The following is a 55,730-nucleotide window of genomic DNA, read 5'->3' on the forward strand; positions in this document are numbered from 1 at the left end:
AGGCTGGTGGCCGAATGTGGATGGGGAATGATGTCGTAGTCGCAGTTGGCCTGGTCCAGGCGCTGCTGCAAGGTCTTGGCCATACGCATGATGCACCTCCGGTTTCGCCCCCCAATCTTCAAGTTTAGGCCGTACCCCGGCAGCCACAGCTAAACTTCTAGAACAGAGACCCACGAGGTGACGACAGGTGCTCACTCGCTGTTGCCGCTGGTTGATGCTGTTGCTGGTACTTGGCTTCGTTCCGAGTAGCCAGGCAGCGCCCGGCGCGGTCTGGGTGCTGAGCATCGATGACGCCATCGGTCCCGCCAGTGCCGACTATCTGGTGCGCAGCCTGCAGCAGGCCGATGAGCAGGGCGCGCAGTTGGTGGTGATCCGCATGGATACTCCCGGCGGGCTCGACAGTGCCATGCGCCAGATGATCAAGGCGATCCTCGCCAGCCCGGTGCCGGTTGCGACCTTCGTTGCGCCCAGCGGCGCCCGCGCCGCCAGCGCCGGCACCTACATCCTCTATGCCAGCCACGTAGCAGCCATGGCCCCAGGCACCAACCTGGGCGCGGCGACGCCGGTGCAGATCGGTGGCGCACCAGGCATGCCCAAGGACGACAAGGCCAAGCCGGGCAGCGATGAAGAAACCCTCGCGCGCAAGCAGGTCAACGATGCCGCAGCCTACATCCGTGGCCTGGCCCAACTGCGCGGGCGCAATGCCGATTGGGCCGAGCAGGCGGTGCGCGATGCCGTGAGCCTGCCCGCCAGCGAAGCGCTGCGCCTGAAAGTGATCGATCAGCTGGCCAACGACCTGCCCGACCTCATGCGCCAGCTCGACGGCAAGACCGTGACCGCCGCCGACCAGCCGCGACGGCTCAGTACCCGAGATGCCAACCTGGTGGAGCACCTGCCGGACTGGCGCACACGCCTGCTGGCGGTCATCACCAACCCCAGCGTGGCGCTGATCCTGATCATGATCGGGGTCTACGGCCTGTTGTTCGAGTTCATGAACCCCGGATCCACGGTCGGTGGCGTGGTCGGTGGCATCTGCCTGCTGCTGGCGCTGTATGCCCTGCAATTGTTGCCAGTGAGCTTCGCCGGGGTGGCGCTGATTCTGCTCGGCATCGCCTTCATGATCGCCGAGGCATTGCTCCCCAGTTTTGGGGTGGTCGGTTTCGGCGGCATCGTGGCCTTCGTCATCGGCGCACTGATTCTGGTCGACACCGATGCCCCGGATTTCGGCATCCCGCTGTCGCTGATCGCCCCCCTGGCCGTGCTCTCGGCGTTGCTGATCGGCAGCGTGCTGGGCATGGCCATGAAAGCACGCAGGCGAGCGTTGGTCAGCGGTGATGCGGGCCTGGTCGGCAGCCTGGTCACTGTAACCCAGGTGACTGCGGACAACCCCTTCCGCGGCTCTGTCCAGGCCCAGGGGGAACAGTGGCAAGTGCACTGCGCGACACCCCTGCAAACCGGCCAGCACGTGCGAGTCACGGCACGCCAAGGGGTCATGCTGGAAGTGAGCGCCGCCGCAGCGGCGCAAGGGGAATGACGATGTTCATGCAAGTGGGTTTTGGCGCCGTGCTGATCGTGCTGGCGATGTTGCTGCTCTCGGCGTTTCGCATCCTGCGCGAGTACGAGCGCGGCGTGGTGTTCCAGCTGGGGCGCTTCTGGCAGGTCAAGGGGCCGGGGTTGATCCTGCTGATCCCGGTGATCCAGCAGATGGTGCGGGTCGATCTTCGCACCGTGGTGCTGGATGTACCGCCGCAGGATGTGATCACCCGCGACAACGTGTCGGTCAAGGTCAACGCCGTGCTGTACTTTCGCGTGCTAGATCCACAGAAGGCGATCATCCAGGTCGAGGACTTCCTGGTCGCCACCAGCCAACTGGCGCAAACCACGTTGCGCGCGGTCCTGGGCAAGCACGAACTGGACGAACTGCTGGCCGAGCGCGAACAGCTCAACCTGGACATCCGCCAGGTGCTGGACGCACAGACCGATGCCTGGGGCATCAAGGTGGCCAATGTCGAGATCAAGCATGTCGACCTCAACGAATCGATGGTTCGCGCCATCGCCCGCCAGGCCGAGGCGGAACGCGAGCGGCGGGCCAAAGTCATTCATGCCGAAGGCGAGCTGCAGGCTTCGGAGAAACTGATGCAAGCGGCGCAGATGCTGAGCAGGGAACCAGGAGCCATGCAATTGCGGTACATGCAGACGCTGGGGTCGATTGCCGGGGACAAAAGTTCGACCATCGTGTTTCCGATGCCGTTGGACTTGCTCAAAGGGATGGTGGACAGGCAGAAATGAAAAAGGGCCTCTACGAGGCCCCTTGGCAAGCGATCAGATTGGCGCCCGGCGCAAAGTCGCCAGGAACGTGGCTGCTCCAATGAACAACCCGGCAAAGGTCCGGTTCAAGCGCTTCTGCTGCTTGGGCGTGCGCAGCAAGCGCAGCACTCGCGAAGCCAGCCCGGTGTATCCCGCCATCACCAGCATGTCGACGCTGACCATGGTGACCGTGATCGCGATGTACTGCGGCAGCAGGGGTGCATGGGGATTAAGGAATTGCGGCAGCACTGCCAGCATGAACACCAGCGCTTTGGGGTTGCTGACATTGACCAGGAAACCACGGAATACCAGGCTCAACGGCTTGCCGATCGGGCGCACGCCCGATTCTTCGGTCATGTCCATCGGCAAGGCGCGCCATTGCTTGTAGGCCAGGTATATCAGGTAGGCAACGCCGAACCACTTGATGATCTGGAAGGCGGTAGCGGAAGCGGCGAGGATGGCGCCAACGCCAGCGGCAATGATGGCGATCTGTACGATCAGGCCCAGCTGCAGGCCCAGAGCGTTCCAGTAACCGCGCCAGAAACCGTACTGTAGGCCGCTGGACATCGAGGCAATCGCCCCGGCACCCGGTGAAAGGCTGATCACCCAACACGCGGCAAAGAAGCCCAACCATACTTCCATCGACATCACACACCTCGCTCAACATATGTTGCAAAACGTTAAGCTAAGGGGCTGGTGAAAAAATGACCAGAGAAATTTTGTGTAGCGTCTCCCGGCCCTATCGCCGGCGAGCCGGCTCCCACAGGTACTGCACAGGTCTTCAATCCTGTGATTTGCCTGTGGGAGCCGGCTTGCCGGCGATAGGGCCAGCACACACGACATCAATTTCTCAGGACAGCGCCTCAAGCTCGGCCTGCATGCTCTCAAGCGTCTCCAGGGCCTCCATCCAGCCCTCTTCAAGCTCGCCTTCACGCTGCTTGAGCTTGGTCTGCCGAGCCAGCAGATCGCGCAGCTCATCCTTGCGCGCCGCATCGTACACGCCGCTGTCACCCAACGCTGACTCGATCTCGGCCAGTTGCGCATGCACCTGGTTGAGTTCGGCTTCCAGCTTGTCAGCCGCCTTCTTGTGCGGGGCCAGTTGCTGGCGCAAGGCAGCAGCGGCCTGGCGTTGGGCCTTCTTGTCGGTCTTGTCCGGGTTGACCGGGGCATTGCTCGCCGGCGCACTTCGCTGGCGGTACTCGACCAGCCAGCGGCTGTAGTCGTCGAGGTCGCCATCGAACGTGTCGACCTTGCCATCGGCCACCAAAAGGAAATCATCGGTGGTGCTCTTGAGCAGGTGACGGTCGTGGGAAACTACCACCACGGCACCGGCAAACTCCTGCAACGCCATGGTCAACGCCAGGCGCATTTCCAAGTCCAGGTGGTTGGTCGGTTCGTCGAGCAGCAGCAGGTTCGGCCGTTCCCAGGCGATCAGCGCCAAGGCCAGGCGGGCCTTTTCGCCACCAGAGAAATTCACCACCGGTTCGTCGACGCGGTCGCCATGGAAGTCGAAACCACCGAGGAAGTCGCGCAGTGTCTGCTCGCGCTCTGTCGGGGCGATGCGCTGCAGGTGCAGCAACGGGCTGGCCTTGTCGTCCAGCGAATCGAGCTGATGCTGGGCAAAGTAGCCAACGGCAAGGTTCTCGCCACGCACCAGGCGCCCCGAGATCGGTTCGAGCTCGCCGGCCAGGTTTTTGATAAGGGTCGATTTACCGGCGCCGTTGGGGCCGAGCAGGCCGATCCGCGCACCTGGCACCAGTTGCAGTTTGACCTTGTCGAGAATCGCCTTGTCCCCATAACCCAGGCGGCCTTCGGACAGGCTAAGCAGCGGGCTGGAGATTTTCTGCGACTCACGGAAGACGAAGTCGAACGGCGAATCGACATGCGCCGCCGACAACTCCTCCATGCGCTCCAGGGCCTTGATCCGGCTCTGCGCCTGGCGGGCCTTGGTGGCCTGGGCCTTGAAGCGGGCGATGTACTTTTCCATGTGCGCGCGCTGGGCCTGCTGCTTCTCGTAGGCTTGCTGCTGCTGCGCCAGGCGCTCGGCACGGGTGCGTTCGAAGGCCGTGTAGCCACCCTTGTACAGGTTGAGCTTGCGCTGCTCGACGTGCAGCACGTGGTCGACCACGGCATCGAGGAAGTCTCGGTCGTGAGAGATCAGCAACAACGTGCCGGGATAACCCTTGAGCCAGTCTTCCAGCCACAGGATGGCATCGAGGTCCAGGTGGTTGGTCGGCTCGTCGAGCAGCAGCAGGTCGGACGGGCACATCAAGGCCTGAGCCAGGTTCAGGCGCATCCGCCAGCCACCGGAGAAGTCACCAACCCGGCGGTCCATCTGCTCATTGGTAAAGCCAAGGCCCGCCAGCAGTTTGCGCGCGCGCGCATCGGCGGTGTAGCCGTCGGCACTTTCCAGCTCACTGTGCAGGCGCGCCAGGGCCGTGCCGTCGTGAGCCTGTTCGGCCACGGCAAGCTCGGCCTGGACCTTGCGCAGGCGAGCATCGCCATCGAGCACATAGTCCACGGCCAGGCGATCGAGGGTGTCGACCTCCTGGCGCATGTGGGCAATGCGCCAGTCGCCGGGCAACTGGCAGTCGCCGGCATCGGGCGAAAGCTCACCGCGCAGCAAGGCGAACAGGCTGGATTTTCCGGCGCCGTTGGCGCCGATCAGGCCGGCCTTGTGACCGGCGTGCAGGGTCATCTCGGCGCCTTCTAGCAAGCGCTGCGGACCACGCTGTAAAGTGAGGTTGGATAGTCTGATCATGATGGTCGCGGAGTCTACCAGCTTCCTCGGCCCGTAGCGTGAGTGGAATCATGTACACCGACCTGTGGAAACACGCCCTGGCCCTGTATGCACGGCCCGGTGTCGAAACGGCTTGCCTGCACCTTCAGGCATCGGGCGCCGATGTCTGCCTACTGTTGTGCGCGACCTGGTTGCAAGCCCGCGGCGTGGCGCCGGACCCTGCGCGCGTGCAGGCTTTGCATGCGCTCGCGAGACCCTGGCAGCAAGAAGTGGTGATGCCCCTGCGCAGCCTGAGGCAGGCGTGGCGAACACCGGCACAGCAAGACCCGCAACTGGCGGCGCTGAGAGAACACGTGAAAGGGCTGGAGCTTCAAGCGGAAAGGACGTTGTTGGAACGCCTGCAGGCATGTGCGCAGCAATGGCCCGCAGACGCGCAAGCGAGCGCTGAAGATTGGCTGGCCTGGCTGGCACCCGACCAGGCCCGTGGCCACGACGCGCTGGAACCGCTGCGCGTCGCGGCCGCTGGGCTTCAGGAGGCCGAAGACGGCGCCTGAGCTGGGGTGCTGGCCGGCGCCGAAGGCGCGGCCGGGGTGGCCGAGTTGGTCACCGCTGCAGGCGTTGCCGGAGTAGCCGGCTTGGCTTCGGCCGGCTTGCTGGCAACTGGTTTGGCGGCGGGTTTTGCGGCAGGTTTGGCTGTTGCTGGCTTGGCAGCGGGTTTGGCTGCTGCGGGCTTGGCTGCTGTTTTGGCCGGGGCTTTTGCCGCAGCGGGCTTGGCAGCAGGCTTGGCCGCCGGTTTAGCCGCTGGCTTGGCGGCCGCGGTCTTGGCAGCTACCGGTTTTGCAGCAGGCTTGGCGGCAGCCGGTTTGGCCGCTGTGCTTTTCGCAGCAGGCTTGGCAGCTGCGGTTCTGGTCGCAGCAGGTTTGGCGGCAGCCGCTTTTGCCGGGGCAGCTTTGGCGGCCGTCGCTTTGGCTGGAGCCTTGGCAGCAGCGGGTTTGGCAGCAGCGGTGCGGGCCGGTGCCTTGGCGGCGGGCTTGGCCGCTGCAACGCGGGCTGGAGCCTTGGCCGCAGGTTTGGCTGCTGCAGCGCGGGCTGGAGCCTTAGCCGCAGGTTTGGCCGCTGCAGCGCGGGCTGGAGCCTTGGCTGCAGGTTTCGCAGCAGCTTTGGCGGCGGGTTTTACAGCAGCTTTGGCCGCCGGTTTGGCTGCTGCTTTCGCAGGCGCCTTGGCCGCTACCGTTTTAGCCGACTTGGCCGCTACCGCTCGCTGGTCGAGTGCCTTGCCGGCAGCCTCGCGCACCTTGCCGACACCCTGAGCAAGCTTCAGGCTTTCCTGGGCATCGCGCTTGAGTTGTTGAATGTAAGTACGGGTTTGCGTCTGGCGCTCTTTGAGCGAGTCAAGCAGGCCCTCAAGTTCACCAATGGCCTTCTGGGCTTTGCCCTGGGCCTTGGCTTTGCCTGCCTTGGCCGCGTCCTGCAACTTCAGACGACCGTTATGCAGTTTTTCCTGAGCCTTGACCCGTTGCTTTTCCAACTTGGCCAGCAGTTTCTCCGCATCAGCCAGCGCTTGCGAGCAGGCATCTTCCAAGTGTTCGAGCAGGCTGCCCGAAAGTTGCTGGAGCAGGTGTAACGGCGTACTTACTGGCTTCTTTTTGGCCGACATGGTTTACCTCCTGGCTGACGAGATTGCGGCTCATACTATGCTTCTGCTGCTACTGCCGCTAGGGCATGTGGACAGTATCGCTAGCGCCGCGTTGCATGCCTGGGCAAAGTTGTTTTCTGCAGCTCCGTGCAAGTGTAGTTGCTTAACAAATCGCTGCTGATATTTACGCATTTGCGCTGGCATACTTCACCGCTCATTGAGCTGGAGTTGAGCATGCCTCGTTATCTTGTATTCGGTCTGTGCCTGCTGGCGCCGTTCGCCCTGGCTGCCCCCGATGCTACCCCTACCAACGATGCCGACCTGGCCTACAGCCTTGGCGCCAGCCTGGGCGAACGGCTGCGCGAGGAAGTGCCGGGGCTGCAACTGGATGCACTGGTGGAAGGCTTGCGCCAGTCTTATCAGAACCAGCCGCTTAAGCTCGACAAGGCGCGCATGCAGGCGATTCTGCAGCAGCATGAAGAGCAGGCGAACAGCACCACCGAGCAGGCCGAAGTAGCAAAACTGCAAGCCATCGAAACGCGCTTCATGGCCAATGAGCGAGCACGCGCCGGCGTGCACGAGTTGCCGGAAGGCGTTCTCTACAGTGAACTGAGCAGCGGGAGCGGCGCGCAGCCGAAGGCCCATGGCAAGGTTCAGGTGCGCTACGTCGGCAGGCTGCCGGACGGTTCGGTGTTCGACCAGAACCAGCAACCACAGTGGTTCAACCTGGACTCGGTGATCGAAGGCTGGCAGGTGGCGTTGCCGCAGATGAAGGCAGGCTCGAAATGGCGCCTGGTTATCCCTTCGGCGCAAGCCTACGGTGCGGAAGGCGCTGGTGATCTGATCGCGCCCTACACACCGCTGGTATTCGAGATCGAACTGCTGGCTGTCGGCGACTGATACAGGCCTCAGGCCTGCACCAGGCCCTCTTCCTTGTGCGCGGTGTGCAGCACTTCGATCAGGCAGTCCTCCAGCTCGAAGCGCTCGTGCAACAAGCTGCCGAGCTTGCCCAGTTTTTCGGCGAAGCGTTCGGTATCCGTGCACTCGCCCTTCTCGCAGTGGTCATTGAAGGCCAAGGCGATCTGGGTGATGTCATTGATCCGCGGGTTGATTTCTTCGGCCAGTTTCAGGGCTTTCTGGTCACCGAACGCCTTGGCCTCGGTGACCAGTTGCTCGCTGACTTCGAAATGCCAGGCCGACACGTAATCGACCAGCACCGCACAGAAATCGCGGTTCTTGTCCTTGTCTGCAAAGGCCGGCTTGGCATCGCGCAAGGCGCGAAAAGCCTGAACCAGCTCCTCTCGCTCCTTGAGCCAGCGGTCGATCAGCTTGTGAACCCCACCCCAGCGTTCCTGGGCGTTCTGACAACTATCGAGCATGGCGATCTCTTCCCTTCTGGGTAGATGCCGCTGCACCTCGCACCACGACCGTGCAGCACAAAGGTGACATCAGCAGGACGGCATCGAGCAGTTGTGTTTTCGGTATGCGTGCTGGGAGATTATTCCCGCACGTGCTGCCCATCAAGGTACGCAGCAGACAAAGTTCATACAAGTGTTTAATACCTCGGCGCAGCACCATTGGTCGCGCTAACGCGGAACGCTTGCGCTGGGTCAACTTTCGCCAAGGGTGCGGAAACGATACGCCAGCAGGCAGGCCGCGGGGAGCATCGCCAGCAACAGGAACGCCAGCAGGCTCCATTCGGGCAGGGTCAGGTCAACAAAGCTCCAGGTCAGCGAGCTGCAGTCCGGGCCACCGAGCAACAACTGCCGGGCCGCTTCGCTCCAGGGCTGGTCGAACACACGCCAGATCGACAGCGGACACACATGGCTGGCGTGGTCTGCGCCCTGCAACCATACATGCCGCGCCGCCAACAGCGCCCCGAGGGCAGAACTGCCCAGCGCGACCCAGGCATAGCGCCGAATGCCGAGCGGGCCTGGCACGTGCACGGATGCGCTCAGGCAGATCGCTGCATACACGCCCAACAACACACGCTGGCTGAAGCACAACGGGCAAGGCATCAGCCCCAGCGTTGCTTCCAGGTAGAAGGACGCAACCAGCACAGCCAACGAGGCCAGGCAGGCAGGAAGAAAAAACGTGCGCAGACGGGCCGGCATGGGTGATGGAGGTCCGGAGATGAATGAAGTGGTTTGAAACGGTAGAGGAAAGGCGCGCTTTGTTTCAAGGCAATACAGGAGAGAGAAGTCACTGAGCTGCGGAGGAAAACTCCAGCTGCATTGTAGGAATTTTCTTAAGAGTGGTGATGGATGAGTAACCTGATGTGCTGGAGAAATGACCAGCCCCCTGGCCCCGCGCCTCAGCGCGGGGCCAGGGTGGTTCAGGCGCGTACGCCTTCAGGCAACGGCAAGGCCAACAGTCGCTCATCGAGCAGGCCCAGGCCTTCCTGGAACAGCTGGTTGCTACGCTCGGTCTCGCCCAGGCCGGCCAACAACCTGGCAAGCTCGGCGCAGGTTTCCGGGTTGCGCTCCATGCGCAGGCTGCTTTCGAGGTAATCGCGAGCCTTGCCCCACAAACGGTTCTGCAAGCTCAGGCGGCCGAGCGTGAGTAGCAGGCTCGGATCCTGCGGGTGATCCTTGAGCCAGGCTTCGGCTGCCTGCAACTGACGCGCCGGGTCATCCCCGCGCACCAGGCCATACAGGCGAGCCAGATGGCTTTCATAGTCACGCTTGAGGGCGGTGCGCAGTACCTGCTCGGCTTCGCCCTGGGCACCCACCTGACGCAGCTGCTCGGCATAGGCCAGCACCAACTGTGGCTCCTGGCGCTGCGCGGCGGTCAGTTGTTGCCAGGCACGTTCCAGGGCCTGGCGGGCGCTCTGCGAGTCGTCGCCACGGGTGGCTGCCAGGCTCAGGTTCTGGCCCCAGGCACGCTGCTCCAGCGCAGCAAGTTCATTGGCCGGAAGCACCTTGTTCTTGCGCAGGTCGGGCAACAGACGGATCAATGCCGACCAGTCGCCGCGCTCCAGGTACAGGCGCTGCAACAAACGCAGCACCTGGTTGTTGTGTGGGTGCCGCTCTTGCATGGCCAGCAGGGTTTCCAGGGCACCATCGCTTTCACCACGGTCCATCTGCAACTGTGCGTGGGCCAGAGCGATGGCCAGCTCGGCCTGGGGCTGTCGCTCCAGGGCGCGCTCGAGCAGGTTGTCGCTGTCTTGCGTGCGCCCTTGTTCGTTGGCCGCGCGCGCCGCACCGAGGTAATACAGCAACGGTTGGCGTTCAGCTTCGGCTGCGCGGTGCAGGTGGCGCTGGGCGCTGGCCCAGCGGCCTTCGGCGAGGTCAAGCTGGCCCTGCTCGATGGCAATGCGCACGCGCCGGCTACGGTTGCGTCGCGACCAAGGGTTGACCACGCCACTGGAGGTCAACACCAGGCCAACCAGGTAACGCAGCAGCCACAACACCGCGACGATGGCGACCAGCGCGGCAAGCGCTGCCCACAGTCCGGACTGATAGCGGAAGCTGCCATAGGAAATCAGCACGTAGCCGCTGTGCTTGGCCACCGCGATGCCCAGCGCCGCAGCGATCACGATCGCCAGCACCGCCAGCAGGTAGACACGCTTCATGGCTTGCCCTCTTCGTTCGGCGCGGGCTGGTGTCGACGCTGGATGTATGCCTGCACCGCTGCCAGGCTTTCGCTCAGGTCGGGGGTAACCACCGAGACCGGTTGCTCGGCCAGCGCGTTGAGGCTCTCGAGCATGGCCTTGCTCTGCGTGTTGTCGGCGTTGAAATTGGCCAGCAGCACACTGCGAGCATCGTCCAGAGCCTGGGTGTAGACCTTGGCCTCACCGTTGAGCGCTGCCCATTGGGCTTGCTCGATGGTCAGGCTCAGGGCCAGGCGCAGTTGGTTGAGCGACTGCCCGGCAAGCAGCGGCCGCACATTGTCGTCGGCGTCGAAATCAATCTGGAAGTACTTGGAAATCTCGGCCCACCACTGGGACAGGCGGCTGGCGCCATCGCCATCGGCGGTCAGCGCGCCGAGCGCATCGGCATTGCTGTCGAACTCCGGCGACTGGGCGCTGAGCTGCTGTACCAGGTCACGCTGGGCGGCCAGCTTGAGGAACAGGCCCGTGCGGTCCGGTTGCTGGGTGCTGTTGAGCGTTGCCAAGCTGCGCGCGAGCTGCTCGCGAGCGGCAAAGGCGCCCGGGTCGCTCTGTTCGCGCAGGATCTCGTCGGCACCTTCGACCAGCGCCTTGGCACTAGTAATGTCTTGCAATGCCGAAAGGCGCAAGGTAGCCAGGCGCAACAGATGCTCGGCCTCGGCCAGGCGCCATTCCTTGCGGCTCTCGCCAAGCACGGTTTCCAGGCGCTGGCTGAGGCGTTGTTGATCGCCTTGCAGCTGCGTCACCAGGCGGCGTCGGTCTTCCAGCTCGCTGGCAGCCGGCAGGCTGGCCAACTGGGCGCTGATCTGCTGTTCGCGCTGCTGCAGCGCCGCTGCGCGCTGGCTCAGCGCTTCCAGGTGCTGGCCATGGTTCACTTCACTGCCTTGCAGCTGCCGCACCTGCCAGACACCCCAACCGCCCACTGCCACACCGGCGGCGCCCACCAACAGCGCTAGCAGGGCAAGGCCGCTGCCAGAGCGTTTGGCGGGCGGGGTGGCAACCGGTTGCGTCGGCTCCTGGGCCGACGGCTGATCATTGTTCGACAAGACAGTTTCGCTCACGTATCCATCCTTTGCATGGGGGCGCACCGCTCTGAGCTTAGCGCCTTAAGAGGCAGGTGCAGCGCTGCGCTGCACGGCTGCCAGCAAGGCCGCGGCACTGGCACCACGGCAATCCACAACCTGTTGGGCCCCTGCGGCCCGGGCCTGCTCGGCCACCCGAGGGCTCGGCACGAACAACGGCAGCTGCGCCAACTGCGGCCAATCGGCGGCGGCCAGTTGCAGCAGATGTTCAAGACCCTGCCCACTGCTGACCACCAGGCCATTGAGGCGTTCCGCTTCGATGCGGCGCAGCAATGTGCCCACCGGGTATACCGGCAGGCTACGGCGATACAGTTCCAGATAATCGACACTAGCACCTTGCTCTGCAAGACGCTCGGCCAGCAGTTCACGACCTCCGACACCACGAACGATCAGCACCCGCGGTGCGGCAACCGCCACCACCTCGCGAAGGGCCGGGAGCGCGAGCAAGGCCTCGCTGTCGTCACCCTGCGCAGGGCAAGACACCTGCAAGGCCGCTTCGTGCAGCACCGCAGCCGTCGCTTCGCCTACGGTGAACCAGCCCTTCGACGGCAGGGGCAGGCTGCCTTGCGCCAGGTGCTCGAGAAGCAACCTGGCAGCCGGCTTGCTGACTACGATCCGCGCCTGATAGTCGGCCAGTACGGCCAGCGTTTGGCGTTGCGCCTCGCTCAGTTCGACCGGCTCGATGGCCAGCAACGGCAGGCTGCTACTGGCCACTCCAGCGGCGGCCAGGCACTGGGCTAATGCCGCACAGTCATCGGCAGGTCGCGTCAGCAACAGCCGCCAATGGCTCACGGATGCCCGGCCTCGCCGTAGACTTCCTTGAGAATCGCTTCAGCGCCCTGCCCCAGCAAGTCTTCGGCAACCTGCACGCCCAAGGCCTCGGCGTTGCCACGCGGAGCGCGGGCATCGGCCACCAGCAGCTTGCCGCCACTGGGCTGGCCGACCAGGCCACGCAGCCACAATTGCTCGCCTTCCAGCACCGCATAGCAGGCGATTGGCACCTGGCAACCGCCATTCAGGCGCTTGTTCAAGGCACGCTCGGCCACTACCCGGTCGGCGGTATCCGCGTGGTGCAGGGGGGCCAGCAGGGCATGAATTTCGCTGTCGGCGCTGCGGCATTCGATACCGACCGCGCCCTGGCCGCCCGCCGGCAGGCTATCGTCGACGCTGATGGTGGCGGTGATGCGCTGCTCGAAGCCAAGGCGGATCAGGCCGGCCGCCGCGAGGATGATTGCGTCGTACTCGCCGGCATCGAGCTTGGCCAGGCGCGTGTTGACGTTGCCACGCAGGAAATGAATCTTCAGGTCGGGGCGTCGCGCCAGCAGCTGGGCCTGGCGGCGCAGGCTGGAGGTGCCGACGATGCTGCCTGCCGGCAGCGCATCGAGGCTGGCGAAATGGTTGGAGACAAAGGCATCGCGCGGGTCTTCGCGCTCACAGATGCAATACAGGCCCAGGCCTTCGGGGAAGTCCATGGGCACGTCCTTCATCGAATGCACGGCAATGTCGGCTTCGTTGTCCAGCAGGGCGGTTTCCAGCTCCTTGACGAACAAGCCCTTGCCGCCGATTTTCGCCAGCGGCGCGTCGAGCAGCTTGTCGCCACGGCTGACCATGGGTACCAGGGTGACCAGCAGGCCTGGGTGTGCCTGCTCGAGGCGGGCTTTTACGTATTCGGCCTGCCACAGGGCCAAGGCACTTTTACGGGTGGCAATGCGGATTTCGCGAGTGGACATGGAACGCCCCAATGCTTAGGAATACCGCCGATCATAACAGCTCCGTCGGCATCGCTAGCAGATGTGGGTCAAGCTCCTGCGCCCCATCGCCGGCAAGCCTGCCCCCTTTCCCGTGGGAGCCGGCTTGCCGGCGATGGAGCCATGAAAGCGGCTAGAGGGTTTGCATCATCTTGCGCACGCCCGCCACATGCCGGCGGCTGACGGTCAGGGCGTCACCGTCCAGGCCCTTGAGGAACAGCTGGAAATGCCCAAGTGGAGTGCGCTGCAAGCGTTCGATGCGCTCGCGGGCTACCAGAGCATTACGGTGGATTCGCACGAACCGCTCGCCGAATTCGTCTTCCAGAGCCTTGAGCGGCTCATCGAGCAGTACTTCGCCAGCTTCGTGGCGCAACGTCACGTACTTGTGGTCGGCAATAAAATAGATGACTTGCGGCAAAGGGATCAGCTCGATGCCCTTGCGCGTACGCGCACTGATATGGCTTCGCGGGCCTCCACCTTCACTGCCTGGCCGGGTCAGCGCGGCCAGTTGGCCTCGGTTGGGTTTTTCTGCCTTGCGCAGCGCTTCGCGCAGGGCCTGGGGCTGAATCGGCTTGGTTACATGGCTGAGGGTACTGTCCTTGAAGGCCTCGGCACCGTATTCGTCGTCACCGGTGCAGAACACCACCGACGGTGGCGCCTCGCGCTCGCAAAGGCGAGCAGCGACCTGCAGGCCATCCAGGCCCGGCATGCCGATGTCCAGCAGGACCACATCGGGCTTGTGGCTTTCGATCAGAGCCAGGGCCTCCTCGCCGTTGGTGGCGCTGGGCTCCAGCACGGTGTACCCCTCCAGTTCCCCGAATAACCGCGTCAGGCGTTCACGGGCTTGGGGTTCATCATCAACGATCAGGACATTCATAATTGCTCTGGATTCCTGAGTGAGTCTCGCACAGGTATAGCGTAGACAGATGCAGGTCGAGCGACACTGCGGTCACGCTCTAGACCGATACGAAGGCCAAAGATTCACTGAGCCGGCAGATTCACTGCCAGTCCTTTGTCCAACTGTAGACGGTCCGTGGAACACTGCCGTTCAATCGTTGAATATCCTGATTGCCCGCCTGTACCCAGGTTTGCTGCATATTTCTCTCGACCGGTGTCCTTCGGCGGCACGCCCAACCCTGCTATTATCGGCGCCACTTTTTCGTTCACGCCTTCAACGAGTGAATCCATGAGCACCGACAAGACCAATCAGTCCTGGGGCGGCCGCTTCAGTGAACCCGTCGACGCCTTCGTCGCCCGCTTCACCGCTTCGGTCGATTTCGACAAGCGCCTGTACCGCCACGACATCATGGGTTCGATCGCCCACGCCACCATGCTGGCGCAGGTCGGCGTGCTCAGCGATGCCGAGCGCGACACCATCATCGACGGCCTGAAGACCATCCAGGGCGAGATCGAGGCCGGCAACTTCGACTGGCGCGTGGACCTCGAAGACGTGCACATGAACATCGAGGCCCGTCTCACCGACCGCATCGGCATCACCGGCAAGAAGCTGCACACCGGCCGCAGCCGCAACGACCAGGTGGCCACCGACATCCGCCTGTGGCTACGTGACGAGATCGACCTGATCCTGGCCGAGATCACCCGCCTGCAAAAGGGTCTGCTGGAGCAGGCCGAGCGTGAAGCCGGCACCATCATGCCGGGTTTCACCCACCTGCAGACCGCCCAGCCGGTCACCTTCGGCCACCACCTGCTGGCCTGGTTCGAAATGCTCAGCCGCGACCACGAGCGTCTGGTCGACTGCCGCAAGCGCACCAACCGCATGCCCCTGGGCAGCGCCGCGCTGGCCGGCACCACCTACCCGATCGACCGCGAGCTGACCTGCAAGCTGCTGGGCTTCGAAGCTGTGGCCGGCAACTCGCTGGACGGCGTTTCGGACCGTGACTTCGCCATCGAATTCTGCGCGGCCGCCAGCGTGGCGATGATGCACCTGTCGCGCTTCTCCGAAGAGTTGGTGCTGTGGACCAGCGCGCAGTTCCAGTTCGTCGACCTGCCCGATCGCTTCTGCACCGGCAGTTCGATCATGCCGCAGAAGAAGAACCCGGACGTGCCGGAACTGGTTCGTGGCAAGAGCGGCCGCGTGTTCGGCGCCCTGACCGGCTTGCTGACCCTGATGAAAGGCCAGCCGCTGGCCTACAACAAGGATAACCAGGAAGACAAGGAACCGCTGTTCGACGCCGCCGACACTCTGCGTGACTCGCTGCGTGCCTTTGCCGACATGATCCCGGCGATCAAGCCACGCCACGCGATCATGCGCGAAGCGGCGCTGCGCGGGTTCTCCACTGCTACCGACCTGGCGGACTACCTGGTGCGCCGTGGCCTGCCGTTCCGCGACTGCCACGAAATCGTTGGCCACGCGGTGAAGTATGGCGTCGACACTGGCAAGGACCTGGCCGAGATGAGCCTGGACGAGCTGCGCCAGTTCAGCGACCAGATCGAGCAGGACGTGTTTGCCGTGCTGACCCTGGAAGGGTCGGTGAACGCCCGTGACCACATTGGCGGGACCGCGCCGGCCCAGGTGCGTGCTGCCGTAGTGCGTGGCAAGGCGTTGCTGGCTTCGCGCTAAGCCTCATTGCGAGGGCTTTGCCCTCGATCGCCGGCAAGCCGGCTCCCACAAGGCCCAGCGCGGTCCATGTGGGAGCCGGCTTGTCGTGGCGACGAACCGCGGCGAAAGGGCTGCAACGCAGCCCCGCTCTTCGATTCAGCGCTTGCCGGTGCGAATCATCTCCTGGAATGCCGGCATCGCCGCGTCCTTGTCCGCCACGATCCGCGCCATGTGCGGGTTCTCGCGCATTTTCTCGAGCAATGCCGCTGCCTGCGGGAAGTCCGCAAGGAAGTCGATGTTCAGCACTTTCTTGCCCACCGCGTATGCCAGATCGACCGAGAAGCAGAACATCAGGTCGGCCACGGTCAGCTCTTCACCCGCCACATAAGGTGCAAAGCGGCCATTGCGCTTGAGCGTGGCGAACCCCGCCAGCAGCTCGGTACGCGCCCGCTCCTTGATCACTGGCTCTACCGCCGTGCCAAAGAATGCCTCGGCATAGCAAGTACGTGCCGGCAGCTCGATATACAGCTCGATCTCCTTGAGCAGCTCGCGCACCTTGGCCTGCTCGAACGGGTCGGCCGGCAGCAGCGCCTTGCCGCCCCGGGTCTGCTCGATATAGTCGAGGATCACGCTGGTCTCGCTGAGGAAGCCGTGTTCGGTCTCCAGCACCGGCACCTTGCCACGCGGGCTGACTTCCAGCGCCTGCGGCGCCTGGCCACCGTAGAAGGTGACCTCCTCGAACGGCAGGCCTTTTTCCAGCAACGCCAGCTTGACCATGTTGTAGTAGTTGCTGACCGAAAATCCGTGAAGCTTGAGCATGGGTAACAGCCTCCAGGCCGTATGGGGATGGCCCGGCTTTTATAGACCTATCGGCCAGGCATGACCAGCGCGAGCGTGGCAAACTGTAGGCCCCACTTAAGGAGTAGCGCCATGAGCGAGCCCACCGACATCGACACTGACGACGACGAAGCCTTCGCCGAGGCAACGCTGACCCAGGCCATCGAGAACCAGATCGAAAGCGGCGAACCCGCGGCCGCCAAGGCCACCTTCAACAAGCTGACCCTGGTCGGCTACGAACGCGAAGACATCCTGAACCTCATGGCCCATGTACTGGCCATCGAGATCGATAGCATGCTGGCCGAAGATCGCCCGTTCAACGCCGAGTGGTACGAAACCGCCCTGCGCGCCCTGCCCGAGCTTCCCCCTGAGGCAGATCAAGGCGAGGACGAATAACCCGACTACACTCCAGGGTCAGGCACCGCTGGCGGTGCCGCCATCCTCGTCTGGAAGTCAGGAGTCGCCATGTCCTTCACCCCCGATTTGATCGCCGAACTGGAAGTGCTCGCCCTGTTCAACCTGGACAGCAGCCAGGAAGGCATCAAGATTCACAATAACGCTTCCCCCGCCCTGGTCGCCGCTGCGCAACGCCTCTACGACAAGCAACTGACCGATCAGCCCGATGGCGGATACCTCACCAGCCTGGGACACGACGCGGTCGAAAGCGTGCAACTGCTGCTGAACGTCCTCAAGTCCCCCCAGCCTGCCTAAGGCTGCAGCGGCCCAATCGCCGGCAAGCCGGCTCCCACAAGCTTTGTACAGAACATGTGGGGGCCGGCTTGCCGGCGATGAGGCCAGAACGGACGCTAGAAAAATGGCGTCAAAAACCACAAGCCGCTTATCCGAGTGCTCCACTCAGGCTAAACTCGCCACAGCTTCCCCGGCCCCTCCCTGAGTGCGCAATGAACCACCCCTACGAAATCCGCCCGGACCTGAACGACGGCATCGACCGCAAGGTGCTGGCGAAACTGCGCGCGCGCTTCCTGCAACTCAACCAGGGCCGGCTCGAGCGTGCCATGGAGGGCCTGTCGACACGCCAACAGCAAGTACTGACTCTCCTGCCGCTATTGTTCCACGTCAACCACCCCCTGCTGCCAGGCTATGTCTCCGGCAGTACCCCAGCGGGCGTATCAGGCTTCGAGCCTTCTGCCGGGCTGGTCGCGGAAGGCCAGCGGCTGGCCCGCTCGTTCACCTACAAGACGCGCCTGGGAAACCCCCACCGTCCGATCCATGGCCTGTTCCTGATGGGCAGCCTCGGTTCCCTGGCCCAGGCCGAACAGAGCGACATGGACCTGTGGGTATGCCACGCACCGGGCCTAGGTGACGGTCCTCGGGAAGAACTGCAGCGCAAGTGCCAGCTTCTCGAAACCTGGGCCGCCAGCCTGGGCGCCGAAGCACATTTCTTTCTCATCAATCCGCAGGGCTTTGCCCAAGGCCAGCGCGAAGGCCAGCTCAGTTCCGACGATTGCGGCACCACCCAGCACTACTTGTTGCTCGACGAGTTCTACCGTACAGCCATCTGGCTGGCGGGGCGCACACCGCTTTGGTGGCTGGTGCCGGTGTATGAAGAGCAGAACTACCAACGCTACAGCGAAACCCTGCTCAGCAAACGCTTCATCCGCAGCACCGACGCCCTCGACCTCGGCCACTTGGCGCACATTCCTCCTGGCGAGTTCGTCGGTGCCGGCCTTTGGCAGCTCTACAAAGGCATCGATTCACCGTACAAATCGCTGCTCAAGCTACTGCTGACCGAGGTCTACGCCAGCGAATATCCCGCCGTGCGCTGCCTGAGCCTGGACTATAAGGAAGCGGTATTCGCCAACCGGCTGAACCTCGACGAGCTGGACCCCTATGTGATGGTCTACCGGCGCATCGAGCGCTACCTGCAGCAACGCGGTGAAACCACACGCCTGGAACTGGTGAGGCGCAGCCTGTACCTGAAGGTCAACAAGAAGCTCAGCGGCCTGGACCGTACTCGCAGCAACGGCTGGCAACGCCAGTTGCTGCAGCGCCTGGCAGACGAATGGGGCTGGGATGAACGCCAATTGGCCCTGCTCGACAGCCGTAGCCAATGGAAGGTGCGCCAGGTCGCGGTGGAGCGTCGCGAACTGGTGGCCGAGCTCAATCACAGCTATCGCTTTCTGGGCCAGTTCGCGCAGAACCAGAACGCCAGCAATCGCGCCGACCAGCGCGACATGAATGTCCTCGGCCGGCGCCTCTACGCGGCGTTCGAACGCCGCGCCGGCAAGATCGAAGTGATCAACCCCGGCATTGCCCCGGACCTCGCCGAAGACACCCTCACCCTGGTCCAGTCGCCTAACCGCAAGGAGCCGGGCAGCCACCACTGGGGGCTGTACAACGGCAACCTGGGCGTGCACGAGTGGGAGCACTTCAGCCCGATCAAGCGCAGCCGCGAGTTGCTCGAACTGCTGACCTGGGCTCACCGTAACGGTGTCATCGACAGCAGCACGCGCCTGGCACTGCATCCTGGCGAAAGCGACCTCAGCGAATTCGAGCTGTTCAACCTGATCGGCAGCCTGCAGCAGAGCATCCCCCTGCCACTGGAAACCGTCAGCGAAGTGCGCCTGCTGCAACCGAGCGTGGCCGACGAGATCCTGTTGCTGGTCAACGTCGGTATCGACCCGTTGCGTCACCACCGCGACCTGAACATCCTGATGACCACCGAGCGCACCGATTCGCTCAGCTACGCCGGCGTGCGCGAAAACCTGGTGCTGACCCTCGACCAGGTCACCCTCAACAGTTGGAACGAAGTGCTGGTGCAGCGCTACGACGGCGAGCACGCCCTGCTACGCTGCCTGCGCGACTTCCTCAACAGCCTCGGCCAGCGCAGCCACCGGCCGCGCGTGCGGGTGCGCTGCTTCTGCCATAACCGCGCGCAAGCCATCGGCCAGCGGGTCGAGGACATTTTCGATACCGTGCAGTTGCTGCTCGACCAGGGCCGCAATCACCGCTACCTGCTGCAAGTGGCGCAGCACACCCATGTGCTGGAGCTGCTGCCCGGCCAGGTCAGCCTGGCAACGCTGATGGGGCATGCCGCCGTGCTCGACTACCTGGCTGAAGAGCGCAGTGTCTACAGCCCGCTGCACCTGGATGCCAATGCCCTGCAGGACCACGACCTGCCACTGGTACTGGAGCAAGGTCGTCCCGACTGCATCCAGGTGTTCTACCGCCTGCTCGATGGCTGGGCCGACCTGTATGTGCTGGATGAGTACAATGCCCTGTGGCAGCAGCGCCTGCCGCTGCACGACGAAAATCATCTGCTACTACCGCTGCAACGCTTTCTGCGGTCGGTGGTGATGCGCCGCGATGCGCGCTTGCCGCTGGACTACGTGCAGCAGGCTTCGTTGCAGATCCACTACGCCCAGTTGCTGCCCTCAGGGCCAGGCAAGGCGCGCAGCAGCGAGGCCCGCCCGGCGCCAGTCGATGGCAACGGCCTGCCGTATTACGAGGTGCAGGCCATATTGCAGGCCGGCGCGGGAGACGAGGTACATGTGACGCTGTATTGCGACCAGCAGGAATTCTCCGAGCTGGAGCATGGGGACGAGCTGTATGCCGTGGTCGCCCGGCAGATCCTCGGCCAGCGCCGCAGTGCAGGGCACTACCGGTGCTACATCACCGACCTGGACCTGTCGGAGCTGCTCGAGGATGAGCAGGGTTCAACCCTGCTGTATCTGCGTTACAAGCGAGAACTCGAGCAGGCACTCAATGATGGGTTGGCGCAATTGCAGGCGACCTTGGAACCCTGAGCTCAAAGGTCAAAATCACCTGCCGCCTCCGGCTGGTACTCGACGGCCAGCAACTTCAGTTTCAGGGTCTTGCCCCCCGGTGCCGGCCAGTCGATCTGGTCGCCGACCGACAAGCCCAGCAAGGCGCAGCCGATCGGCGCCAGGATCGACACGTTGCCCTCTTGGCCGGCATCTTTCGGGTACACCAGGGTCAGGTGGTAGTCCTTGCCGCTGGCCTCTTCGCGGCAATGCACACGCGAGTTCATGGTCACCACGCCGGCGGGCACGTCCTCATGACCGACCACCTGCTCGGCACGGTCCAGCTCGTCCTGCAAGGCGAGCACACCTGGGGTGCTTTCGTCGAGGCTCTCGATCAGGCGCTCCAGACGCTGTACGTCCAAGCGGGTGAGGATGAGGGAAGGCTTGGTGCTCATGATCCAGTCAGGCTCCTTTGAACAGGCGGTTTTCGATGGGCAGATAAAGCAAAACCCCGCCCAAGGGCGGGGTTTGTGAATGCTTGTGCGTCAGCAACGCATGCCTGGACACTACCACAGCCGGGCAAATACTCAAGCCCGTGCGCGCAAGGCCTCGGCTTCACGGCAAATCTGCCGACGCCGTTCATCGTCGGCCGAACGCCATTCGCGAATATGCTCGACATGACGGTAGCAGCCGGTACACACCTTCTGCGCATCCAGTCGACAGACGCTGATGCACGGCGAAGGCACCGCAGGGCTGACGTTGCTGTACAGCGGCTTGGCTGGCCGCGCCTGGGCAGTCATGTCAGATCTCGTCGAAGTCCAGCTTCTCGCCGGCCCGCTCCCAGACGATGCGCTCGAGCATTTCGCCCAGCAGCTCTTCGCTCTTCTCGCATACCCACTTGCCACTCTCTTCGTCGTAATCGAAGTGGAAGCCACCGGAACGGTCGGCCAGCCACAACTGACGCAGTGGCTCCTGCCGGCTGAAGATCAACTGGCTGCCGTTGTCGAACTTGATGGTGAGGACGCCGGCGGAATTCTCCATGTCCAGGTCCAGGCCGCTCTCGTCGAACAGGTCTTCCAGGGCCTGTTGGGTGGCGTCGACCAGATCATGGAAACGCGCTTCGCTCAAACTCATTGCAGGAACCTCGAAATTGGCTGCGTTACAGGCAAGCCGGGCAAGATACGGGCGCTCGGCGCCGAATGCAAAGGTTAGCCGCTGGCCCACAAGCATAGCCCGCCCGACGGACCGGCTCTTGCATAGGCAATCCGCCGGTCGCTCGGTATACTCGGGCGCAATACTGCTTATTTCAAAGGATTTCACCCATGAAGCGCCTGATTTCCTCACTTGCGGCGCTGGTCGCGGTTGCCTGCCTCGTTTCGGCCTGCGGTCAGAAGGGCCCTCTGTACCTGCCTGAAGATGGCAAGGATGGCAAAGGCAGCCACAAGTCGCATCAGCACCAGCACGCCCCGGCGGTACAGCCACAGGACGAGCAGCCCATCGAGCCCGAGCAGACGCCTGCGCAGTAAGGAAATCACATGAACACTTTCAACTACCGCGACGGTGAACTGTTCGCGGAAGGCGTGGCCCTGTCGGCCATCGCCGAACGTTTCGGCACCCCGACCTACGTGTACTCGCGCGCCCACATCGAGGCCCAGTACCGCAGTTACACCGATGCACTGCAGGGCGTCGAGCACCTGGTCTGCTTCGCCGTAAAAGCCAACTCCAACCTTGGCGTGCTGAACGTCCTGGCGCGCATGGGTGCAGGTTTCGACATCGTTTCCGGCGGCGAGCTGGAGCGTGTGCTGGCCGCAGGCGGCCGCGCCGATCGCGTGGTGTTCTCCGGCGTCGGCAAGACCCGTGAAGACATGCGCCGCGCCCTGGAAGTGGGTGTGCACTGCTTCAACGTCGAGTCCACCGACGAGCTCGAGCGCCTGCAGGTCGTGGCCGCCGAGATGGGCAAGGTTGCGCCGATCTCGCTGCGGGTCAACCCGGACGTCGACGCCGGCACCCACCCGTACATCTCCACCGGCCTCAAAGAGAACAAGTTCGGCATCGCCATCGCCGACGCCGAAGCCATCTATGTGCGCGCCGCGCAGCTGCCGAACCTGGAAGTGGTCGGCGTCGACTGCCACATCGGCTCGCAGCTGACCACCGTCGACCCGTTCCTCGACGCCCTCGACCGCCTGCTGGTGCTGGTCGACCGCTTGGCCGAATGCGGCATCCACCTGCGCCACCTGGACCTGGGCGGCGGTGTCGGCGTGCGCTATCGCGACGAGCAGCCGCCGTTGCTGGCCGACTACATCAAGGCCATCCGCGAGCGCGTCGGCGACCGCGACCTGGCGCTGGTGTTCGAACCGGGCCGCTACATCGTGGCCAACGCCGGCGTCCTGCTGACTCGCGTGGAATACCTCAAACACACCGAACACAAGGACTTCGCCATCATCGATGCGGCGATGAACGACCTGATCCGCCCGGCCCTTTACCAGGCCTGGATGGGCGTCAGCGCGGTCACCCCACGAGAAGGCGAAGGCCGTGCCTATGACCTGGTCGGGCCGATCTGCGAGACCGGCGACTTCCTGGCCAAGGACCGTCAGCTGAACCTGGCCGAAGGCGATTTGCTGGCCGTGCAGTCGGCGGGCGCCTATGGTTTCGTCATGAGCTCGAACTACAACACCCGTGGTCGTTGCGCGGAAATCCTGGTCGACGGCGACCAGGCTTTCGAAGTACGCCGTCGCGAGACCATTGCCGAACTGTATGCTGGCGAAAGCCTGCTGCCGGAGTGAACCCATGCTGCTGCGCTTTACCAAGATGCATGGGCTGGGCAACGACTTCATGGTCCTCGACCTGGTCAGCCAACACGCCCACATCCAGCCCAAGCACGCCAAGCAATGGGGTGACCGCCACACCGGCATCGGTTTCGACCAACTGCTGATCGTCGAAGCACCGAACAATCCGGAAGTAGACTTCCGCTACCGGATCTTCAACGCCGACGGCTCCGAAGTCGAGCAGTGCGGCAACGGTGCGCGCTGCTTCGCCCGCTTCGTGCTGGACAAACGCTTGACCGCGAAGAAACGCATCCGTGTGGAAACCAAGAGCGGCATCATCGTGCTGGACGTGCAGAACGATGGCCAGGTGAGCGTCGACATGGGCCCGCCGCGCTTCATGCCGGCCGAGATCCCGTTCGTGGCCGACGAGCAGGCGCTGAACTACCCGCTGGAAGTCGACGGCCAGGTTCATTCCATCGCCGCCGTGTCCATGGGCAACCCGCATGCCGTGCTGCGCGTCGATAACGTACATACCGCGCCGGTGCACTCCCTGGGCCCGAAAATCGAAAACCACCCGCGCTTCCCGCAGCGGGTGAATGCCGGCTTCATTCAGGTCATCGACCGTCATCGCGCCAATCTGCGCGTGTGGGAGCGGGGTGCGGGCGAAACCCAGGCATGCGGCACCGGCGCCTGCGCCGCCGCCGTGGCCGCCATCAGCCAAGGCTGGATGGACTCTCCGGTATCCCTCGACCTGCCTGGTGGCCGCCTGCACATCGAATGGGCCGGCCCTGGCAAGCCCGTACTGATGACGGGCCCGGCCGTGCGCGTCTACGAAGGACAGGTTCGTCTCTAAGCGAGTAACCGCCATGACCGATCAGCCCCACGTTGTACCCCAGCAGCCCAACGAGCTCGATGCCGAAGCGGTGGTCGCCTACCTGCGCGCCCACCCGACCTTCTTCGCCGAGCACGACGAACTGCTGGTCGAACAGCGCATCCCTCACCAGCGTGGCGACAGCGTGTCGCTGGTAGAGCGTCAGCTCAAGCTGCTGCGCGACCGCAACATCGAAATGCGCCATCGTCTGTCGCAACTGATGGACGTGGCCCGGGACAACGACCGGCTGTTCGACAAGACCCGCCGGCTGATCCTCGATCTGCTCGACGCCGGCAGTCTGGAAGAAGTGGTGATGGCGGTTGAAGACAGCCTGCGCCAGGAGTTCCAGGTACCGTTCGTCAGCTTGATCCTGTTCGGCGACAACGCTGCGCCCGTCGGCCGCTGGGTCAGCAACGCCGAGGCCCAGCAGGCCATCGGCGGTCTGCTGGGTGGGGGCAAAACCGTCAGCGGCAACCTGCGCGAGAAAGAGCTGGCCTTCCTGTTCGGTGAAGAGCAGCGCCTCGAAGTAGGCTCCAGTGCCGTCGCAGCACTGGAATACCAAGGGCTGCATGGCGTGCTGGCAATCGGCAGCCGTGACCCGCAGCACTACAAGAGCAGCGTCGGCACCCTGTTCCTCGGTTACATCGCCGAAGTGCTTGGCCGTGTGGTGCCCCGCGTGACCCAGACCCTGCGTCCGGTGCGCTGATGGAACGCCAGCTGGAGGCTTATTGCGCACACCTGCGCAACGAGCGCCAGGTGTCGAACCACACCCTGCTGGCGTACCGGCGCGACCTCGACAAGGTCATCGAATACTGCAACAACCAGGGCATCGCCGGCTGGGGCGCCTTGCAGATCCAGCAACTGCGCCAGCTCATCGCCCGCCAGCACCATCAAGGCCAGTCGTCTCGGAGCCTGGCGCGGCTGTTGTCGGCTGTGCGCGGCCTGTATCGCTACCTTAATCGCGAAGGTCTCTGCCAGCACGACCCGGCCAGCGGCCTGAGTGCGCCCAAGGGCGAACGACGGCTGCCCAAGGTGCTGGACACCGACCGTGCCCTGCAACTGCTCGATGGCGGCGTCGACGACGACTTCATTGCCCGCCGCGACCAGGCCATCCTCGAGCTGTTCTACTCCTCTGGCCTGCGCCTGTCCGAACTGACCCAACTCGACCTTGAACACCTCGACCTCAGCGCCGGGCTGGTCCAGGTGCTCGGCAAGGGCGGCAAGGCACGTGTGCTGCCGGTAGGGCGCAAGGCCCGCGAGGCGCTGCAGGCGTGGTTCAAGCTGCGCGGTATCGGCGGCCCTCGCGACAGCGCCGTGTTCATCACCCGCCAGGGCAACCGGCTCAGCCCGCGAGCCATCCAGATGCGGGTCAAGGCGGCCGGAGAGCGCGAACTGGGCCAGCACCTGCACCCGCACATGCTTCGCCACTCATTCGCCAGCCATGTGCTGGAATCGTCCCAGGACCTGCGCGCGGTTCAGGAAATGCTCGGCCACGCCGACATCAGCACCACGCAGATCTACACCCACTTGGACTTCCAGCATCTGGCCACGGTGTACGACAGCGCCCACCCCCGGGCCAAACGCAGCAAAGGCACAGACTCATGAGCATCAAGCTGATCACATTCGACCTCGACGACACCCTCTGGGACACCGCGCCGGTGATCGCCAGCGCGGAAGTCGTGCTGCGCGACTGGCTGCAGGCCAATGCACCGATACTCGGCGGTGTGCCGGTGGAACACCTTTTCGCCATCCGTGAACGCCTGGTGCAAGCCGAACCGGGCCTGAAGCACCGCATCAGCGCCCTGCGCCGGCGGGTGCTGTTCCACGCTCTGGAAGAGGTCGGCTACAGCGAGAAGCATGCGCAGGATCTGGCCAACGAAGGTTTCGAAGTGTTCCTGCATGCGCGGCATCAGGTCGAAGTGTTCCCCGAGGTGCAACCGGTGCTGGAGATTCTGCGCCACCACTACACCCTAGGCGTGGTCACCAACGGCAATGCGGACGTGCGTCGCCTGGGCCTGGCCGACTATTTCAAGTTTGCCTTGTGTGCAGAAGACCTGGGGATCGGCAAGCCGGACCCGGCGCCGTTCATGGAGGCGCTGAAGCGTGGAGAGGTCGAAGCCGGTGCAGCAGTGCATGTGGGCGATCACCCTGGCGACGATATCGGCGGGGCGCAGCGCGCCGGATTGCGAGCGGTGTGGTTCAACCCACAGGGCAAGGCGTGGGCGGGCGAACAGGCGCCGGATGCGCAGATCCAACGGTTGTCGCAGCTACCCGATGTGATTGCGCGCTGGCGCTGACAGGGGCCGCTCTGCGGCCCAATCGCCGGCAAGCCGGCTCCCACAAAGGGCACCACCGTCCTCCTGTAGGAGCCGGCTTGCCGGCGATGAGGCCAACACAGGCAACACAAACCCACCAGCCACAAAAAAGCCCGCAGCGACGGCGGGCTTTTTTGCACTCAGCCACTCAGATAGGGCGGCTACCGTACTTGTTGTCCGGCTTCTTGGGCGGGTCGGCGACCACGTTGGCCTCGACTTCCTGAACCTTGCCGCCACGCGCCAGGAACTCTTCCATGGCCTTGGCCAGGGCGTCACGTTCCTTCTGCTTGGCTTCCATACTCGGCATCTCGTCTACCGAGACAGCCGCCTTGGACTTGCCCTTGGCAGTCGGTGCCGGGCTGCTGTCGTCATCGCCGGCATCTTCAGCGACATCGTCAGCCGCCGCTTCGAGGCCCTCATCGGCCTCGTCTTCGTCGCCTACTTCGAGGTCATCATTTTCCAGATCGTCGTCGCTCATGTTCTACCTCATGACTTGCGAAAAGCAGGTTAGTTATAGACCAGTGCAGCCGTAGACCGGCAGCCACCAGTGAAAATTCAACTGGCCGTGGGTTGGCCACTGCCCTTGGGTCGGCACTCCTCATGGGAGGCGGCACCCAGCAGGCCCTGCTCCTGGCAGGGCCTGACAAAAATCCTTTAGCCCCTGCTGGCCACACGCTAATGGCAAGCCTAGCAAAGGCTGAGGAAGCGTGTGGACTGCTCGTCAAACACCCTTCGGCGCGCATTCTAGCGCGCCCGTGGAAAAAGCAAAGCTCCATCAATGCCTAGCTTGTTGTAAGTTTTTGCCCTACGTCGCGAACGTGAGTGATAAACCGTTTGCACTGCGGGAAAAGGCAAAAAACAGGCAAAAAAATGCCCGGCAAGCCGGGCAAGTTTTCCAGCGTCGCAGTTACAGGTTGTAGCCGCGTTCGTTGTGTTGAGCCAGGTCGAGGCCGACCGACTCTTCTTCTTCGTTTACCCGCAGGCCCATCACCACATCCAGCACCTTGAGGATCACGTAGGTGACGATGGCGGTGTAGCCAACGGTGAAGATCACACCCTTGGCCTGAATCCAGACCTGGGCACCGATATCGGTGACCGCGCCGAAGCCGCCCAGGGCCGGTGCCGCGAACACGCCGGTGAGCATCGCACCGACGATACCGCCGATACCATGCACACCAAAGGCATCGAGCGAGTCGTCATAGCCCAGCTTGCGTTTGAGGCTGGTGGCGCAGAAGTAGCAGATAACACCAGACGCCAGGCCGATCACCAGGGCGCCCATCGGGCCCACGGTACCTGCCGCCGGAGTAATGGCAACCAGGCCAGCGACCACGCCGGAGGCGATACCCAGGGCGCTCGGTTTGCCGTGGAAGATCCATTCGGCGAACATCCAGCCCAACGCAGCGGCAGCGGTGGCGATCTGGGTCACCAGCATGGCCATGCCGGCCGTGCCGTTGGCCGCTGCGGCAGAGCCGGCGTTGAAGCCGAACCAGCCGATCCACAGCATGGCAGCGCCCATCAGGGTGTAGCCCAGGTTGTGTGGGGCCATTGGCGTGGTCGGGTAGCCTTTGCGCTTGCCCAGCACCAGGCAGCAGACCAGGCCCGCGATACCGGCGTTGATGTGCACAACCGTGCCGCCAGCGAAGTCCAGCACGCCCCAATCCCACATCAGCGCGCCGTCACCGCTCCAGACCATGTGCGCGATCGGTGCGTAGACCAGGGTGAACCAGATGCCCATGAACACCAGCATCGCGGAGAACTTCATGCGCTCGGCGAATGCACCGACGATCAGCGCCGGGGTGATGATGGCGAAAGTCATCTGGAAGGTGATGAAGACGGCCTCAGGGAACAGCGCGGCGGCAGAGGTCAGCCCCGACGGCGTGACGCCGCTGAGGAACGCCTTGGAGAAGCCGCCAACGAAGGAATTGAAATTCAGTACGCCCTTTTCCATACCCGTGGTATCGAAGGCCATGCTGTAGCCGTAGATGACCCAGAGAATGCTGATCAGGCCGGTGATTGCGAAACACTGCATCATCACCGACAGCACGTTCTTGGAACGCACCATACCGCCGTAGAACAGGGCCAGGCCCGGAATGGTCATGAACAGCACCAGCGCCGTGGACGTGAGCATCCAGGCGGTGTCGCCGGAGTTCAGCACTGGGGCAGCATCCTCTGCCAGGGCAAGGCCCGGCATTACGAGGGACAATAGGGCTCCTAGCCCTGCGATCTTACGCAGAGTCATGTTGTTTTCTCCTGGGGCGTTGGGTTTGGTGAGGCTTTTTCGGCGCTTAGATCGCGTCGGTATCGGTTTCGCCGGTACGGATGCGGATCGCCTGCTCCAGATTCACCACGAAGATCTTGCCGTCACCGATCTTGCCGGTGTTGGCCGCCTTGGTGATGGCTTCGATCACGCGATCGAGGTCCTTGTCGTCGATGGCCACGTCGATCTTCACCTTGGGCAGGAAATCGACCACGTACTCCGCACCGCGATACAGCTCGGTGTGGCCCTTCTGCCGGCCGAAGCCTTTGACTTCGGTGACGGTAATGCCCTGCACGCCGATTTCCGACAGCGACTCGCGCACGTCGTCCAACTTGAACGGCTTGATGATGGCTGTGACTAGCTTCATGAAACTCTCTCCCGATTTGGTGGACTTGCCCCAGGAAAACAAACCCGTCTCAAGTCTAAGCGCAGCGGTTGGCTTTGTAACGCGTCGTCGGCATCCGGCTCCGCGTGCGCACTGCCTGGTCACAAGGAACTGCATCAGTGCATGGCTCGCTCAGGTCTTTGCAGAAACCTTGCCAGTTCCGTTAAAACGCGGGAAAACAGGGCCTTGCATGAAGTACCTGGCATTGGCCAGTCGCCAGTATCGAAAAGATGCACAACTTCGGTGCGCGCACAGCTGGCGGGCTGCTCGAAAAACGTGCAACCAAAGGGTGATTTTCCCCGTGCTACACTGCCAGCCATTTCTCGCTTTCAGTGGATTGCCGCACATGCTCGCGCCCAAAGCCCTTCTCGACGCCCTGAGCGACCAGGCCTCGCGCCTTTTCAGCGGTGACACCGCCCAGCCCCGCGCAGAACTGGAAAGCCAGTTCAAAGTGCTGATGCAAGGTGCCTTCAGCAAACTGGATCTTGTCAGCCGCGACGAGTTCGACAGCCAGATGGTGGTTCTGGCGCGCACTCGCGCACGCCTGGAAGCCCTGGAAAAGCAGGTTGCCGAGCTGGAAGCCCGGATGGCGCCAGCCACCCCGGAGTAAAAAACCGTAAAGGAGTGCTCACCATGAAAGTCAGTGCCCGCAATGTGTTTGAAGGTACCGTCAGCGCCGTTCAGCCCGGAGCGGTCAACGCCGAGGTCGAACTGACCTTGGGCGGCGGTGAGAAGCTGGTGGCCGTCGTGACCATGGCCAGCCTGCATAACCTCAACATCAACGTCGGCAAGCAGGCGGTCGCCCTGGTCAAGGCGCCATGGGTCGTACTGATGACCGAGGCCGCTGGATACCGGCTTTCGGCCCGCAATGCCCTGGAAGGCGAAGTGGTGCGAGTCGGCGACGGCGCGGTCAACGCTGAAGTGGTGCTGAAGCTTGCCGGCGGCACTCACGTGTTCTCCATCGTCACCCGCGAGGCGGTGCAGGAGCTGGGCCTAGCACCCGGCAAAAAAGCCACAGCGTTGATCAAGGCGTCACACATCATCCTCGGCGCCAAGCCGTAAAAAGGCCCGCCCTCAAGCAGATGCCTGTTGGCGGTCCTTTCCAGGGCCGCGAACCTTCGGCGGCAGCTCACGCGCATCCAGATCACCGCGGAACAACGCCGCACCGCACACCGTGATCAGGGTTTTCACCACGCTGTGCGAGTTGAGGATCTGCGCGCGGATTTGCTCGATGTGAATATCTTCTGGCTGTAGCGCGACCGCACGGTTGACCCATTCGATGGCGGCAAAGCGGCTCTGCTTGCGAGTACCGTGGCCATGCATCCAGGCCAGACCGAGTTCCGCGCAGGCACGCCCGGCGATTGCCGCATCGGGAAATTCCACCAAGCCCAGCAGGTAGGCAACCCCCTCTGCATGCTCGCGCTCATCGCCGAATGTCCGCTGCAGAATACCCAACTGCAGGCGTGCCCCGGCATCGAGTTGCTCGTTGCCCAGGCAGTCGAGCAACAAGCGCCTGACCACCAGCATCTCACTACGCCCATGCAAGGCTTCACGGTCACGCATACGCCGACAGGCCAAATCGTACTTGGCCAGCTGACTGCCGGACTGTGCGGCGCACTGCAGCCAATGTTCGGCGGACGCGCAATCCCGATAGTACTCCGGGGTGTTGGCAAACCGGCCGCAGTGCAACGCGTAGAGCGCAGCCGCGGCGTCGGGCAACTTGAGTTCGGCGCACTGCAGGAAAAGGAAATAGGCAGCATCGTGCAAGTTGGCGGCCCAAAGCAGGCGTGGTACTTCGAGCACATCGAAACCCAGGCCCTCGCGCCCACATTGGCGATTGACGGCTGCATGCAACCAGACCCTTGCCTGCTCAACGGATTGCTCGAAACCCCACATGCCAAACTGGTGCCCCACAGCCCGCAATGCGCAGGCCGCTGCCTGCCTGCGGCTTTCACACAGACGCTCGATGGCCATACGGAAAGCAGGCGTGGTGCCGGGCTCCCCGTGGAACAACACGAGACAGACAAAGCTGTAGAACGGCTCACCGATTGCCGGCACGAAACCTTGGTCAGGGTAAAGCTCGACACTGTCGATGAAGTCGCGATGCGCGCCACGGCAATGCTGCAGCGATACGTATCGAAAGGCGCCGCGCAAGGCCAGCAAGGTTGCACGCTCCTTTGCCCTGAGCTCCCGTTGCGCCCACGCCTCGAAAGTTAACTGCCAGGCCACGATCTGTTGCGACTGCTCGGCTTTGGGCAACCAGAACGCGTCCTCCACGGCCAGCCAGCGAATCGCATTGCGCAGACGCTCATTCCAGTGAAGACAGAACGAGCTGCTGGCGAGTTCATCGATCGCCTCATAGCTGCCGCCCCATCGCGGTGTCAGGTAGCGCGCATAGGCTTCGATCGCCTCGAAGCAGCCGGGTTGCCAGGCCAGCGCATGACGCAGCCAGTAATCTTTAGCACCCTCCCCTTCTGGCAGGCGTGCATCAAGGCAGCCGGGTAAGGCCTGCGGCAGTTCCACCAGCGGTGCCAGGCCATATTTGACCAGCAATGGCGCCGCTGCCTCCTGCACCTCCACGTCGGCGTGCGCACTGGGTCGAAAGCGCGCAGCCTGACCGTGGAACAGTTCCACCAGCCAGCCAGGCTCGTGGAAGTGCGCGCTGATCTGCAGCATCCCGATGGCCGCCGCTACGGGTTGTGAACTGCGCTCCATAGCCCGCAGAAAGTGCCCCGTGGCCGTCTCGCAGGCTTGTTCCACAGCCAGCCTGCGCGCCTGGGAAATAGCATGGGAACCCACACTACCAAGGATGTGGCACGCTCGATTGAGGCAATGGAAGCCCATCGCCAATTGCGGGTGATAAGCCTTGGGGCAGGCGTCGATCCACGCCTTGAGCAGTTGCGTCAGCGCCTTGCTGCCGTGGGTATCCCAATCGAGCAGCATATGCCCTTGTACCGCCTCCATATAGGCCGGGCAATCGCCGGGCGGTGCTTGCTGCCAATGCACCTGGAGGCTATCGAAATAGCGGCTGAGTTCAGCGAATTCATTGGCCTGCACCCGTTCACGAATCTGTTGGCGGGTGCGATTGAGCGTTTGCACGGGCAGTACCTTAAGTCCATTTTCTGGATCGCGTTGTCGTCCGGTGGCAACGGCAGTAACGCTTGAACACTAAGCGATAGTTCGGCGCCCTGCAAAGATATTGGATCCATTATTTGTCAGATTCTATGAATCCGCAGGGAAAATCCCTGCGCTGAAAAACCCCGACGCATTGTTCCAGCGCTGACCCTTCAGCACCTCACTATGCTTGCCAGAGCCGCAGGAGCGGCCCCTCATCAGCGACAACGGAGCGTCCATGTCTCTTGCCCTCGTCCACAGCCGCGCCCAAGTCGGCGTGCAGGCACCCGCGGTCAGCGTCGAAACCCACCTTGCCAATGGTCTGCCACATCTCACACTGGTCGGTTTGCCGGAAACTACCGTCAAGGAAAGCAAGGATCGGGTGCGTAGCGCCATCGTCAACTCCGGCTTGAACTACCCGCAACGGCGCATTACCCAGAACCTGGCACCTGCCGACCTGCCCAAGGACGGCGGGCGCTACGACCTGGCCATCGCCCTGGGCATCCTTGCCGCCGACGCACAGGTGCCGGTCGCGGCGTTGGTCGACATCGAATGCCTTGGCGAACTGGCGCTATCTGGTAAGTTGCGCCCGGTACAGGGCGTACTGCCCGCTGCGCTGGCCGCACGCGAATCAGGCCGCGCTCTGGTGGTGCCACGTGAGAACGCCGAGGAGGCGAGCCTGGCGGGCGGTCTGGTGGTGTATGCGGTTGGGCATCTGCTGGAACTGGTGGCGCACTTGAATGGCCAGGTGCCGCTGCCGCCCTTTGCCGCCAATGGCTTGATATTGCAAAGCCAGCCCTACCCTGATTTGAGCGAGGTCCAAGGGCAGATCGCCGCCAAGCGCGCCTTGCTACTGGCAGCGGCCGGGGCGCACAACCTGCTGTTTACCGGCCCGCCTGGCACCGGCAAGACCCTGCTCGCCAGCCGCCTGCCCGGCCTGCTGCCGCCACTGGATGAACATGAAGCGCTGGAAGTGGCGGCCATCCAGTCGGTCAGTGGGCATGCGCCACTCAACAGCTGGCCGCAACGGCCCTTTCGCCACCCGCACCACTCGGCCTCGGGCCCCGCGCTGGTGGGCGGCGGCAGCAGGCCGCAGCCCGGAGAAATTACCTTGGCACACCACGGCGTGCTGTTTCTCGACGAGTTACCAGAGTTCGAGCGACGCGTTCTGGAGGTGCTGCGCGAACCGTTGGAGTCCGGCGAAATCGTGATCGCTCGGGCGCGGGACAAAGTGCGTTTCCCGGCACGTTTCCAATTGGTAGCGGCAATGAACCCCTGCCCGTGCGGCTACCTCGGTGACCCCACAGGCCGCTGCCGCTGCAGCACCGAGCAGATCCAGCGCTACCGCAACAAGCTGTCCGGCCCCTTGCTCGACCGCATTGACCTGCACCTGACCGTGGCCCGTGAAACTACCACGCTCAATAACCAGCCCAGCGGGGAAACCAGTGCCGATGTGGCCGCTCGAGTAGCCACGGCGCGTGAGCTGCAGCAACGGCGACAAGGCTGCGCCAACGCCTTCCTCAACCTTGAAGGGCTACGCAGCCATTGCCAGCTGCAGGCTGCGGATCAAGCCTGGCTGGAAATCGCCTGCGAACGATTGAGCCTTTCCCTGCGCGCGGCACATCGCTTGCTGAAAGTGGCGCGAACGCTGGCTGATCTCGAAGGGGCCGGTCCGATTGCACGGGAGCATGTGGCCGAAGCGCTGCAGTACCGACCGGCGACGTCTTGAACAGTCTCTATTGACGAGACAATGTGTCCTCCGACTGACTGATTGTTCGGGCAGGCCACAATCTCCAGAATGGTCCTCCACACTGTTCTAACGCTGCCCCGGCAGCTCATGGAGTACGAGCCAATGCCACACGAAGGCAGCCTTCTGCAAACCGCGGTGATCTTCCTGCTCGCCGCCGTCCTCGCCGTCCCCCTGGCCAAACGCCTGCAACTGGGCGCCGTGATCGGCTACCTGCTGGCTGGCGTGGCCATCGGCCCCCAGGCCCTGGGCCTGATACGCGACACCGAGAGCGTGGCGCACATCTCCGAACTGGGGGTGGTCTTGCTGCTGTTCATCATCGGCCTGGAGTTGTCGCCCAAACGGCTGTGGTTGATGCGCAAATCGGTGTTCGGCGTCGGTACTGCTCAGGTGCTGCTGACCGGCGCGGTGATCGGTGCCATCGCACTATTCGGCTTTGGCCAATCGCTGCCGGCCGCCGTGGTGCTTGGCCTGGGCCTGGCGTTGTCGTCCACCGCCCTTGGCCTGCAGAGCCTGGCCGAGAGCAAGCAACTCAACGCTCCGCATGGCCGCCTGGCCTTCGCCATTCTGCTGTTCCAGGACATAGCCGCGATTCCGCTGATCGCGCTGGTGCCTTTGTTGGTAGCGAGCGGCCCAGACACCAGCCACGGCGACAGCCTGCAACATGGCCTGAAAGTGTTCGCCAGCATTGCCATCGTGATCGTAGGCGGGCGTTACTTGCTGCGCCCGGTATTCCGCACCGTGGCCCGCACCGGCCTGCCGGAAGTGTCCACCGCCACCGCTCTGCTGGTGGTCATCGGTACCGCCTGGCTAATGGAAGAAGCCGGTATCTCCATGGCGCTGGGTGCATTTCTCGCCGGCCTGTTGCTGGCCGACTCGGAATACCGGCATGAGTTGGAATCGCAGATCGAACCGTTCAAGGGCCTGCTGCTGGGGCTGTTCTTCATCAGCGTCGGCATGGGTGCGAACCTGAGCCTGCTGCTTGAGATGCCGCTGGTACTGCTGGGCCTCACCCTGCTGTTGGTGACGGTAAAGCTGGTGCTGCTGATCGGCATTGGGCGCCTGGCCGGCGGCCTGAACAGCGCCAGCGCGCTGCGCCTGGGCATGGTGCTGGCGGCAGGGGGCGAATTTGCCTTCGTGGTGTTCAAGCTGGGCAAGGACCAAGGCCTGTTCGATACCCTGACCTACGACCTGCTGCTGATGACCATCACCCTGTCGATGGCCATCACTCCACTGCTGATGCTCGGCTGCGCCCGTGCCCTCAAGCGTCCGCAACCCGTGCGTGAAGTGCCTGAGCAGTACAAGACTATCGACGCCGGCACCCCGCGCGTGGTGATCGTCGGCATGGGCCGCATGGGACAGATCGTGTCGCGCATCCTGCGGGCACAAAAGATCCCATTCATTGCCCTGGAAACCTCGGTGGATGCCATCGAGATGACCCGCATGTTCGAACAGGCACCGGTGTTCTACGGCGACCCGTTACGTGCAGAGGTACTGCATGCGGCCAAGGTCGGCGAGGCCGAGTATTTCGTGATCACCACCGACGACCCGGAAGTGACGACTCGCACAGCGGAACGGGTCAAGCGCCTGTACCCGCACCTGAAAGTGCTGGCCCGCGCACGCAACCGCCAGCACGTGCACAAGCTGGTGGACGTGGGTGCAGAGCCCATTCGCGAGACATTCTATTCGAGCCTGGAAATGACCCGCCGTGCGCTGGTGGGGTTGGGGCTGAGCAGCGAGCAGGCGGCGGACCGGATCGAGCGGTTTACCCAGCATGATGAAGAAGTACTGGTGGCGCAGGGGCAAGTGCGCAACGACCGAGCCAAGGTGATGCAGACGGCGAAAGAGGCGCGGATGGAGTTGGAGCGGTTGTTTGATTCGGATGCGCAGTGAGTTTCGGGCAATCACCAGCCGCGTAATCTGCGGATGTTCACGGTGGGCGGCCTGCCACAGATCGTAAGCCGCCTGCTCGGCAAGATACTCCCTGGCATCGCCGAGGCCCACCAGTTCGAGGCGATAAGCCAGATCAGCAGATATTGCGGCACGACCATTGAGAACGGTGGATAGCAGCGCTACGCCTTTCTGCCGCGTAATCAAAAGGGCCACTGTCACCAGTGGCCCCGAGAACATGCTTGATATTCGTATTCACACCCTCAAGCCGGGGTGTGGAGGCCCCACCCGACGCTGATGACTCAGCCATCGACGGGGTTCCTACGCCAGCTAGCGCCGCTGAATGGCAGCCTCATCAACCTCCCCCAATGTCACTTGCCTGCAGTCAACGCGTTGTAGCTGGTAATCAGGTTCCGGTAATCCGGAATGTGATTGGAGCACAGCGCCGCCAGGCCTTCGATATCGTTGCGCCAGTCGCGGTGCAGCTCACAGGCCACGCCGAACCAGGTCATCATCTGCGCGCCGGCCTGGGTCATACGGTTATGGGCAGCATCACGGGTCATGGCGTTGAAGGTGCCGGAGGCATCAGCGACCACGAACACTTCGAACTCTTCTTCCAGCGCGGCCAGTGCAGGGAACGCCACGCAGACTTCGGTTACCACACCGGCGATGATCAGTTGCTTCTTGCCGGTTGCCTTCACGGCTTTGACGAAGTCTTCGTTATCCCAGGCGTTGATCTGGCCAGGGCGAGCAATGTACGGGGCATCCGGGAACAGGGCTTTGAGTTCCGGCATCAGCGGGCCGTTGGGGCCTTGTTCGAAACTGGTGGTGAGGATGGTCGGCAGGTTGAAGAATTTGGCCAGGTCGGCCAGCGCCAGCACGTTGTTCTTGAACTTGTCCGGCTCGATGTCGCGCACCAGAGACAGCAAGCCAGCCTGATGGTCGACCAGCAGCACGGCTGCATCGTCTTTGTTCAGGCGGTTGTAGGTGAATTTGCTCATGGTCTGTGCTCCTAAGGGTTTCGATTTTTAAGTAAGTTGGGTGTCTCGCGTTGATGGGTAAAGATTAAAATCATCACCTTTGTTGCGGTAGACTGCGAAAATTGCCCTTAGCGTTCCACCTGGAGAACGATCATTGGAAGATTTGAACTCCCTCTACTACTTCACGCAGGTAGTCGAACATGGCGGTTTCGCCCCCGCAGGGCGGGCGCTGGATATGCCGAAGTCCAAGCTTAGTCGGCGTATCGCCGACCTGGAGGATCGCCTTGGCGTGCGCTTGCTACACCGCACCAGCCGGCACTGTTCGCTGACCGAGATCGGCCAGGCCTACTACAACCGGTGCCTGGCCATGCGCGTGGAAGCCGAGGGCGCGGCGGAGATCATCGAGCGCAACCGCAGCGAACCCCGCGGCCTGGTGCGCATCAGCTGCCCCACCACCCTGCTCAACGCCTGGGTCGGGCCGATGCTGACCCGTTACATGCTCAAGTACCCGCAGGTGGAACTGTTCATCGAGAGCACCAACCGCCGTGTCGACCTGCTGCATGAAGGCTTCGACCTGGCGCTGCGGGTACGCTTCCCGCCGCTGGAGAACACCGACATGGTGATGAAGGTGCTCAGCAACAGCACCCAGTGCCTGGTGGGCCACCCGCGGTATCTGGAGCAACTGCCGGCAGGCTTCGACCCGCAACTGCTCGGCACATTGCCCAGCGTGCATTGGGGCGGCGCCCAGCGCGAGTACCAGTGGGAGCTGTTCCAGGGCGAGGACACCGGCCGCAGCATCGTGATTTCGCATACGCCGCGCATGGTCACCGATGATTTGTTCGCACTGAGGCATTTCGTGGTGGCGGGAGTGGGCATTGCGCACTTGCCGCGCGTGGCGGTGCGCGAAGATCTGGCGGAAGGCAGGCTGGTGGAATTGTTGCCGCAATGGCATCCGCGCTGCGGCATCGTGCATGCGATTTTCCCGTCGCGGCGCGGGTTGTTGCCGTCGGTGCGGTCGCTGATCGATCATCTGGCCGAGGAGTTTGCTGTCAGCGATATGGCGTGAATCCGTATTGGCCCTATCGCCGGCAAGCCGGCGCCCACAGGTAAAGCACTGGCCTCAAGAGCGGTGCTGTACCAGTGGGCGCCTGCAGGGTCAACTCACCTCAAAACGCAAAGCATGAACACCCAAGCGCACCCCAGAACCCCTGATAATCATTCACCGGCACGCTCGAATGCCGCGCCTTGTCATGACTGTGCGCATGCACCCCGCAAGGCCCGCTGCACTGATGCACTGCCGCCAGCGACGGCGTACCCACCCGCCAGTGACCCGGCACCTTGACCACCGGCGACCATTCCGGCAGTACCGGCATCTGAGCCGGCCCAAGCTTGTCGAACTCGGCGGCGCCATACACCACCTTGCCATCGACGATGGTCAGCACCGACTCGATGCCCTTGATCGCCTCCTCCTCGACACTGAAGAAGTCCAGCGACAGCGCCGCCAAGTCTGCCAGCTGCCCCACCTTGATCTGGCCCTTCTTGCCCTGCTCGCTGGAGAACCAGGCGCTGCCCTGGGTGAACAGCTGCAACGCGGTATCGCGACTCAGGCCTTCTGGATACAGCTCCATGCCACCGACGGTCTTGCCGCTGACCATCCAGTACAGCGAGGTCCACGGGTTGTAGCTGGAAACACGTGTTGCATCGGTACCGGCCCCAACCGGCACGCCCATCTCGAGCATGCGCTTGATCGGCGGGGTGTGCTCGGCGGCCTTGGCGCCGTAGCGGTCGACGAAGTATTCACCCTGGAACGCCATGCGGTCCTGGATGGCAATACCGCCGCCCAGCGCCCGGACACGCTCGATATTCTGCGGTGTGATGGTCTCGGCATGGTCGAAGAACCACGGCAGGCCATTGAACGGAATGTCGCGATCGACCTTCTCGAACACGTCGAGCATGCGCGAGATCGATTCGTTGTAGGTGGCATGCAGGCGGAACGGCCAGCGCTGCTCGACCAGATGGCGGACTACCGGTTCCAGCTCTTCTTCCATGGTTTGCGGCAGGTCCGGGCGCGGTTCGAGGAAGTCCTCGAAGTCGGCGGCCGAGAACACCAGCATCTCCCCGGCACCGTTGTGCCGCAGGAAGTCAGTGCCACTGTGCAGTTTCACGCTGGCGGTCCACCGCTTGAAGTCGTCCAGCTCTTCCTTGGGCTTCTGGGTGAACAGGTTGTAGGCGATGCGCACGGTCAGCTGGTCATTGTCGGCCAGCTCCTGGATCACTTGGTAATCATCCGGGAAGTTCTGATAACCGCCGCCAGCATCAATGGCGCTGGTCAGGCCCAGACGGTTGAGCTCACGCATGAATTGGCGGGTCGAGTTGACCTGATACTCCAGCGGCAGCTTCGGCCCCTTGGCCAGCGTCGCATAGAGGATCGCCGCATTGGGCCGAGCGATAAGCATGCCGGTGGGGTTGCCGAATTTGTCACGCTGGATTTCCCCGCCAGGCGGATTGGGCGTGGACTTGTCGTAGCCCACCGCCTTGAGGGCCGCACGATTGAGCAGCGCGCGGTCGTACAGGTGCAGCAGGAAGACCGGGGTGTCAGGCGCGGCCTGGTTGATTTCCTCCAGGGTCGGCATGCGTTTTTCAGCGAACTGGAACTCGTTCCAGCCGCCGACCACACGTACCCACTGCGGGGTTGGCGTGCGCGCCGCCTGGTCCTTGAGCATGCGCAGGGCATCTGCCACCGACGGCACGCCTTCCCAGCGCAGTTCCAGGTTGTAGTTCAGGCCGCCGCGGATCAGGTGCAGGTGCGAGTCGTTCAGGCCTGGAATCACCGTGCGCTGCTTGAGATCGATGATCTGGGTACTGTCGCCCTTATGGGCCATGGCTACGGCGTCGTTGCCCACTGCAATGAAGCGGCCATCCTTGATGGCGACGGCAGTGGCGGTGGGCTGTTCACGGTCAACCGTGTGCAGTTTGCCGTTGAACAGGATCAGGTCGGCGATCATGGAACCTCCTTGGAGCGATGCAGGGTCGTTGGGGTTGATGAAGCCTAGCAACAGCCGGCGTTCATGCTGGTCAGCTCAGCCACGCAGCCACTTGGCGCAGCGGCGGGTTACCCACGGCATGATGTAGAACACCACGGGCAGGATGATGAACAGGTTGACGATCAGGTTGCCCAGGATCCCCCAGCCAAGTTGTGGGAAGCGCGCGAACAGCGGCTCCAGCAGCTGCGGCACGAGCAGGGTCATCGGGCAGATCACCAGGTAGGTCAGCAGCGCTTGCTTCCAGCGAGGCGGCTGCCGGGCACCGCTGCTCGGCGGGGTGAACCAGAACTCCGGATCCTCATGCACCTGGGGGTTGTCGCCGCCCTCGAGCAGCGGCAGCACTTCGTTGACCAGTGCCTGGCGCTCGGCGGAGTTGACCCAGGCCTGCAGCAGGCTGGCATCAGCGAAGCGCACCACGGTGGTGAAGTGCAGGCCACCGTCATCTGGGCGAATTACGTTGACGTCCAGGTGGCCTGGCTGACGGCGCGCGGTACTGACGGTGCGCTTGAGCCAGGCTTCATAGCTTGCCAGCGCCTGGGCGCGGACTTTGTGCTGGATGACCAGGGTCACCACGTTGCGGTTGTCTTGGCCGGAGGTGTTCATCGACGTTCCTTGGGATGAGCGAAGCATTGACGGGTTCTGCCGCACTGGCCGGGCACCGCTGTGGGTGCCCGGCAGGCCCGCTCACTTGGCAGCGTTGAACGCGTTGTAGCTGGTGATCAGGTTGCGGTAATCCGGGATGTGGTTGGAGCACAGCGCCGCCAGGCCTTCGATATCGTTGCGCCAGTCGCGGTGCAGCTCACAGGCCACGCCGAACCAGGTCATCATCTGCGCGCCGGCCTGGGTCATACGGTTATGGGCAGCATCACGGGTCATGGCGTTGAAGGTGCCGGAGGCATCAGCGACCACGAACACTTCGAACTCTTCTTCCAGCGCGGCCAGTGCAGGGAACGCCACGCAGACTTCGGTTACCACGCCGGCGATGATCAGTTGCTTCTTGCCGGTTGCCTTCACGGCTTTGACGAAGTCTTCGTTATCCCAGGCGTTGATCTGGCCAGGGCGAGCAATGTACGGGGCATCCGGGAACAGGGCTTTGAGTTCCGGCATCAGCGGGCCGTTGGGGCCTTGTTCGAAGCTGGTGGTGAGGATGGTCGGCAGGTTGAAGAGTTTGGCCAGGTCGGCCAGCGCCAGCACGTTGTTCTTGAAGGCGTCCGGCTCGATGTCGCGCACCAGAGACAGCAGGCCAGCCTGGTGGTCGACCAGCAGCACGGCGGCGTCGTCTTTGTTCAGGCGGTTGTATTTGAACGAGGTCATGGCGGTGCTCCTTGAGTGGGTGATTCAGTGTGTGTTGGGTGTTTCGCGTTGATGGACACACTTTAAAATCACCACCTTTGGAGCGGTAGACTGCGGAAATTGCCCTTAGCGTTCTATTTTGTGAACGATAGACTTACAGTCAATGTGCAATGGCTTGCCGTCGGTGATTGAGCGCTCGCACACCGGCGCCCCTTTCTGAACTGGAGAATTCTCACTTCGCTCCGTAGGACGTTTCCCAAAGCACTCTCAATGCCCCCCATCATTATTCCAGGGTGCTAGTTTCCAAGGGCTGAAAAACAAGCTGCCAATGTCGCTGAAAAGTTCAACGTATGCCTACTTGTACGGTGGCGCCGGAGGCGACTTTCTGGCGGGCGAGCAGTACTTGCATTTACAGGGCTGCTGCCCGGCGCGACGCTCATGAAATCTATAACTGAGAATTCACCCATGACAGAAACCTCCGACCTGCAAGCCTTAATTCAGAGGTACAAAGTAGAAACTTCACAGACACACATCGTTTCAATACCCAAATTCTTGATAATGATCAACCTGTCTGTGGGCGCTTATCTATTCTACTGGTATTATCGTCAATGGCTGCTTTCTCGTGGCCAGCGCGGCTTTAAACTAATACCCTTATTGTGCTGCCTTGCCGGGCCTCTGCTGATTTACCCGCTGCTGAAAAAAATAATGCGCCAATGCGAAGTGCGTACGCAGGGACTGAAATGCAGCCCTTGGAAAGTGACATTGATGTTCTGGTTACCCTATGCATTCACCATCGCCTGGCACTTCTCCGTGCCAGAAACACCGTCATCCCATCTCCCGCTGTCCATCACGATGCTTGTCCAGACGATACTTCTCGCCGTCTGCTGGAGCTTGCCGACGGTGGCGTTGATACACGTTCAGCAGGTTGCAAATGCCGGGGCGGGGGACACGCTCGGGCAACATAATGCGCAAATCACTTGGGCAAACGGATTATGGATCATAGCGAGTTGGATGCCGATCGCGGCCCTCATGGGTTACGTGGCCCGGTTCCTTTAGTAAACCCGTCCGAATTATTTGCAGATCGCAAAAATATTTCAGCACTGTAATAATTCAATGCCAATATCTTATTAACTTCAACCCCCAAATACAAGGGCACTTTGTCGACTTGCATCGCCCATCATGGGCCTTATAATGGCCCGCAATTTTCACACGCGCGATGTGTTTCATGAATTACTATTTTCGATTAAAAAATAGCGCCCTTGTGGAGTTTGATCCTGATCAATACACGCTATCGATAAAACCTTTACACACTCCACCAGAAGAAATAACCCTGGCCCGCGCAGACGCTCGAATACTCGAACTGCTGCTGCTCGAACCCGGGGAGATCTGCTCGCGTGAGGCCATCATGGCCTTCGCCTGGGATGATCGCGTGGTCTCGGCTGGCAGCCTCAACCAGTCTATCTTTACGCTCAGAAACATCCTTGGCGACAGCAAGGACCACGATCTGCTGGTCACCGTGCCGCGTCGCGGCTATCGCTTCAACAGCGATCACCTGGCATCTCCCGACGCCGATGCGGCGCCCACAGCCGAGCCTGTGCACGTCGAACATGCCTCGAGCAGGCCCGCGCGTCTGAATCTGCCGGTGGAAAAGCAGCAACTGAGTAGATGGGTCCGCCTGGGCTATCTGGCCGTCACGCTATTTACGCTATTTACCCTGTGGCAACTGTACGTTGCCTACAAGCCCCAGCGCGACCTTCACGTTGCATCGATAATAACGGAGGGTGAACTATCAATTACCGCCGTCGGCAAAAGCAGACAGGACGTCGATGCACTCAAGGCCGATATTCTAAGTTCGGGCATCACGACACGCCCACTGCTCGGCGAACTCTTTATCAGCCGTACCGGTTCACGCACAAATCTTTCTTGCGTCCGAAAGTCCGGGGACGCCTACAACTTGGAGTTTTCCTATCGTGAGGAGCGCCTCATCAGCATGATCGACAAGTGTCTGGGGGTTGAGGGTGAGTAAACATCACGCGGTACGGCGACATGCATTGATTATCACGTTGATCGTTGCGGCCTGCTTGGCGGCGCTGGCCGTGGCCTGGTCCGCGCCTTATGAAAACAGCCAGTCCTATCGCTCCGAAGGCCATCACTTCATGGGTGACGACACGCTGGACTTCAAGGAAAGGCTGACGATCAGCGAGCCCAGTGCGGTCATCAGCCTGCTTGAGCGCCAGGGTGAAAAAGAGCGGCATATCGCCGTGGGCGCTTCTTTGGTGGAGCGTTCTCGCTGGCGAGTGACGTTCAAGGTCGAGGATATTCAAGCGAGCAACGAGGAACAACTGTTCAACGTCAGTCGTCATTCTGAGCTGCTTTTCTCCCGTCAGTACTTCCGCCTGGGCTCCATCTTGAACCTGGCGGTGATACCCGTTCGTGGGGACGCGCTGTGCTACTACATCCTTGAGCTGGACCGCCTGCGCTGCATGAACAACTGACTGACCTGCAGCAGCTACCGGGCACAAATAACGATTTTTGATTCCTGTTTTCTTCGGCAAAGGCCCAGATTGCGGCGAGGTTTGTCGCCTCGACGTGAGGTCAACAGGAATCAATATGCCGCTCAGAAAACTCTCGGTCTTTGCACTCTCGCTAACGTTGTTCGGCTGCTCGATGGCCCCCAGCATCGACACCGAATTAACGGCCAAGGAAAAAGCCAGCACAGACCTGCAGCTCATCGAACATGATGACAAGACACTGGCCTGGAAGCGCTCCGCTGCGCCGTTCTGCGTCGATCACGAGAAAGTCGTGTTCATCAACTTGCCAAAAACCTTCTCGCTCGACAGCAGCGACCCGCGTCATGCCAAGTTCGATGGTGATGCCAACAAGCTACGCCAGCGCTTTCGCAGTCAGCTGGAAAAGCAACTCACCGACGCCGGCTACCGCCTGGTAGACAAGCCCACGGCCAAAGCACTCTCGCTCAACGTCTCGATTGCCAATATCGAACGCGCACCGCGTGATCCCAATGTCACCGAATACATCCCCATCGGCATGCTCGTCGGCCTTTCCCTGCATGCCACCGGCGTGCGCGATGAAACCCTCTATCTGGTGTTGCAGAGCGAGGTCAGCGACGGCCTGACCGACGAGATGCTGGGCCGCGCCCTGGACCGCGTAAGCGGCAAGAACATCGGCCAGTCCGCGACCCCGGATGTCGAGGACATCTATCCCGCCCTGGATAGCGCCGCCCAGCAGATTCGGGAACGCCTGGACCGGGAGTTCCAGCCGAAGAAACCGGCCTGACCTGGCCATCCTCCTCCCTACTCAAGCCATTGGATGACTGATGAAATTCGCAAAACCGCTTGTTGCTGCCCTGTTCATGTTCAGCACCTTCAACGCCTTCGCCGATGACCGCGGCCTTTATGTGGGCGGTGGTCTGACCCGGGTTGAAATCGACGAACACCAGATCAGCGACGACGACTCGGCCTACAAGGCTTTCGTCGGTTACCGCGTGAACCCATACCTGGCATTCGAAGGCGCCTGGGTCGACCTGGGCCACTTCGATGGCGATCACGGCAACTTCGATGGCCACTCGGTGCAGGCCACTGCCCACCTCGGCATGCCGATCGGCAAACGGGTGCGCCTGTTCGGCAGCCTCGGTGTGCATGCCTGGGATGCCGACCACGATATCGCCGGCGACAGCAATGACCTCGACATGACCTACGGGCTGGGTGTCGAGGTGGACGTACTGCGCAACCTGGGCGTGCGCCTGGAGCAGGAAGTGCTCAAGGTCGGTGACATCGACCTGGACCAGACCAGCGCCAGCGTCTACTTCATGTTCTGATACCACTGCGGCTCCTGTGTTGTGCAGCGAGCCGCACTCCTCGCTCCAATGCCTGCGCGTCGTGCGCCAAGCCAGTAGTAAATGCAGCCAACCTGCTCTTTACTAGCAACAGCCCACCGCGACGAGACCGGCATGTTCGCATTCATCCAGGATTACCCCTTGCTGATCGGCTCCTGCCTGATCCTGCTCGACCTGATCCTCTGGCAACTGATCCCTATCCAGCGCCGGCTTTGGCGTATCGGCACGCGGCTCGCGTGCTTTGTGCTGTTCAGTGCAGTGTTGATTGCCGCTGGCATGAGCCCGCTGCAGCCTGCGCCCTGGCCAGACGATGTATCACGCAACCTGATGGCCACGGTGCTGGCGATCGGCTGGTGGCTGTTTGGCGCACGCACGGTGACGGTGGTATTCGGCCTGCTGCTGGGCGCCCGTGGCAGCCATGGCGGGCGATTGCTGCAGGATGTGCTGGGAGCGTTGATCTTCCTGGCTGCGGTGGTGGCGGCCGCAGGCTATGTGATGCAACTGCCGGTCAAGGGATTGCTGGCCACCTCCGGGGTCATGGCCATCGTCATCGGCCTTGCGCTACAGAGCACCCTGGCCGATGTGTTCAGCGGCATCGTGCTGAACACCACACGGCCGTACCAGATCGGTGACTCGATCTCCATCGACGGCACCGAAGGCAAGGTGCTGGACATCGACTGGCGCGCCACGCGCCTGCTCACCGGCAGCGGCAGCCTGGCGGTGATCCCCAACTCGGTAGCGGCCAAGGCCCGATTGCTCAACCATAGCCGCCCGGCCGATGTGCACGGGGTGTCGATCAGCGTGGTGGTGCCGGCCAAGGTCCGTCCCAAGCGGGTTTTCGATGCGCTGGAAAAAGCCTTGCAAGGCACCAGCGCGATCCTCGCCGCGCCCAAGCCCAAGGTATCGGTCAAGGCGTCGACGCTGGAGTCGGTGGAGTACGAAGCCAGCGGTTTCGTCGGTGACATGGGCGCCAAGGGTGAGGCGCGCAATCAGCTCTTCGACCTGGCCCATCGGCACCTTGAGGCCAGCGGCGTGATGTGGAACGTCGACCTGGCCCTGCCACCGCGCAGCCGCCAGCGTGAAGTGCTGGACGAGGTGCGGGTGTTTCGCTCGCTCAGCGACGAAGAGCGCGACGCGCTGAGCCAACGCATGACGGCCGTGGAGTACCTGGCCGACCAGGTGATCCTGGGTGTCGGCGAGCAGTCCGACCACTTGCTGGTGATTGGCAGTGGCGTGGTCTCGGCGTCGGTGCGCGATGGCGACAAGCTGCTGGAAGCCGGCCGCATGGGGCCCGGCGAAGTGCTGGGGATCGAGGGTATTCTCGACGAGGATGCTTCGTTTGCCGAATTCCGTACGTTGACCGGTTGCGTGCTGTACCGCATCGAGAAGGAGCAGGTACGCAGTTGCCTGGTGCAACGTGGCGAGGTGCAAACGGCACTGAACAAGTTGCAGCGGTTCAGGCGTCAGAGCCGGGAATCACTGCTGTTGCAGAAGCCGGCCGCGATCAAGAAAGGCGGCTTCCTCAGCTGGTTGCACAAGTAGCTTTAGTGTCTGGACCGGCCCTATCGCCGGCAAGCCGGCTCCCACAGGTACAGCTCAGCATTCGATAGCTGTGGTGAACTTGTAGGAGCCGGCTTGCCGGCGATAGGGCCCGCAGTTACAGCACGACTCTCAAGCACTGCCCCGCGTGATACAGCGAGAACCCGGACTCGTAGAACGCCGTGCGCAACGAAGGCGCACTAACCCCTTTCATCGGCGAGAACGGAATCGGCAGGCCGCCTTCCTCCCCCTTGAGCAGAAACTCGGCAAAGGCCCGGCCGATCACGGTACCGGTGGTATTGCCCCGCCCGTTGTACCCCGTCACCGCCACCAGCCCCGGCGCCGGTTCGAACAGGCGCATCAGGTGGTCAGGCGTAAAGTCGATGCATCCGGTCCAGTGCATCTCCCACTCGACCTTGCCCAGATCCGGGTAGTAATGGCTCTGGATGCGGTCGGCCCAGCTGCGCACGAACCACGCCGGCTTGTTGTCGACCCGACCCAGGCTGCCCAGCAGCAGGCGCCCCTGGTCATCGCGACGAATGCTGCTGAGCACCGTGCGGGTATCCCACGAGCCCTGGCCGTGTGGTAGCACCTTGTCGGCAGCTGCGCCATGCAATGGCTTGGACGCCACCTGATAGTAGTAGCCACGGAAGAACTGCTTCTGCAGGTTGCTCCAGTCGCCTTCGGTGTAGGCACCGGTCGAGATCACCACCTTGTCGGCACGCACCGATCCGCGTGCGGTCTTCACCCGCCACGCATCGCCATCACGCTCAAGGCCTTCGACGGAAGATTGCTGGAACAACCTGCCGCCCAGGCGCACCGCGGCAGCTGCCAGCCCTTGGGTGTAGCCCATGGGGTTGATGGTGCCGGCGCGGCGGTCGAGCAGCGCGGCGGAAATCTTGTCAGTGCCGCAGTATTCCTGGCACTGGGCGCCGGTCAGCAGCTCGACGTCGGCTCCGCGGCGGCGCCATTGTTCGTGGCGGGCTTCGAGGTCGGCGATGCCGGTGGCGTTGTGCGCCATGTGCAGCGTGCCTTTGTGCTGGGCCTGGCAGTCGATGCCAAGGCGCTCGATCATGGCGAAGACTTCGCCCGGGGCGTCGCCCAATACTTTGTTCAAGCGGCTGCCCTGCTTCTGGCCCAGGGTCGCCTCGACATCGTCGGGGCGGATCCAGGTGCCAGCGTTGACCAGGCCTACGTTGCGTCCGGAGCCGCCGTGGCCGACTTTCCAGGCCTCCAGCAGAATCACCGACTTGCCCTGTTCAAGCAGGTGGATAGCTGCCGACAGGCCGGTAATGCCGCCGCCGATGACGCAGACATCGGCCTTGTGCTCACCGGCCAAGGCCTGGGCGGCGACGGTCGGTTGACTGATGTGTTCCCACAAGCATTGTTGACGCAGTTCGGACATGGCCCGGCTCCAGCGATATTGTTCTTGTTGGGGCTGCTTTGCAGCCCTATCGCCGGCAAGCCGGCTCCCACAAGGATCGCATCGTCGGCACGATCACTGTGGGAGCCGGCTTGCCGGCGATGCGGGGGCAAAGCCCCCGCCTGCGATCATCAGTCGAACACGATCCCTTGCGCCAGCGGCAGCTCGCGCGAGTAGTTCACGGTGTTGGTCTGGCGACGCATGTAACCTTTCCAGGCATCCGAACCCGACTCACGCCCGCCGCCGGTTTCCTTCTCGCCACCGAACGCGCCACCAATCTCGGCACCGCTGGTACCGATGTTGACGTTGGCGATGCCGCAGTCGCTGCCCGAGGCGCTCTGGAAGCGCTCCGCTTCACGAATGTCGGTGGTGAAGATGCACGAGGACAGGCCTTGCGGCACTTCGTTGTTCAAGCGCAGCGCTTCTTCGAAGTCGTCGTAGGCCAGCACGTAGAGGATCGGCGCAAAGGTTTCGTGGCGCACCACGTCGCTTTGCGCAGGCATCTCGGCAATCGCCGGCGACACGTAATAGGCGTTCGGGTACTGGTCGGCGAGCTGACGCTCACCACCGAATACCTGGCCACCTTCATCACGGGCCTTGGCCAGCGCGCCTTGCATGGCCTCGAACGACTGCCTGTCGATCAACGGGCCGACCAGGTTGTCCTTGCGTGGGTCGCCGATGCGCACCTTGCCGTAGGCCGCCTTGACCCGGGCAACCACTTCATCCTTGATCGAACGGTGCACGATCAGCCGACGCAAGGTGGTGCAACGCTGGCCAGCAGTGCCCACGGCGGAGAACAGGATGCCGCGCACTGCCAGGTCGAGGTCCGCGCTCGGGGCCAGGATCATGGCGTTGTTGCCACCCAGCTCGAGGATGCTGCGACCGAAACGGGCCGCTACGCGCGGGCCTACTTCACGGCCCATGCGGGTGCTGCCGGTGGCGCTGACCAGCGGAACGCGCGGGTCGTCGACCAGCGCTTCGCCGGCTTCACGGCCACCGATTACCAGTTGCGCGAGGCCAGCCGGAGCATCGCCAAAGGCTTTCAGGGCTTTTTCGAACAGCGCCTGGCAAGCCAGGGCGGTCAGCGGGGTCTTCTCCGATGGTTTCCACACCACCGCGTTACCGGCCACCAGGGCCAGGGCAGTGTTCCAGGCCCAGACGGCCACCGGGAAGTTGAAGGCGCTGATCACGCCGACCACGCCCAGCGGGTGCCAGGTTTCACGCATGTGGTGGCCAGGGCGCTCGGAGGCGATGGTCAGGCCGTACAGCTGACGCGACAGGCCGACGGCGAAGTCGCAGATGTCGATCATTTCCTGCACTTCGCCCAAGCCTTCCTGGGTGATCTTGCCGGCTTCGATCGACACCAGCTCGCCAAGGTCGGCCTTGTGTGCACGCAGCACTTCGCCGAACAGGCGTACCAGCTCGCCACGGCGCGGCGCCGGCACGCTGCGCCAGGCTTCGAAGGCGCTCTGGGCCTGATCGATGCGGGCGATGGTCTCGGCCTTGCCGAGCAGTTTCACCGAGGCGATCTGGCTGCCGTCGATCGGCGTGTGAACAGGGTAGTCGCCCTGGGTGTAAGCCGTGGCGGCAACGCCAAGGCGCTCGAGCAATCCAGCAACCATTTGTGCTTCTCCTACATCGGGTGATGGGGTGGAAAAATGATGTGGATCAGTATTAATCCGATCACACCGGTGCAACAAACGACCTTTATTCCGCTTATCATTCCGCCAGGTAATGAATTGAGCCACAGAGACCGCTATGTCCAAACGCCTGGTGCCCTCCATGACCGCCCTGCAGTGCTTCGAAGCTGCAGCCCGCCATCTGAGCTTTACCCGCGCCGCCGAAGAGCTGCACCTGACCCAGAGTGCGGTCAGCAAGCAGGTGGCACAGCTTGAAGACATGCTGCGTCACCACCTGTTCCTGCGCATCCGCCGGCGCCTGCAACTGACCCCAGCCGGCAGCCTGTACCTGGCCGAGGTCAACAAGATCCTCACCCAGGTCGACATGTCCAGCCGTTACGTACTGACCTACGGCGAGCAGACCGAGATATTGAAGGTAGCCACTCAACCGAGTTTTGGCGTGCGCTGGTTGATCCCGCACCTCAAGGGCTTTGGCAAGCGCCACCCGAACATCCACCTGGACATCCGCAACGAAATGGAGCCGTTTGCCCTGCTGCAAGGCTCGGCGGATGTGGTGTTCTTCTATGGGCAAGGCACCTGGCCGGGGGCGACCTGCGTCGAACTGTTCCGCGAACAGGTGGTGCCGGTGTGCGCGCCGGAGTTGCTGGGTGGGCGCGAATTGAAGGATGCCGGAGAACTTGCCGAACTGGTGCTGTTGCAGAGCACCTCGCGGCCCGAGGCCTGGCATGAGTGGTTCCTGGAGCTGGGCTTGCACAGCGTCAGCGCCTACCACGGGCCGCGGTTCGATACGTTCTACATGGCGTTGAGTGCGGCGCAGGCGGGGTGCGGGGTGGCGCTGGTGCCGCGTTATCTGGTGGCCAAGGAGTTGAACGAGGGGAGCCTGGTCATTCCATGGCGTCATGCGATGGACAGTGCCGGGGCGCATTACCTGGCGTATGCCGAGCATGCGGCGGAAGTGCCCAAGGTGCGGGCGCTGGTGGGGTGGATTCGAGAACAGCTTGACGCCTGACCGGCCCTATCGCCGGCAAGCCGGCTCCCACAGGGTGCGACGCGCTCCTTGTGGGAGCCGGCTTGCCGGCGATAGGGCCCTGAAGGTCGATCAAAAAAGGAATGACAGGCCCACTTTTTTTCGCTTGTGGCCATAGTGCATTCCCAGCTTTCATGTAAGCGTCCGAACCCAACCAGGAAGCTAGCGATGCCCGCCCTCGATTTCGTCAGCCCCGACAGCATCCGCGCGCAGTTCTCTGCCGCCATGTCGCTCATGTACAAACAGGAAGTGCCACTGTACGGCACGCTGCTGGAGCTGGTGAGCGAGATCAACCAGCAGGTCATGGCCCAGCAGCCCGCAGTGGCCGAGGCGCTGCGCTGGACCGGCGAAATCGAGCGCCTCGACCAGGAGCGTCATGGCGCCATCCGCGTCGGCACTGCCGAGGAGCTGGCCACCATTGCCCGCCTGTTCGCAGTCATGGGCATGCAGCCGGTCGGCTACTACGACCTCAGCTCCGCTGGCGTGCCGGTGCACTCCACCGCGTTTCGCGCGGTGCACGAACAATCGCTGCATGCCAGCCCGTTCCGCGTGTTCACCTCGCTGCTACGCCTGGAGCTGATCGACAACCCGCAACTGCGCGACTTGGCGCAAGGCATCCTGGCCAAGCGCAAGATCTTCACCCCCCGCGCCCTTGACCTGATTGCCCAGCACAAACGTGACGGTGGCTTGAATGCCACGGATGCCGCGGCTTTCGTACAAGAAGCCTTGCACACCTTCCGCTGGCACCACGACGCCACCGTCACGGCCGAGCAGTACCAGCAGCTGCACGACCAGCACCGCCTGATCGCCGATGTGGTGGCCTTCAAAGGCCCGCACATCAACCACCTGACGCCACGCACCCTGGATATCGACGCGATCCAGTTGGGCATGCCGGCCAAGGGCATCCCACCCAAGGCGGTGGTCGAAGGCCCGCCCACCCGCCGGCACCCGATCCTGTTGCGCCAGACCAGCTTCAAGGCGCTGCAGGAGAAGGTTGCCTTCATCGACCAGAAAAGCAGCGAAGGCAGCCACACCGCCCGCTTCGGCGAGATCGAGCAGCGTGGCGCTGCACTGACGCCGAAAGGCCGCCAGCTGTATGACCGCCTGCTCGATGCTACCCGTGCGGCACTGGGTGGCGTGCCTGCCGAGGCCAATGCCGAGCGCTACATGGCGCTGCTGCAGGAACACTTTGCCGAGTTCCCGGATGACCTGGCGCAAATGCGCGAGCAAGGCCTGGCCTACTTCCGCTACTTCGCCACCGAAAAGGGGCTGGCTGCGCGCGAGCAGAAAAGCCGCCCGACTGACCTGGCGGGGTTGATCGAAGCAGGTCATGTGCATTTCGAGGCATTGGTCTATGAAGACTTCCTGCCGGTGAGCGCGGCGGGCATCTTCCAGTCCAACCTGGGCGACGAGGCCCAGGTCGAATATGGCAGCAACGCCAACCGAGACGCGTTCGAGGCGGCCCTGGGGCTGCAGGTGCAGGATGAGCTGGCGTTGTATGCGCAGAGCGAGCGGCGCTCGTTGCAGGCCTGTGCGCAGGCGTTGGGTCTGAAGTTGGCGTAGGGCTCAGGAGGGTTGGGGCCACTTCGCGCCCCATTCGCTGGCAAGCCAGCTCCCACAGTGGGAGCCGGCACAGGCGACCTCTCTCATCTAGACCCGAAACCGATCCACTTCCTGCCGCAGTTGCGCCGCCAACCCTTCCAGCTCACGAGCCGTAAAGGCCAGCTCATTGGCCACATCCCGCTGCTCGCTGTTGGCCTGCGCAATGCTCTGCAAATTGCGGCTAAGCACCGTCGCCGTGCTGCTTTGCTCCTGGGTCGCGGTACTGATCACGGCAAACTGCTCGCCCGCCGCGCGGCTCTGTTCATCGATGCGCGCCAGCGCCTCGGCCACCTTGTCATTGCGCCCCAGCCCTTCTTGCATCAGCTGGTTTCCTTGCTCCAGGGTGCTGATGGCGTGGCCGGTCTGCTGCTGGATACTGGCGATCATCACGGAAATCTCGTCGGTCGCCTGGCGCGTACGCGCCGCCAGCCCCCGCACCTCGTCAGCCACCACGGCAAACCCTCGCCCCTGCTCGCCCGCTCGCGCAGCCTCGATGGCCGCATTGAGCGCCAGCAGGTTGGTCTGCTCGGCAATCGCGGTAATCACCCCGACGATCCCGCCGATTTCCTGCGAGCGTGCACCCAAGGTGTCCATCACCGTCGCAGTGCCGCCCAGGGCTTCAGCGATCTGGCGCAACGAACTCGACGCCTCATCCATGGCGCTACGACCGATCCGCGTCTGCTGGGCGTTGTCACGTGCCATGCGTTCGGTGCCGGCCATGTTGTCGGCAATGTTCATCGACGTGGCGCTGAACTCTTCCACCGCGCCGGCCATGCTGGTGATCTCGCCGGACTGCTGCTCCATGCCCTCACAGGCGCCAGCCGACAAACCAGCCAGGGAACGGGCGCGGCCACTGACCTGTTCGGAAGCTGTGCGGATGTGCTCGACCATGGTCGCCAGCGCTTCGCCCATCGTGTTGAAGCTGCGCGCCAGTTGGCCAATTTCGTCATGGCTGGCAATTGCCAGGCGCGCATTCAGGTCACCGGCACCCAGTGCCTCGGCCTGACGCACCAGGTCGTCCAGCGGGCGCAATTTGCGGCGCAGCAGCCAGAGCGTGGCGGCCACGGCCAGCAGCATGGCCAGCAAGCTGCCAACGGCCAGGCGCAGGCCGACACTCCAGGTCACCTCACGGATTTCCGCCAACGGCATGCTGGCCACCACCGTCCACGGGCCTTCCGCAAACGGCGCAGTAGCGCTGAACAGAGGCTGATCGGCATTGGCTGGTGCCACCAGCCATTGGCCCTGTTCGTCGCGCAGGGCCAACGAGCCGGTGGCGCCGAGGCGCAGGCGCTTGAGGTTGGCGAACTGGGCATTCTGCGCGTCGGTGTAGTCGAAGCCGACGAACAACACGGCGATCACCCGGCCATTGCCATCGCTGACTGGCACATAGCGGGTCATGTAGTTGCGCTCGAACAGCAGCGCTCGGCCGACGTAGGTCTGCCCGGCCATCAGCTTGGCGTAGGCCGGGTGCTGGCGGTCGAGTTGGGTACCGATGGCGCGGCTGCCGTCCTGCTTCTTCAGGTTGGTGCTGACGCGCACGAAGTCATCGCCACTGCGTACGAACAAGGTCGCAACCCCGGCGGTCATCTGCTGGAATTCGTCGACCATCTGAAAGTCGTTGTTCAGCAGGTGATCGCCCTGGTACAGCGCCGGGGTGGCCTGCCCGGCCACCTGCACGGTCTCGCCGGCATGCAGCGCCAGGCCCGAAGCAAAACGGCGCTCGAACAGCCCGCTCAGGCGCTGGGTATTGTCCTTGAGCGATCCGTGGAAGCTGTCGAGCTGGTCGGCCAACAGCCGTGCTTCGCTGGCCAGATGAGCCTGACGGGTGGCGAGGTTGGCATCGTCCAGCGAACGCAGGGCGAACAAGGTACTGCCGGTGATCACCAACGCCAGCACGATGGCGAGGGCGATACCGAGCTGCGAAGCGATTCGGGCACGCGGTTGAGACATGGGAAGCTCCTGGCAAGAGGCCGGGATCATCCTGATCACGCTGACCGCCCGCTTGATCTTGACGGGAAATCGCGCCCTCTTCCGGGACGCTGGTGCCAGTCAATCGGCGTCGCGGCGGAATACTTGAGTGTCGGACCGGGGTATTCGCAAACGTTTTCTTTGCCTGCACTGGCCCTATCGCCGGCAAGCCGGCTCCCACAGGGATGGACTGCGCCGTACCTGTGGGAGCCGGCTTGCCGGCGATAGGGCCAGTGCAGGTGATCAAAGGGCTGGCAGTATCTGCACATCCGGCAGGTTCATCGCCGCCGCCTCTTCCTGCAGAAACGCACTCAACCGCCGCAACCGCTCGCCCCCTGGCCGAGTGCGCGGCCACACCAGGTAGTAATCCATGCCGCTGGGCACCGCGGTCGGCCACGGCAGGCTCAAGCGCCCTTGCGCCACGTCCTCGGCCACCATCAGCAGGTCGCCCATGGAAATGCCGTAGCCACGGGCTGCGGCAATCATGCCCAGCTCCAGGGTGTCGAACACCTGGCCGCCCTTGAGCGACACCTTGTCGGCCAGGCCCATGCGCTCCAGCCATTCGCGCCAGTCACGTTTGTCTGGCGTCGGGTGCAACAGTTCGATGCCGGCCAGCCGGCGTACATCCAACGGGCCTTCCTCAAGCAGGTCCGGTGCGCCCACCGGGATCAGCAGCTCGGCGAACAACCGGCGCACCTCCCAGTCCGGCGGAAACACCCCGTCGCTGAGCAGCACCGCGCAATCGAAGGGCTCCTGGTTGAAGTCGACATGGTCGACGTCCATCCAGGCACTGGTCAGCTGCACTTCATTGCCCGGCTGCAGGTGTCGGAAATGGCTCAACCGCGCCAGCAGCCAACGCATGGTCAGAGTAGAAGGCGCCTTCATGCGCAACATGTCATCTTCACCGCGCAAGGTATCGCAGGCGCGCTCCAGCGCGGCGAAGCCTTCGCGCACACCCGGCAACAACACCCGGGCAGCCTCGGTCAGTTGCAGACTGCGCCCGCTGCGGATGAACAGACGGCAGGCGAAATGATCTTCAAGGGTGCGGATATGTCGGCTGACCGCGCTTTGGGTAATCGATAGCTCCTCGCCGGCACGGGTGAACGAGCTCAGCCGGGCGGCGGCCTCGAATGCGCGCAGCGCATAGAGAGGAGGTAGCTGACGGGACATGGGGTACCTGGTATTCGGGGTCAAGAGAGGAAAAGTCGGAATCATATATGCATGAGTCCAACTCATGCCAACCATCGCTATTATCCTTTTGTGCAAAGTTGACCAAAGCCTCAGAATCCACCCTCGCTCACCGAGTCAGTCACAAGGACACCCCCATGCACGTCGCGCCCACCACAGAACTCAAGGCTTTGCTGCGCCTGGCCGGGCCGCTGATCGCCTCGCAGTTGGCGCACATGTTGATGGTGCTCACCGACACCCTGATGATGGCGCGCATCAGCCCCCAGGCCCTGGCCGGCGGTGGCCTTGGCGCGGCTGGCTATTCCTTCGTATCGATCTTCTGCCTCGGCGTGATCGCGGCAGTCGGTACGCTGGTGGCGATCCGCAAGGGCGCCAATGACATCGAAGGTGCCACCCGTCTGGCGCAGAATGGCCTGTGGCTGGCTTGGGCTCTGGCCCTGGTGGCTGCACTGGTGCTCTGGAACCTGGAGCCGGTGTTGCTGCTGTTCGGCCAACAGCCGGAAAACGTTGCCTCCGCGGCTGAATTCCTTACCTTGCTGCCGCTGGCCCTGCCTGGCTACCTCACCTTCATGGCCCTGCGCGGC

Annotated in this window: 55 protein-coding genes and 1 pseudogene (2 of these 56 cut by a window edge); 28 read left to right on the forward strand and 28 right to left on the reverse strand. The window is 63.0% G+C overall.

The window, feature by feature from the left end; genetic code table 11:
• A protein-coding gene (locus tag KU43P_RS25895; protein ID WP_317660294.1) for an aminoacyl-tRNA deacylase crosses the window boundary here: on the reverse strand, positions 1-89 show its start. 370 nt of this gene lie to the left of the window's left edge; 89 of the gene's 459 nt are visible here — the first part of the coding sequence; the start codon lies at positions 87-89; the stop codon falls past the left edge of the window.
• 98 nt (positions 90-187) lie between these two features.
• On the opposite strand from KU43P_RS25895, the gene KU43P_RS25900 reads away from it, so the two are divergent.
• Positions 188-1,534 carry a nodulation protein NfeD gene (locus KU43P_RS25900; RefSeq protein WP_317660295.1) on the forward strand — a complete coding sequence of 449 codons (1,347 nt, stop codon included), beginning with the start codon at positions 188-190 and terminating at the stop codon, positions 1,532-1,534.
• A gap of 2 nt (positions 1,535-1,536) precedes the next feature.
• Positions 1,537-2,289 carry a slipin family protein gene (locus KU43P_RS25905; RefSeq protein ID WP_317660296.1) on the forward strand — a complete coding sequence of 251 codons (753 nt, stop codon included), beginning with the start codon at positions 1,537-1,539 and terminating at the stop codon, positions 2,287-2,289.
• A 33-nt stretch (positions 2,290-2,322) separates the two neighbouring features.
• Here KU43P_RS25905 and KU43P_RS25910 read toward each other — a convergent pair whose 3' ends face one another.
• Positions 2,323-2,955: a LysE family transporter gene (locus KU43P_RS25910; protein ID WP_317660297.1), complete on the reverse strand. Its 633-nt coding sequence runs from the start codon at positions 2,953-2,955 to the stop codon at positions 2,323-2,325.
• A gap of 202 nt (positions 2,956-3,157) precedes the next feature.
• Positions 3,158-5,068: a ribosomal protection-like ABC-F family protein gene (abc-f, locus tag KU43P_RS25915; RefSeq protein ID WP_317660299.1), complete on the reverse strand. Its 1,911-nt coding sequence runs from the start codon at positions 5,066-5,068 to the stop codon at positions 3,158-3,160.
• 50 nt (positions 5,069-5,118) lie between these two features.
• Between abc-f and KU43P_RS25920 the strand changes: the two genes are divergently transcribed.
• Positions 5,119-5,601 (forward strand): TIGR02444 family protein, encoded by a 483-nt coding sequence (locus KU43P_RS25920; protein ID WP_317660300.1) that lies wholly within the window; start codon positions 5,119-5,121, stop codon positions 5,599-5,601.
• Here the strand turns inward: KU43P_RS25920 and KU43P_RS25925 are convergent.
• Positions 5,577-6,704: an AlgP family protein gene (locus KU43P_RS25925; protein ID WP_317660301.1), complete on the reverse strand. Its 1,128-nt coding sequence runs from the start codon at positions 6,702-6,704 to the stop codon at positions 5,577-5,579. The genes KU43P_RS25920 and KU43P_RS25925 overlap by 25 nt on opposite strands.
• A 213-nt stretch (positions 6,705-6,917) precedes the next feature.
• Between KU43P_RS25925 and KU43P_RS25930 the strand changes: the two genes are divergently transcribed.
• The gene (locus KU43P_RS25930) at positions 6,918-7,583 is read left to right on the forward strand and encodes an FKBP-type peptidyl-prolyl cis-trans isomerase (protein ID WP_317660302.1); all 666 of its coding nucleotides are present in this window, start codon (positions 6,918-6,920) and stop codon (positions 7,581-7,583) included.
• A gap of 8 nt (positions 7,584-7,591) precedes the next feature.
• Here the strand turns inward: KU43P_RS25930 and rsd are convergent, their stop codons facing one another.
• From rsd to KU43P_RS25965, 7 genes are all read right to left on the reverse strand, one after another.
• Positions 7,592-8,062: a sigma D regulator gene (rsd, locus tag KU43P_RS25935; RefSeq protein WP_317660303.1), complete on the reverse strand. Its 471-nt coding sequence runs from the start codon at positions 8,060-8,062 to the stop codon at positions 7,592-7,594.
• A 231-nt stretch (positions 8,063-8,293) separates the two neighbouring features.
• Positions 8,294-8,797, reverse strand: a complete 504-nt coding sequence (locus KU43P_RS25940; RefSeq protein ID WP_317660305.1) for a disulfide bond formation protein B — start codon at positions 8,795-8,797, stop codon at positions 8,294-8,296.
• A 221-nt stretch (positions 8,798-9,018) separates the two neighbouring features.
• Positions 9,019-10,257, reverse strand: coding sequence for a heme biosynthesis protein HemY (locus KU43P_RS25945; RefSeq protein WP_317660306.1), 1,239 nt, complete (start codon positions 10,255-10,257; stop codon positions 9,019-9,021).
• Positions 10,254-11,354, reverse strand: coding sequence for a uroporphyrinogen-III C-methyltransferase (locus tag KU43P_RS25950; RefSeq protein WP_317660307.1), 1,101 nt, complete (start codon positions 11,352-11,354; stop codon positions 10,254-10,256). Before KU43P_RS25950 ends, KU43P_RS25945 begins: the two co-directional genes overlap by 4 nt.
• 45 nt (positions 11,355-11,399) lie before the next feature.
• The gene (locus tag KU43P_RS25955) at positions 11,400-12,167 is read right to left on the reverse strand and encodes a uroporphyrinogen-III synthase (RefSeq protein ID WP_317660308.1); all 768 of its coding nucleotides are present in this window, start codon (positions 12,165-12,167) and stop codon (positions 11,400-11,402) included.
• Positions 12,164-13,105, reverse strand: a complete 942-nt coding sequence (gene hemC / locus KU43P_RS25960) for a hydroxymethylbilane synthase (protein WP_317660309.1) — start codon at positions 13,103-13,105, stop codon at positions 12,164-12,166. The genes KU43P_RS25955 and hemC overlap by 4 nt, the downstream gene beginning before the upstream one ends.
• 151 nt (positions 13,106-13,256) lie before the next feature.
• Positions 13,257-14,000, reverse strand: coding sequence for a LytR/AlgR family response regulator transcription factor (locus KU43P_RS25965; RefSeq protein WP_317660310.1), 744 nt, complete (start codon positions 13,998-14,000; stop codon positions 13,257-13,259).
• A gap of 309 nt (positions 14,001-14,309) precedes the next feature.
• On the opposite strand from KU43P_RS25965, the gene argH reads away from it, so the two are divergent.
• Positions 14,310-15,704 (forward strand): argininosuccinate lyase, encoded by a 1,395-nt coding sequence (argH, locus tag KU43P_RS25970; RefSeq protein WP_317660311.1) that lies wholly within the window; start codon positions 14,310-14,312, stop codon positions 15,702-15,704.
• 135 nt (positions 15,705-15,839) lie between these two features.
• On the opposite strand, the gene KU43P_RS25975 is transcribed toward argH, so the two are convergent.
• The gene (locus KU43P_RS25975) at positions 15,840-16,502 is read right to left on the reverse strand and encodes a glutathione S-transferase (RefSeq protein ID WP_317660312.1); all 663 of its coding nucleotides are present in this window, start codon (positions 16,500-16,502) and stop codon (positions 15,840-15,842) included.
• 111 nt (positions 16,503-16,613) lie between these two features.
• Here KU43P_RS25975 and KU43P_RS25980 point away from each other — a divergent pair, with 111 nt between their 5' ends.
• The 3 genes from KU43P_RS25980 (at position 16,614) to KU43P_RS25990 (ending at position 20,287) form a co-directional block, all read left to right on the forward strand.
• Positions 16,614-16,916, forward strand: coding sequence for a hypothetical protein (locus tag KU43P_RS25980; protein WP_317660314.1), 303 nt, complete (start codon positions 16,614-16,616; stop codon positions 16,914-16,916).
• A gap of 69 nt (positions 16,917-16,985) precedes the next feature.
• Complete coding sequence (locus KU43P_RS25985) at positions 16,986-17,231, forward strand: TIGR02647 family protein (RefSeq protein WP_317660316.1); 246 nt, start codon at positions 16,986-16,988, stop codon at positions 17,229-17,231.
• Between the two features lie 191 nt (positions 17,232-17,422).
• Positions 17,423-20,287, forward strand: coding sequence for a class I adenylate cyclase (locus tag KU43P_RS25990; RefSeq protein ID WP_317660317.1), 2,865 nt, complete (start codon positions 17,423-17,425; stop codon positions 20,285-20,287).
• Between the two features lie 2 nt (positions 20,288-20,289).
• Here the strand turns inward: KU43P_RS25990 and rnk are convergent, their stop codons facing one another.
• The 3 genes from rnk to cyaY form a co-directional block, all read right to left on the reverse strand.
• Positions 20,290-20,700: a nucleoside diphosphate kinase regulator gene (gene rnk, locus KU43P_RS25995; RefSeq protein ID WP_317660318.1), complete on the reverse strand. Its 411-nt coding sequence runs from the start codon at positions 20,698-20,700 to the stop codon at positions 20,290-20,292.
• 132 nt (positions 20,701-20,832) lie between these two features.
• On the reverse strand, positions 20,833-21,045 hold the full coding sequence (locus tag KU43P_RS26000; RefSeq protein WP_317660319.1) for a DUF1289 domain-containing protein: 213 nt from the start codon (positions 21,043-21,045) through the stop codon (positions 20,833-20,835).
• Between the two features lies 1 nt (position 21,046).
• A complete protein-coding gene (gene cyaY / locus KU43P_RS26005) occupies positions 21,047-21,379 on the reverse strand; it encodes an iron donor protein CyaY (RefSeq protein ID WP_012312194.1) in 333 nt (110 codons plus the stop codon).
• A 188-nt stretch (positions 21,380-21,567) separates the two neighbouring features.
• On the opposite strand from cyaY, the gene lptM reads away from it, so the two are divergent.
• Genes lptM through KU43P_RS26035 form a run of 6 tightly spaced genes read left to right on the forward strand, consistent with a single transcriptional unit; the run spans position 21,568 to position 26,178 of the window.
• Positions 21,568-21,771 carry an LPS translocon maturation chaperone LptM gene (lptM, locus tag KU43P_RS26010; RefSeq protein WP_317660320.1) on the forward strand — a complete coding sequence of 68 codons (204 nt, stop codon included), beginning with the start codon at positions 21,568-21,570 and terminating at the stop codon, positions 21,769-21,771.
• Positions 21,772-21,780: 9 nt separating this feature from the next.
• Positions 21,781-23,028: a diaminopimelate decarboxylase gene (lysA, locus tag KU43P_RS26015; RefSeq protein WP_317660321.1), complete on the forward strand. Its 1,248-nt coding sequence runs from the start codon at positions 21,781-21,783 to the stop codon at positions 23,026-23,028.
• A 4-nt stretch (positions 23,029-23,032) separates the two neighbouring features.
• Positions 23,033-23,863 (forward strand): diaminopimelate epimerase, encoded by an 831-nt coding sequence (gene dapF / locus KU43P_RS26020; protein ID WP_317660322.1) that lies wholly within the window; start codon positions 23,033-23,035, stop codon positions 23,861-23,863.
• Between the two features lie 13 nt (positions 23,864-23,876).
• Complete coding sequence (locus tag KU43P_RS26025) at positions 23,877-24,587, forward strand: DUF484 family protein (RefSeq protein ID WP_317660323.1); 711 nt, start codon at positions 23,877-23,879, stop codon at positions 24,585-24,587.
• Entirely contained in the window at positions 24,587-25,486 is a 900-nt protein-coding gene (gene xerC, locus KU43P_RS26030; RefSeq protein WP_317660324.1) for a tyrosine recombinase XerC, read from the forward strand. The genes KU43P_RS26025 and xerC overlap by 1 nt, the downstream gene beginning before the upstream one ends.
• A complete protein-coding gene (locus KU43P_RS26035) occupies positions 25,483-26,178 on the forward strand; it encodes an HAD family hydrolase (protein ID WP_317660326.1) in 696 nt (231 codons plus the stop codon). Before xerC ends, KU43P_RS26035 begins: the two co-directional genes overlap by 4 nt.
• Before the next feature lie 166 nt (positions 26,179-26,344).
• Here the strand turns inward: KU43P_RS26035 and sutA are convergent, their stop codons facing one another.
• The 3 genes from sutA to glnK all read right to left on the reverse strand — a co-directional run bounded on the left by sutA (position 26,345) and on the right by glnK (position 28,820).
• A complete protein-coding gene (gene sutA, locus KU43P_RS26040) occupies positions 26,345-26,674 on the reverse strand; it encodes a transcriptional regulator SutA (RefSeq protein ID WP_317660327.1) in 330 nt (109 codons plus the stop codon).
• A 429-nt stretch (positions 26,675-27,103) separates the two neighbouring features.
• Positions 27,104-28,435, reverse strand: coding sequence for an ammonium transporter (locus KU43P_RS26045; RefSeq protein ID WP_317660328.1), 1,332 nt, complete (start codon positions 28,433-28,435; stop codon positions 27,104-27,106).
• A 46-nt stretch (positions 28,436-28,481) separates the two neighbouring features.
• Positions 28,482-28,820, reverse strand: a complete 339-nt coding sequence (glnK, locus tag KU43P_RS26050; RefSeq protein WP_002555808.1) for a P-II family nitrogen regulator — start codon at positions 28,818-28,820, stop codon at positions 28,482-28,484.
• A 364-nt stretch (positions 28,821-29,184) separates the two neighbouring features.
• Between glnK and KU43P_RS26055 the strand changes: the two genes are divergently transcribed.
• Positions 29,185-29,448 carry an accessory factor UbiK family protein gene (locus KU43P_RS26055; RefSeq protein WP_317660330.1) on the forward strand — a complete coding sequence of 88 codons (264 nt, stop codon included), beginning with the start codon at positions 29,185-29,187 and terminating at the stop codon, positions 29,446-29,448.
• Positions 29,449-29,471: 23 nt separating this feature from the next.
• Entirely contained in the window at positions 29,472-29,900 is a 429-nt protein-coding gene (locus tag KU43P_RS26060; RefSeq protein WP_317660331.1) for a molybdopterin-binding protein, read from the forward strand.
• Positions 29,901-29,912: 12 nt separating this feature from the next.
• Here KU43P_RS26060 and KU43P_RS26065 read toward each other — a convergent pair whose 3' ends face one another.
• Complete coding sequence (locus KU43P_RS26065; RefSeq protein ID WP_317660332.1) at positions 29,913-31,937, reverse strand: DUF4034 domain-containing protein; 2,025 nt, start codon at positions 31,935-31,937, stop codon at positions 29,913-29,915.
• A 253-nt stretch (positions 31,938-32,190) separates the two neighbouring features.
• Here KU43P_RS26065 and KU43P_RS26070 point away from each other — a divergent pair, with 253 nt between their 5' ends.
• Complete coding sequence (locus KU43P_RS26070) at positions 32,191-33,681, forward strand: YifB family Mg chelatase-like AAA ATPase (protein ID WP_317660334.1); 1,491 nt, start codon at positions 32,191-32,193, stop codon at positions 33,679-33,681.
• A gap of 123 nt (positions 33,682-33,804) precedes the next feature.
• Positions 33,805-35,592 (forward strand): monovalent cation:proton antiporter-2 (CPA2) family protein, encoded by a 1,788-nt coding sequence (locus tag KU43P_RS26075; protein WP_317660336.1) that lies wholly within the window; start codon positions 33,805-33,807, stop codon positions 35,590-35,592.
• A gap of 368 nt (positions 35,593-35,960) precedes the next feature.
• Here the strand turns inward: KU43P_RS26075 and ycaC (KU43P_RS26085) are convergent, their stop codons facing one another.
• Entirely contained in the window at positions 35,961-36,590 is a 630-nt protein-coding gene (ycaC, locus tag KU43P_RS26085; RefSeq protein WP_317660337.1) for an isochorismate family cysteine hydrolase YcaC, read from the reverse strand.
• Between the two features lie 133 nt (positions 36,591-36,723).
• On the opposite strand from ycaC (KU43P_RS26085), the gene KU43P_RS26090 reads away from it, so the two are divergent.
• The gene (locus KU43P_RS26090) at positions 36,724-37,635 is read left to right on the forward strand and encodes a LysR substrate-binding domain-containing protein (RefSeq protein WP_317660338.1); all 912 of its coding nucleotides are present in this window, start codon (positions 36,724-36,726) and stop codon (positions 37,633-37,635) included.
• A gap of 100 nt (positions 37,636-37,735) precedes the next feature.
• On the opposite strand, the gene KU43P_RS26095 is transcribed toward KU43P_RS26090, so the two are convergent.
• From KU43P_RS26095 to ycaC (KU43P_RS26105), 3 genes are all read right to left on the reverse strand, one after another.
• Positions 37,736-39,574 carry an amidohydrolase gene (locus KU43P_RS26095; RefSeq protein ID WP_317660340.1) on the reverse strand — a complete coding sequence of 613 codons (1,839 nt, stop codon included), beginning with the start codon at positions 39,572-39,574 and terminating at the stop codon, positions 37,736-37,738.
• 75 nt (positions 39,575-39,649) lie between these two features.
• Complete coding sequence (locus tag KU43P_RS26100) at positions 39,650-40,216, reverse strand: antibiotic biosynthesis monooxygenase (RefSeq protein ID WP_317660342.1); 567 nt, start codon at positions 40,214-40,216, stop codon at positions 39,650-39,652.
• Between the two features lie 81 nt (positions 40,217-40,297).
• Positions 40,298-40,927, reverse strand: a complete 630-nt coding sequence (ycaC, locus tag KU43P_RS26105) for an isochorismate family cysteine hydrolase YcaC (RefSeq protein ID WP_317660343.1) — start codon at positions 40,925-40,927, stop codon at positions 40,298-40,300.
• A gap of 444 nt (positions 40,928-41,371) precedes the next feature.
• On the opposite strand from ycaC (KU43P_RS26105), the gene KU43P_RS26110 reads away from it, so the two are divergent.
• From KU43P_RS26110 to KU43P_RS26135, 6 genes are all read left to right on the forward strand, one after another.
• The gene (locus KU43P_RS26110) at positions 41,372-41,962 is read left to right on the forward strand and encodes a hypothetical protein (RefSeq protein WP_317660344.1); all 591 of its coding nucleotides are present in this window, start codon (positions 41,372-41,374) and stop codon (positions 41,960-41,962) included.
• A 169-nt stretch (positions 41,963-42,131) separates the two neighbouring features.
• Entirely contained in the window at positions 42,132-42,932 is an 801-nt protein-coding gene (locus tag KU43P_RS26115; RefSeq protein ID WP_317660345.1) for a transcriptional regulator, read from the forward strand.
• A gap of 25 nt (positions 42,933-42,957) precedes the next feature.
• Complete coding sequence (locus KU43P_RS26120; protein WP_317660346.1) at positions 42,958-43,401, forward strand: hypothetical protein; 444 nt, start codon at positions 42,958-42,960, stop codon at positions 43,399-43,401.
• Between the two features lie 115 nt (positions 43,402-43,516).
• Positions 43,517-44,200: a DUF3313 family protein gene (locus KU43P_RS26125; RefSeq protein WP_317660347.1), complete on the forward strand. Its 684-nt coding sequence runs from the start codon at positions 43,517-43,519 to the stop codon at positions 44,198-44,200.
• A 40-nt stretch (positions 44,201-44,240) separates the two neighbouring features.
• A complete protein-coding gene (locus KU43P_RS26130) occupies positions 44,241-44,741 on the forward strand; it encodes an outer membrane beta-barrel protein (RefSeq protein ID WP_317660348.1) in 501 nt (166 codons plus the stop codon).
• A 132-nt stretch (positions 44,742-44,873) separates the two neighbouring features.
• A complete protein-coding gene (locus tag KU43P_RS26135; protein WP_317660349.1) occupies positions 44,874-46,301 on the forward strand; it encodes a mechanosensitive ion channel family protein in 1,428 nt (475 codons plus the stop codon).
• Between the two features lie 115 nt (positions 46,302-46,416).
• On the opposite strand, the gene KU43P_RS26140 is transcribed toward KU43P_RS26135, so the two are convergent.
• Together KU43P_RS26140 and KU43P_RS26145 are read right to left on the reverse strand one after the other, a co-directional pair.
• Entirely contained in the window at positions 46,417-47,703 is a 1,287-nt protein-coding gene (locus KU43P_RS26140) for an NAD(P)/FAD-dependent oxidoreductase (protein WP_317660350.1), read from the reverse strand.
• A 149-nt stretch (positions 47,704-47,852) separates the two neighbouring features.
• Positions 47,853-49,343, reverse strand: a complete 1,491-nt coding sequence (locus KU43P_RS26145; protein ID WP_317660351.1) for an aldehyde dehydrogenase family protein — start codon at positions 49,341-49,343, stop codon at positions 47,853-47,855.
• Between the two features lie 136 nt (positions 49,344-49,479).
• Here KU43P_RS26145 and KU43P_RS26150 point away from each other — a divergent pair, with 136 nt between their 5' ends.
• Positions 49,480-50,370 carry a LysR family transcriptional regulator gene (locus KU43P_RS26150; RefSeq protein WP_317660352.1) on the forward strand — a complete coding sequence of 297 codons (891 nt, stop codon included), beginning with the start codon at positions 49,480-49,482 and terminating at the stop codon, positions 50,368-50,370.
• 186 nt (positions 50,371-50,556) lie between these two features.
• A complete protein-coding gene (locus KU43P_RS26155) occupies positions 50,557-51,951 on the forward strand; it encodes a VOC family protein (RefSeq protein ID WP_317660353.1) in 1,395 nt (464 codons plus the stop codon).
• An 87-nt stretch (positions 51,952-52,038) separates the two neighbouring features.
• Here the strand turns inward: KU43P_RS26155 and KU43P_RS27175 are convergent, their stop codons facing one another.
• The 3 genes and pseudogenes from KU43P_RS27175 to KU43P_RS26165 all read right to left on the reverse strand — a co-directional run bounded on the left by KU43P_RS27175 (position 52,039) and on the right by KU43P_RS26165 (position 55,128).
• Positions 52,039-52,902, reverse strand: coding sequence for a methyl-accepting chemotaxis protein (locus KU43P_RS27175; RefSeq protein WP_411567271.1), 864 nt, complete (start codon positions 52,900-52,902; stop codon positions 52,039-52,041).
• Positions 52,900-53,970: pseudogene (locus tag KU43P_RS27180) on the reverse strand (Cache 3/Cache 2 fusion domain-containing protein); the annotation flags it as partial. The pseudogene KU43P_RS27180 and the gene KU43P_RS27175, both read right to left, overlap by 3 nt.
• 231 nt (positions 53,971-54,201) lie before the next feature.
• On the reverse strand, positions 54,202-55,128 hold the full coding sequence (locus KU43P_RS26165; RefSeq protein ID WP_317660355.1) for a LysR substrate-binding domain-containing protein: 927 nt from the start codon (positions 55,126-55,128) through the stop codon (positions 54,202-54,204).
• Between the two features lie 155 nt (positions 55,129-55,283).
• On the opposite strand from KU43P_RS26165, the gene KU43P_RS26170 reads away from it, so the two are divergent.
• Positions 55,284-55,730, forward strand: the 5' portion of a protein-coding gene (locus KU43P_RS26170) for a NorM family multidrug efflux MATE transporter (protein WP_317660356.1). Its footprint extends 942 nt past the window's final position; the window shows 447 of its 1,389 coding nt (coding positions 1-447); its start codon is at positions 55,284-55,286; its stop codon lies beyond the right edge, outside the window.

Origin of the sequence: Pseudomonas sp. KU43P, assembly GCF_033095865.1 — a bacterium.
Lineage (GTDB): Bacteria > Pseudomonadota > Gammaproteobacteria > Pseudomonadales > Pseudomonadaceae > Aquipseudomonas.

Excerpts from the sequence above, each read along its gene's own strand:
- KU43P_RS25905 (WP_317660296.1), top strand. The coding sequence starts at position 1,537 with ATGTTCATGCAAGTGGGTTTTGGCGCCGTGCTGATCGTGCTGGCGATG.
- KU43P_RS25910 (WP_317660297.1), bottom strand. The coding sequence starts at position 2,955 with ATGTCGATGGAAGTATGGTTGGGCTTCTTTGCCGCGTGTTGGGTGATC.
- abc-f (WP_317660299.1), bottom strand. The coding sequence starts at position 5,068 with ATGATCAGACTATCCAACCTCACTTTACAGCGTGGTCCGCAGCGCTTG.
- KU43P_RS25920 (WP_317660300.1), top strand. The coding sequence starts at position 5,119 with ATGTACACCGACCTGTGGAAACACGCCCTGGCCCTGTATGCACGGCCC.
- KU43P_RS25925 (WP_317660301.1), bottom strand. The coding sequence starts at position 6,704 with ATGTCGGCCAAAAAGAAGCCAGTAAGTACGCCGTTACACCTGCTCCAG.
- KU43P_RS25930 (WP_317660302.1), top strand. The coding sequence starts at position 6,918 with ATGCCTCGTTATCTTGTATTCGGTCTGTGCCTGCTGGCGCCGTTCGCC.
- rsd (WP_317660303.1), bottom strand. The coding sequence starts at position 8,062 with ATGCTCGATAGTTGTCAGAACGCCCAGGAACGCTGGGGTGGGGTTCAC.
- KU43P_RS25940 (WP_317660305.1), bottom strand. The coding sequence starts at position 8,797 with ATGCCGGCCCGTCTGCGCACGTTTTTTCTTCCTGCCTGCCTGGCCTCG.
- KU43P_RS25945 (WP_317660306.1), bottom strand. The coding sequence starts at position 10,257 with ATGAAGCGTGTCTACCTGCTGGCGGTGCTGGCGATCGTGATCGCTGCG.
- hemC (WP_317660309.1), bottom strand. The coding sequence starts at position 13,105 with ATGTCCACTCGCGAAATCCGCATTGCCACCCGTAAAAGTGCCTTGGCC.
- KU43P_RS25965 (WP_317660310.1), bottom strand. The coding sequence starts at position 14,000 with ATGAATGTCCTGATCGTTGATGATGAACCCCAAGCCCGTGAACGCCTG.
- argH (WP_317660311.1), top strand. The coding sequence starts at position 14,310 with ATGAGCACCGACAAGACCAATCAGTCCTGGGGCGGCCGCTTCAGTGAA.
- KU43P_RS25975 (WP_317660312.1), bottom strand. The coding sequence starts at position 16,502 with ATGCTCAAGCTTCACGGATTTTCGGTCAGCAACTACTACAACATGGTC.
- KU43P_RS25980 (WP_317660314.1), top strand. The coding sequence starts at position 16,614 with ATGAGCGAGCCCACCGACATCGACACTGACGACGACGAAGCCTTCGCC.
- KU43P_RS25985 (WP_317660316.1), top strand. The coding sequence starts at position 16,986 with ATGTCCTTCACCCCCGATTTGATCGCCGAACTGGAAGTGCTCGCCCTG.
- KU43P_RS25990 (WP_317660317.1), top strand. The coding sequence starts at position 17,423 with ATGAACCACCCCTACGAAATCCGCCCGGACCTGAACGACGGCATCGAC.
- rnk (WP_317660318.1), bottom strand. The coding sequence starts at position 20,700 with ATGAGCACCAAGCCTTCCCTCATCCTCACCCGCTTGGACGTACAGCGT.
- KU43P_RS26000 (WP_317660319.1), bottom strand. The coding sequence starts at position 21,045 with ATGACTGCCCAGGCGCGGCCAGCCAAGCCGCTGTACAGCAACGTCAGC.
- cyaY (WP_012312194.1), bottom strand. The coding sequence starts at position 21,379 with ATGAGTTTGAGCGAAGCGCGTTTCCATGATCTGGTCGACGCCACCCAA.
- lptM (WP_317660320.1), top strand. The coding sequence starts at position 21,568 with ATGAAGCGCCTGATTTCCTCACTTGCGGCGCTGGTCGCGGTTGCCTGC.
- lysA (WP_317660321.1), top strand. The coding sequence starts at position 21,781 with ATGAACACTTTCAACTACCGCGACGGTGAACTGTTCGCGGAAGGCGTG.
- dapF (WP_317660322.1), top strand. The coding sequence starts at position 23,033 with ATGCTGCTGCGCTTTACCAAGATGCATGGGCTGGGCAACGACTTCATG.
- KU43P_RS26025 (WP_317660323.1), top strand. The coding sequence starts at position 23,877 with ATGACCGATCAGCCCCACGTTGTACCCCAGCAGCCCAACGAGCTCGAT.
- xerC (WP_317660324.1), top strand. The coding sequence starts at position 24,587 with ATGGAACGCCAGCTGGAGGCTTATTGCGCACACCTGCGCAACGAGCGC.
- KU43P_RS26035 (WP_317660326.1), top strand. The coding sequence starts at position 25,483 with ATGAGCATCAAGCTGATCACATTCGACCTCGACGACACCCTCTGGGAC.
- sutA (WP_317660327.1), bottom strand. The coding sequence starts at position 26,674 with ATGAGCGACGACGATCTGGAAAATGATGACCTCGAAGTAGGCGACGAA.
- KU43P_RS26045 (WP_317660328.1), bottom strand. The coding sequence starts at position 28,435 with ATGACTCTGCGTAAGATCGCAGGGCTAGGAGCCCTATTGTCCCTCGTA.
- glnK (WP_002555808.1), bottom strand. The coding sequence starts at position 28,820 with ATGAAGCTAGTCACAGCCATCATCAAGCCGTTCAAGTTGGACGACGTG.
- KU43P_RS26055 (WP_317660330.1), top strand. The coding sequence starts at position 29,185 with ATGCTCGCGCCCAAAGCCCTTCTCGACGCCCTGAGCGACCAGGCCTCG.
- KU43P_RS26060 (WP_317660331.1), top strand. The coding sequence starts at position 29,472 with ATGAAAGTCAGTGCCCGCAATGTGTTTGAAGGTACCGTCAGCGCCGTT.
- KU43P_RS26070 (WP_317660334.1), top strand. The coding sequence starts at position 32,191 with ATGTCTCTTGCCCTCGTCCACAGCCGCGCCCAAGTCGGCGTGCAGGCA.
- KU43P_RS26075 (WP_317660336.1), top strand. The coding sequence starts at position 33,805 with ATGCCACACGAAGGCAGCCTTCTGCAAACCGCGGTGATCTTCCTGCTC.
- ycaC (WP_317660337.1), bottom strand. The coding sequence starts at position 36,590 with ATGAGCAAATTCACCTACAACCGCCTGAACAAAGACGATGCAGCCGTG.
- KU43P_RS26095 (WP_317660340.1), bottom strand. The coding sequence starts at position 39,574 with ATGATCGCCGACCTGATCCTGTTCAACGGCAAACTGCACACGGTTGAC.
- KU43P_RS26100 (WP_317660342.1), bottom strand. The coding sequence starts at position 40,216 with ATGAACACCTCCGGCCAAGACAACCGCAACGTGGTGACCCTGGTCATC.
- ycaC (WP_317660343.1), bottom strand. The coding sequence starts at position 40,927 with ATGACCTCGTTCAAATACAACCGCCTGAACAAAGACGACGCCGCCGTG.
- KU43P_RS26110 (WP_317660344.1), top strand. The coding sequence starts at position 41,372 with ATGACAGAAACCTCCGACCTGCAAGCCTTAATTCAGAGGTACAAAGTA.
- KU43P_RS26115 (WP_317660345.1), top strand. The coding sequence starts at position 42,132 with ATGAATTACTATTTTCGATTAAAAAATAGCGCCCTTGTGGAGTTTGAT.
- KU43P_RS26125 (WP_317660347.1), top strand. The coding sequence starts at position 43,517 with ATGCCGCTCAGAAAACTCTCGGTCTTTGCACTCTCGCTAACGTTGTTC.
- KU43P_RS26130 (WP_317660348.1), top strand. The coding sequence starts at position 44,241 with ATGAAATTCGCAAAACCGCTTGTTGCTGCCCTGTTCATGTTCAGCACC.
- KU43P_RS26135 (WP_317660349.1), top strand. The coding sequence starts at position 44,874 with ATGTTCGCATTCATCCAGGATTACCCCTTGCTGATCGGCTCCTGCCTG.
- KU43P_RS26140 (WP_317660350.1), bottom strand. The coding sequence starts at position 47,703 with ATGTCCGAACTGCGTCAACAATGCTTGTGGGAACACATCAGTCAACCG.
- KU43P_RS26145 (WP_317660351.1), bottom strand. The coding sequence starts at position 49,343 with ATGGTTGCTGGATTGCTCGAGCGCCTTGGCGTTGCCGCCACGGCTTAC.
- KU43P_RS26150 (WP_317660352.1), top strand. The coding sequence starts at position 49,480 with ATGTCCAAACGCCTGGTGCCCTCCATGACCGCCCTGCAGTGCTTCGAA.
- KU43P_RS26155 (WP_317660353.1), top strand. The coding sequence starts at position 50,557 with ATGCCCGCCCTCGATTTCGTCAGCCCCGACAGCATCCGCGCGCAGTTC.
- KU43P_RS27175 (WP_411567271.1), bottom strand. The coding sequence starts at position 52,902 with ATGGGCGAAGCGCTGGCGACCATGGTCGAGCACATCCGCACAGCTTCC.
- KU43P_RS26165 (WP_317660355.1), bottom strand. The coding sequence starts at position 55,128 with ATGTCCCGTCAGCTACCTCCTCTCTATGCGCTGCGCGCATTCGAGGCC.